Consider the following 57,671-nt stretch of genomic DNA (forward strand, 5'->3'; position numbering starts at 1 on the left):
GATGGCGAACCCGTGGCTGCACATCGGGGGCCCGTTCGACCCGCGATCGGTTTTCTAGGGCTTTGTTATAGATAAACGTCAGTGTTTGCTCATGGCTACCGCGTAACCGGGCCACCGGACCTTCTTCACTATGGGTATTAATTTGGTGAATGAGCACATCCACCACTTCTTCCAAGGCTCCAATGGCTTTGAGGTCGTGAATATAGGGACGGATGGCGATCGAAGCATCCGTAGCGCTGTAAAAGTCCTGTTGTTCGGTAATCATCTCCAACAGATCTGCTTTCAAGGCCAACCGCCAGCGATGGGTTTGCTCGGCAATGCGCTCATCCAACAATTTCTCTTCGTTTAAAATCATTTGGCGATCGATGGCCTGAGCCGCCAGCAACGGTGCGTTGGCCAGCCGTTGTCGCAAGTCTTCAGCTTTAGCTTCCAGCTTTTTGCGTGTCATACTGTCTACAAAGTCTTCAGAGGACAGTTGCGACAGCATTTCTTCAATTTGGGACAGCAGCGGTTCTAGGCGCTGTTTTATTTTGACGATTTCTTCTTGGATTTGCTCATCCCGTTGCTGCTGTAAGCGCTTTTCTTCCAATTCTATTTTTGCTAATGATAAGAGATCTTGAACTGAATTTTCTAACTCATCTAGTTCTGAGATATCCATAAACTTGCCTCAAGAAGGATTAAACCATAGCCATCAAGGTCATAGACCGAGTATTCGATTGAAAATACCGCCCTATGGCACCGCGATATGGCGAACATAGCTGTCATGTGAAAGATTAGTTAACGTTATAGTATTGCGAGTGTTGTTTGAGGATGAACCCGTCCAAGCAGGAACTCGAAGCATGAACACCATTCACCACTCACCCAATCGTCATTGACCTAATCTCTCTACCTCTCCATGCACTATCGAAGATTTGGACGTACCGAGCTAGCTATGCCAGTGTTTTCCTGTGGTGGTATGCGCTACCAATACAAATGGCAGGATGTACCAGAACGGGAAATCCCATCTGACAATCAAGCGAACCTGGAAGCGACGATCCGTCGATCGCTGGAATTAGGTATTTATCATATCGAAACCGCCAGGGGGTATGGCACCTCTGAGATACAGTTAGGCAAAATTTTGCCGCTGTTACCCAGAGAGAAACTTATTGTACAAACAAAAGTTGCTCCTGTTGCGAGTGCCAAAGAATTTCAGCACACCGTTGAACGCTCACTCATGAACCTCAGGCTAGACTACATTGATCTGTTGGGGCTGCACGGAATCAACACGCCTGAGCTACTCAACTATAGCACTCGTCCTGGTGGCTGTTTGGACGTAGCTCACAAACTCCAGTCTCAGGGAAAAATCCGGCACATTGGGTTTTCTACCCATGGAGCCACTGATCTAATTGTGCAAGCCATTGAGACAAATCAGTTTGATTACGTCAACCTGCACTGGTACTACATTTTTCAAGCAAACTGGGCAGCGATTGAAGCAGCCAGTCAGCGAGACATGGGAATTTTTATTATCAGCCCCTCGGACAAAGGTGGACGATTATACAATCCACCCCAGAAGCTAGTAGAATTATGCCAACCGCTGAGTCCAATGGTGTTCAACGATTTGTTTTGCCTCAGCCATCCATTGGGTCGTCAACCACTGGTGCACACGCTCAGTATTGGCGCTGCTCGCCCTCAGGATTTTGACGAGCACCTGAAAACTCTGCCTCTACTCGATCGTGCGGATGAGATATTGCCACCAATTTTGCAGCGTTTAGAGCAGGCAGCGATCGACTCGTTGGGTGAAGAGTGGGTGCGGACGTGGCATGTGGGGTTACCGCACTATAGTCAAACTCCGGGGAATGTGAACATTCCTGCAATCCTGTGGTTGCGCAATTTGGCCCTTGCCTATGACTTGGTGGATTATGCCAAGGGACGATACAATATGTTAACCAACGCTGGACACTGGTTTCCCGGCGCGAATGCTGCCAAGGTCGATCGCTTGGATTTGCGACAGTGCCTTGTCAATAGTCCTCATGCCAGCAAAATTCCAGCCCTTTTAAAAGATACACATCAGCGTTTAGCAGGAGACCCTGTGAAGCGACTATCGCAACAGTAGAACCGCAGCTTTAAACAGTAAACCAACTAGTTCTAAGCGTTTGATTTGGAGCACCACTAGAGATTGCATTCAAAAAGATCCGGGTTTTGAACCATTTGCTCTGTACTTGCCGGTAGATGGATGTGTGCCCTAAAGAAACTTAACAACGCTGAGGAAATACTCAAATGCTAGCGAACTCAGACGCAAATCAGAGTTTTCAATCGAGTCTTGCCTCCGCTGAATCAAAAGTGTTACCACCAGCAACTATTGCAACTGACACCCCAGGAAAGGCAGATCGGTTACTGAATCAGTCCCTATCGGGGCAGACGTTTGTTGTGCCGTCATCGCGCATGTTTGTTCATCCCACCCGCCTACTGTGCGCTTGGGAATCTCGTCCTATGCAGATTCATTTACCTGAAGATAAAAAACGGTCTTCTCCGATTGAAATGACCGTCCGCACTGGAGGACTGACTCAGGCCAGCAATCTACAACCTCGTCGGTATTATCGACACGCTCTGAAAGCTCTGTATCAGCAGCTAGCGTTGCCTGTGCGTTTGCCCCATTCCTATGTACTGGACAGCCGTTTTGATACCGATCAAAACATTGCTCATATTGTTGACAATATTCTGACTCGCTTCTTGCTGGCCAAGCGTATTGAACCAGCCTTGTCCAATCTCACCCTGATTTTGCGTCGCAATGCCAGCCCGATGATGAAACAGGTGTGTCAACTGCTCCACATTCCGTTTATCTGCACCGATCGCCGGGTCCAGGGCAACATCGTCACCGTTGAAGCAGAGAAGCGATCGGCAACTTGTCCAATTCTATTTGAACCGTATTATCGATCGCTGTTTGGATCGTTAGACTTTGCAGACTATCAAGCCGACACTCCCAAGCGTGTATTTATTGCCCGAAAGCATCGCCGCAAACTCACAAATGAAGCCGAGGTTGAGCACTGTTTACAAGCCTACGGGTTTATTAAGCTCTATTACGAAGATATTCCCATTCAGCAGCAGTGGTCGATCGCCAGAAATGCGGAAGTGGTGGTCGGTATGCATGGTGCAGCCTTGAGTAGCTTGGTGTTTAATGTTGATCAGGTGAAGCTACTCGAAATTTTTCATCCTGGCTATCTTGTTGATTTGTATCGCCATTCGATCGCTGCTGTGGGCGGCAAGTGGGCAGCGGTGATCGGGCAACTACACCCCGAGGTGATTCAAGCATTGGATTTTGAAGTCAAACCAAGACAATTTGCCCTTGCTGATACAACGATCGATCTGGGGTCGTTGCAGATGGGGTTGGATTATTTGGAAGTGGGGAAGAGGGAATAGGGAGTTGGGGGCGATTGGAAATGGTTGGGTATCTTTGTTCTCGGTAGCTATCTAGCAGCTATGCAGTTTTGCTAAAGAGTCCTGTTTGACGCAGCACATCTAAAAAAGCAAATACAGCCGGGGGATGGAGAACGTTTGCCATGATTGCGGCTCCAATCACTCGCTCTAGGGGAACAGGAAGCGATCGAACCTGTACGCTGGCGGGGATGGGTAAGGCGGCTAGTCGAGGCAAAATAGCAGCCCCTAGCCCTTGGGCAACCATGCTGACGATGGTAGAGTCTTCTTTGATTTCAAACGCCACCTTGAAGGCTTGTCCCCATTGAGACCAGTGATTGCGCACAACGGAAGTGCATTCGGCGTAGTTAAACAAAATAAATGAGTATTGTGACAGTTCTTCCCAGGTCAGGTGTTCTGGAACTTGTCCGAAGGAAGCAGGAATTAAGACCACAAACTCATCGCGAATAATTTCCCAGGTGTCAAATTCCTCCGACGATCGCGGCAAGGGAACCAACCCAATATCTACCTGCCCCTCGCGTAAGGCTTGTTCAACACTGGTAGGATCATCCTCTGTCAGGGTCACTTCAATTGCCGGAAACCGCTGACTGAATTGGGCAATTAGGGGGGGCAATACATGGGTAGCCGCGCTGCGAAACGAGGCAATGCGAACACGCCCGCCGTCTAGACCTTTGGCTAAATTGATTTCGTGTTCGATTGTGTCGCAAACTTGCAAAATTTGTCGAGCATGATGCAACACCCGCTCACCCATTAAGGTAGGACGTGCTCCGAAACGCCCACGTGTTAACAACGAAATGCCTAACTCATCTTCCAGCGCTGCGATCGCCCGACTAACTGCTGCCTGTGAGGTATTGAGCTTTAAAGCCGCTGTGGAGAAACTTTGACATTCCACCACGGTCAGTAGAATTTGCAAGTGAGACGTATTCATTGCTGCCATCTATTCGGAATGCGAATCGATGTGAATCGGGATTGGTTTTGATTGGTGAAGCAGGCTTAAGTTAACTTAATTGGACAACCGTAACGGTGTTGTAACAATTCCAACACATCTGCTTGCTGCTTAAAACAAATCCTGGTGCCATGTTTGAACTCATTCCCTATTCCAAGTTTCGCGATACGCCAAGTGTTCGTTTCTTTGATATCACAATTTCCCAATCGAACGCTCGTGATTTGGTCTTCCACGATGGGCCGGCCGTCAGCCCCCACAATAGCCCGGACGGATATTGGCAATTTTATTTACATCCTCATCAAGAAGATAATCTCTTGGCATTAACCGGGGGACGAACTTTTTACTTAGTGAACTTTGCTTGGAGGCAAGCCTTTCATATTGTGCGCTTAGAGGCAAACGGTGCTATTCTTCGCATTCCGCCCGGTACGTTTCATCGATCGGTATCTGACCCAGAAGGCTCATTGGTGCTAAATCAAGCTGTTCGCACCGCCCAAGCCACCATAGAAAGAGAATTCCGCGTTTATAACAGTGCCAACATCCCGCGATTACTTCAGGTAACGTCTAAGTCAGCCGTTCCACCGGTGTTGCATGGGCTTAATCGATCGCAACAATATGCCGCTTAGTCGTTGACAATTCAAACTTTATTGGGGTGGGTAATAGCCCACCTTATTTTTTTTGGGGTCAATTTTTTAACCAGGTTTTTTCAACCGATTTTCTTCAATCAACCAAACGGTGAGTAGAGTTGTCTCTACAAAAGCTTGGGTTTTCTGCACTATCGCTTCATTAAGGGGAATGTCATGATGAATGTGTTCCTGGAGGGTAGTTGAATGAAACGGTTCCTAGCTCAGCCACTTTACAATTTTTTTCGCAAGCTGATTCGTAATCCTAAATATCGTTGGTTGGTTTTAGCAGGTGGCTTGTTCTACTTGCTCAGCCCCTTAGATATTTCGCCAGATGTCCTTCCTGTTGTGGGTTGGCTGGATGATGGCATGATTGCCACACTATTGATTACCGAGGTGTCACAGATGATCATCGATCGTCGTAATGCTCAGCGAAACAAGCAGGCAACGACTGAAAGTGATCCATCGAATGACTTACTGAATGCCAACCAAACGATCGATGTAAAAGCGACGGTTTAGTGTTTGATTCAGCAGATCTGAGCATTCAGATTTGAGTGAGCATTAACCTTTTGAATACTTGTTGGGGTGATGTATGTCTAATTCTATGAAAGATCGGATTTCTACCGATCTACAGAAAGCAAAGTCTGAAGGTACGCTTCGGGCCGAGCGAATTCGAGATATTGTCAAGGCAGCCGTGTCACAAACAATGTCTGAACTTAAGGAAGGATCTGTAGAAATTCGATCGGTTGTGCAAGACGCCATTGCGGCCGTCGTTGACTTTGCTGGAGATAAGGGCAAAGAAAGCCAAGAGGAAATTTCTGCCTCGGTGGAGGGGGTCATTGAAGGAATCAGTGAGTCTCGCCGCGAGGAAATTGCCAAAACTCAAGCAAAGATTGATGAACTGCAAGCTCAAATGGCTGAGCAAGAACAGCAACTTGATTCTGAAATTGATGGTGCGATTGTTCAAGTAGAAACCAGCGAGAAAACCACATCTGATATTAAAGCACTGATTGAAGCTGCGGTAAAAGCTGTTCGTGAACGGGAAGAATTTGCTGGTTTGCGTGAACAATATGCCAAGTTGCGTACCAAGCTAGAGGTGGTTGAAGCGAATCTGAAAGTTCGCTACGGCGATCGCTATGATGAAGTCAAACAACATTTAGATAATGCCAAGACTTGGTACGATAATGCGAAGGTCAAGGCTGAAACGAAAGGCGTTGATCCAGTCCAAGAAAAACAACTGGAGTTTGAAACTAAACTCGGCGAAGCTGGAGCTTCTTTGGCGCGGAAAGAAGAACAGGTGAAGCAACGCTTGAGGGAGCTTTGGAAGACGGTGACGAAGATGTAGTTGGGGAATCGGGAGTCGGAAATCGGTAACAGTATTAAGCTGGTTGTCAGTTAGTAGTGAGCCGTTCTAGTTCCTAACTCTAAATACTCACTTGTGAAATACTCAATCTTGATGCAGGGGTTCATAGGATTGGAATTCCTGCATCTTTTGCTTTCTAGTCTGTAATTGCTGCTACTCTTCGTGTGTGTTTGAGCCTTCTTCAAGATTGACTTGTTCTAAATCTTCGGTCTTGCCCAACTCCAGCAAGAATTGCAGCGCTTTGGCAATAAAACTGGCGCACACATAGGGCGAAGTTTCATAGAACGATCGCCACGCCACGCCTTTTTGCTGGTTGTAGGATAGCTCGTGCTCAGGATGCCGATCGAGCCAGGCTAAACGCACCGCATGACCAATTAACACATCCAGCACGATGTAATCTTCAATCAGTAAATCAGGGTTTTGTTCGGTCAAGGCGGCTAGTTCCATTAGCGCTTCAATATTGACCTGGCGATATTCTGGGGCTTGAATTTTGTTAAGGAGATGTTCCACCCGCAGGGCAAAGTTTTTTTCGCCCGGGGTCATTTCTGCCAAAATTAAGTCACTGTCGAGACGATTGCGGCGATCGAGCTTGTCGCCAATCACCAATCCTTTGCAGTGCTGCATCACTTGCCACACCTTGGGATAGAACCCTTTGGGAACACGGTTGAGTGCGCCTTCCCGCTGGCGATGCTGCCACCAATCAGTGGTAATTTCAGTCTGGGCTTCGGCGTCTTTGGCTTCGGGAGAGACGACCCATTGAATGGGCTGCTGTTGCCGCACATGCAACGATTCCTGCTGAAATAGGGTTTTGTCGAGGGTTGTGTAGCCCATCAACACCTGGGTCAATTGCGTTTTTACCTCAAACGGACTTAGTTGCATCAGGTGCTCATAGGCTTCATCGCGAGTAATGTGTAGTTCTTGGGCTAGTTTACTGGTCAGTAGCACAATTAAATAGCCCACGCGCAGGGTCAACAATCCGTCAAACAACTGCGGCTCGGTTTTAATTAATACGCTCAAGTACACCAAGATTTCCTGGGTCAGGGGACGTTCACGAATGTCGTTGCCGCAAAATTCTTGGATTTTTGCCAGGATATCATCGGTGGGCATAGGACGATCGATCAGCGAGGCTTCACTATAGGCTTTGCCCACGGCAATTTGCTTACCGCGAATTAGGATCGTAGTCACTGCTTCAGCCAAGGCAATATCAAACTTGCCGAGTAGCCCCGCCGCCCGACGAATCACTGACCACAAATGCAATTCTCCAGCACGGGTGTAAACCTCGTCCAGCAAATTGGCGATCGTCACAGGTGTATCGGTGTTGCCCAATTCTGTGTCGAAGCTTAAGCCAACCAGTTGAGTCAGCTTTTCCAACACGTCAATTTGCTCATAGAGATTATGCGACTGCCGCAAGTTCTCTAACAAGCGAGCAATGTTGGTTTCATATTCCAGCAAAAACTCTTGCGTTGTGCTAAGCGGTAAGCTGGCGTCTTGATCAGAAGTGAGATACTGCGGAGCGGGCGTGCTGTTCTGAATGGTTGAGGGGGAAAAGCAAAAATCATGAACAAAATCGATGCGCTCTATGCCCGCCGTCAGCATCAGTTGGTTCAGCGGCCCCAGCTTAATTGTGACGCCATTGCAGCTACCGTCTCGCAGTTCTTTCAACAATCCCAACAGCGGCGATCGTTCAATCCCATCCTCTCCCCCGGCAAACATGGCATGGGTCAGCAACAGTGTCATCGTGGGGCGACCCAGTTGATACCAGTGGCGCTGCATGTACACCAGTTCACCTTTGATTTGCGAGACTAAAAAGTGATAGTCCAGGGTGATATAAAACTGCTGCTGATCCAAAAACGCTGGCAAAAACACAATCGTTTCACCGCGAATCCGAAAAATGCGTGAGGTAGTCAGCGATCGAAGGCGACGGATGGGGCGACCCGTTAATCCCAATTTGTCGTTGCGCCCAATTTGGTAATAGATGGCTGAGAGTTTTTCGGGTTGGCGTACCTGAATCGGTGCAACTTGGTTCAACGTTTGGGTTTCAATGCCGTGGGTGGCCAGTTCCGCTTGCAGGTCTTCATCTTCGGCTAGCAGCGCAATTTGTACCGGGCGGTGGCGGGTGTGGGTGCGCAAACGCCGACCCAATGGATCAATATCGCCAGGAGTAATGAAGTTATCTCGCAGCAGTTGCCCCAGATAATACAAACTCTGGGCCCACACCAGGGGAATGTTGGCATTTGGGAAGCGTTCCTGACTTTGAGGATTAGCGCGTTCGGCTTCGATCGCCTCAGCCGGAACATAGTAGAGTTCTGGCAACAGCTTGTGCCCGTTTGCCTCCACAAACAGTGGTTGCAGGCGTCGATAATACTCATCGGCTTGAGTCCGATCGCCGCGAAATAGCGCATCTAGCATGAGATAGGTGAAAAACAGGGGCCACTCACACTCAATATGTTCAAACTGCTTTAGTTCCCAAGGTTCATAGTGCAGACGCTTAGCGTCTTCCAGCACGGTTTGATGCCCATCCCGCAAAAACCGCTTGCAGCCATACCTGCCCTGAAGCTTGCTAACGATCGTGTGGCGGGTACGCTCCTCTAAGGCTGCATCTTCGACCGCAAAGGCTGGAAAGCCAATGACGCTGAGAACCGCCGCATCGGCTTCTTTAGAACTGGATTCACGAGGCAATAGAGACTGAAGTGTGGTGCGGGTGCGGGCAATTTCATCGGGCAGTACATGAATCACCGAGGTTTGGCTACCGCGTACTCCAAATAGATCGAGTCCGTTGATTGCTTCTAGGGCTGCTTTGGCCATGCCCACTGAACTGGCGTTGAGTTCTGGGTTGCCGTGATTGATTTTGTTACCGCGTTCCCAGATGCCATAGTCCGGGGTGCGATACGCGCGGCCAATGTAGTAAACCAGGTTTTGGACAAAATTCACTTCGTCGATCGTAAAGATAATTTGCAGCCCAGAAGCCGTCATCTGTGCCAGCATCAGCAAATATAGCGACGTCGCATCTAGCTGAAGATGTCCCCACTGATCATCTTCCACAACAGTGTCGCCTGTACCTGTGTCGTACTTGGCGTGCAGCGCATCCAGCGGGTCTTGCGTCACCTTAAACATTTCCACCTTGGCAGCCTGTCGCATCATGGCAAACAGCAAGCCGCGCATTAGTTTAACGACACTGTGTTCTAGTTCGTAGGTGCGCCCTTGATCGATATCCAATTTTCGATACGCAAGTGCCAGCCCCCACACTGCCAAAATGCTATACACATTGTCCCGCACCCAGGCATCTGTGTAATTTCCATGCTCATTAATGGCAGTACTGGCTGGCAGCAACCCGGTGATGGGATTCTGCCGCGACAAGATCACCGCCTGAATTTCTTGATAGTAGGCATCTAGAGTTGTAGAATCAGCAGGCTGGGTAGATGGACCGCAATCGAACGTGTGAGGAGCAGTGGCAACCATACGAAGTATCACGTCAATCAAGGGAAATGGTTCAAGTCAGCACAATTACACTGGTAATCTTGTTTACCAGCAATCGCTGTGATCAGAGGAACTTGCCGCGCAGGTATAGAGAATTCAAACGGAAGCTACCTGGAATCTAAAGATTCAATAATGATTTTGCTATTCTCTAATTAAAAGGTTTTAGCCTGAAAAGCTTTAAAAATTCTTCTTAAAGTAACTTGTTTAACAAGGTTTAACGGATCTATAGCGCTAGATCCGTCGCGTCTGATACCAATCCTCACCCCCTCCGGCTAGATAGGAAAGTGCCTAGCCTCTCAGTACTCTCAGTATTGAGTAAAACTAGCTTGCAACCAACACTTGGAGATTGAGCAAAGCCAATCTCAGGAGATAGATGCTACAGCCACTAAACACATCTGGTGCTTCAGCTTTGCCTCACCTTGCCGACGGACGGGTTAAATACGCAACTTTTTCAGACGTGCCCAACCAGACGTAGCACAAGCACTAAGGTGTTGTCACGAGGCTTGCCTAGCAGCTTTAATACGCTACTTGCTTGAGTTCCTGGAGAACCTTGTTTTCAAAAGGAATTCATCAAGGTTCCTGAGGTAGATCAGTACAATGCAATAGTCCATCGCTGTCAGCTTTATTTGATGTGTTGCATTATGAAGGGCATCCCGCCCTTTGGTACTTATGCCTACATTTTCTAGGCATGATTACTCATCACCCAATCGCCATGCAGTTGTTGCATGTAGTCATCGCCACAATCGGAACCTATATTTTTGTGCAGTTTTCTCCTTTTACTCGTCTACAAAAACTGTTATTTACCTTCAGTTATTATCCTTTATTTGAATATAGTTTAATTAGTCACAGCTACAATCTGGGTCTCTTAATTCTGTTCTTATTTTGTAAATGTTTTGTTATCGAACTAAAGGATATATCTTAACTAGCAGTTCTACTGGCTTTTTTAGCCAATACTAGCACTTATGGATTAATGTTTGCCATTTGCCTAGCTGTGGCTCTGGGTCTAGAAATAGTTTCTCTTAAGCCATCCAATCCACTGCCTTCTGAGTCTGCTCGATCGACTACTTCTTCATATTCTGTTTTTAAGACGAACTTAATCATTAGTACTTTGATTGTGACAGTTGGAGCAACTATTGCAGTGTTACAAATACTGCCACCCTTCGAGCATTTCACCTCGTATTATCAAAGTCGAACCTCTCCGGAAGAGTCTTCAGCAATTTCTATCATTGCTGAAGAAAATGACACCCATTTCAGCTTGGCTTGATTGAGCAATTTATTATCCAGAAAGCCAAGAACTGGAATACTATGTTCATTTAGGGCATCATCGTCCCTTGCCGCCTACTGAGCGCATGGCGGCGATCGATCGGGTTGCTGATGCAAGCCAGAGCAAAATCCTACTAATTTTGACAAATGATTTGACCCCTCAATTTCAAGATCAGCGACGTACGTTTCTATCGCGCTTTGATGGGAGTCGGGTTGCTAGTGAAACCTACTCTGTTTACGTCATTCACGATAATGGTGAAGTAGGAAGGGAGCGCAACAAGCTGTCCTTGGGGAAATGAATCATAACTCTCTATGGTGGTGCGTACAGCCAACGTAGCTTAGATGTTCATGACTGTAGCTATTCTACAACCATAAATATTTTCCTATGGCATCCCCTTTACCAATCTACACCGGAAGAGTGATCTTAACGATGTAGACCCAGTTACAACTTCACTCCCTAGATTGATTCAGTTAGTGGTTGCTCCAGAGTACAACTGAAGATGCACAAGCAAGTGCTAGGTGAGAATCTTCAACTTTGGTTCGATCGTTGATTCGATCGTTCGGTTGTTGCCTCATCTGTCTTTCAACTCAAATAATTCGTGTGTGTACGGTGCTTGGCAAGAGGTAAAAGTCGATGTAGGATCGGCGTTGCGCAAATTGCACAATGATTTTGACATTGCTTGATCTCAGTTCGAGCCGTCAAATCTATAGGAGTTTTACATCTTGTTTGTGTCGAATTAAGCTGAATCAAATAATTTCAAGATTGGAGGAATTTCATGATGAACTTTACTCGTTGTCATACCCTTATTTTGCGTTCTATTCGTTTTGCTGTAATTGCGTTTACCTGTACTCTACTGTTTGTTTCCAACGCTTTGCCGGCGTCTGCTAATACGGCTCCTCGCACTAGAGCATCTGAAGGCTCTGTGCAACTTGACACAATTCAAGAGAAGTCCGAGGCCGTTACCAAAGCGCCACCATTATCTCGCAAAGAAACTCAGCGTGAAGCAAATAAGGGGCTGAATGAAGTTCAGGGCGATGCCAATATCAACGATATGTACCGTCCTGAAAACTCGAATGCGACCTCTATTATTGATCAAGTGGAAGAAGCATTGGAAAATGTAACGGGTCGCGAATAGTATTGATTTAACCTGATGCTTGAGCAATTTAACCGAGCTAGATTCGCTCAACTATACTCAGTAGATGAAGCTTGATGTATTACTCTTGTATTTGAGTTGAATGTGGATAGGTTTTGTAGGCATGGCGCGGTCGTCATGTCTTTTTTATTACTTTTTATTACATGGTTTGATAAACTGCCAACAGGATAGTTAGGTTGTGATGCCATATTTTGTGATGCCATATTTATTGGGATGGTTGAGCATTGTTTGCAGCGGCAATATCACCCATCGCTGGTGAGACATGATCGATCGTCAATTCTCGATAGCCTGTATTGCTATCGTACTCTCGCTGAAACGAGAAATGAGGCAGAATCCCAATCACAATCTCTGCTGTCGTGTAAATTAAACACCCTTCTAAAACATGACCACCAATTGTGCGACCGTTGCTGTCGGCGATCGCTATATGATAATGCGAACCTGTTTGAGACATTAGCCCGGTTAGCGACACGATTTCAAATTTTTCTTGATATATCGTTGATTGAGGTTGACCTGCCAACCGCAGCGTTGCCTGCGTTAAACTGCCGACACAGGTGAACACACAAGCGGCCGTAATGCTTCGGTCTTGCACAAAACGATCGAGTTCCTGTTTTAAATCTTGTTGTGGTTTCAGTCGCAGTGCAGTGGTTTCCATGATGCTGCTCCAGTTCATTTCACAACCTTATCATGCCTCGCTATGTTGCCAATTACACAGCCAATTACACACTATCTAAAGACAGGAGCAGGGCGGCTATTTGGAAAAAAGTTGGGATCAAAACCGAACCGCCTTCGATCGTGAAGTTATCTATTCTAATAACTAGAGAAGTTTGGTGCTGTACAATATTTCAACAACCAAACTAATCGCATCATAATCAACGTTAGGAGGTGACAATTTATGTCATTAGTTCGTTGGGAACCATTGCGAGAGATTAACGCGCTACAACGGCAAATGAATCGCTTGTTCGATGATGTCATGTCTCCATTGAGTCGCTACGAAGATGGCAACTTCACCTTTTTCCCACCTGTAGAGTTGAATGAAACAGCGGATGCCGTTCATCTAAAACTAGAGACTCCTGGAATGGAACCCAAAGATTTAGATGTGCAAGTAACGGCTGAAGCAGTCTCGATTAGCGGTGAACGTAAAACGGAAACAAAAACAGAAGAAAACGGAGTAACTCGTAGCGAATTCCGCTATGGTAAGTTCCAGCGCATGATTCCATTGCCTGCCCGCATCGACAACCAATCCGTACAAGCAGAATACAAAGATGGAATTTTGCGGCTGACGTTACCTAAAGTGGAAGAAGAGAAAAATAAAGTTGTGAAGGTAAACCTTGGCTAAGCTAGGTGAATTAGAGCCTTCGTTGAAACCATCAACTGAGATCCGATCGAGGTAATGGGTAATGGGTAGGGGCTACATTGTCCACGCGATTACCCATTACCTCTTTCTGTATGACCGTATGAATCGCTATTGAGCAAATCTAACTCATAAATTAAATAGTCTTCTTTACTGAAGAGTAGCAGCACCAAATGTAGCATTAAATCGGCGACACCAAATGACAGCCGATCGATAGTCATCTGGGTTGAGGTCACTAGGTACTGCATACTCTTGTGCTCCACTTGTCGATCGCAACGGTTCGAGCACCACGTAATCCCCTTCACTTAAAGGATAAGCGGGCGGATTGGTGGAACCCAGCACATTGTCTGATTGATGCAGGGCAACGACTAAATCGGGGCCATTGTCAGTTTGAAATGACTGATCAAATACCAAAACAACAGTTCCATCTCGACGAACTAGCTGTGCTGTTCCAGCGGTGGGATGTTCTCCCGATTCAAAACTTCCAGATTTGACAATCTCTGCATTGGCAATGTTGTTAGGGGAGGCAGCCTCAGTAGATACTGCTTCCGGTGACTCGACCACAGGATCTGGGGATTGGGCAATCGGAGCGCTGGACTGGGTGGATGAGACTGAATTTCCACATCCGGCAAGAATTACAGAAGCACAACCAATCATCAACCAGTGTTGAATATTCATCCATCTCCTCCTAAAGCATGGTCTTTAACGATGTTTTGGATAGACTTTAGAGATCTACACTTCGATTTTCAGTGGTTTCCGATCGCTAGAAATGATTTTTTTCTGAGAATTCCAGCAGGAAATGCTGAACTGTTGGTCAGTGACCTAATTTAGGCTAGTTTGGGTAGAAAATTGCCTCACTTCCCCCTAATAATCCGTCTAGGCGTCAAAAAATTCCCGCTAGGGGTCAAAATTCTCTTTTCGTCAACCAAACTTTACGCTAAGCTACCCGATGCGATCGATCGGGTAGGTTGATGCAAATTCCTCTGAAGCACTATGGTGCACTGTTAACCGATTACCTCAAACCTCAGCAACAACAAGCAATTTGGCTAGCACTGACTCTGTTAAGCAGCATTGGCTTACAAGTGCTGAATCCTCAGTTGTTGGGCTACTTCATCGATACAGCGGTTAACGGTGGCTCTACACAAACCCTATGGATCGTGGCGTCCGGATTTATCGGCATTGCTATCCTAACCCAAGTCCTGGCTGTATCAGCGACCTACTTTGGAGAAACGATCGCGTGGGCGGCTACTAATGCCCTCCGAGTCGATTTGGCAGAGCATTGCTTGCGGCTCGATCTGTCGTTTCACAAATCTCGTACCCCTGGAGAATTGCTGGAACGAGTGGATGGCGATGTAACGCTCCTGTCTCGTTTTTTTTCCCAGATGGTGATTCATGTTCTAGGCAACGGCATTTTGTTAGCGGGAATTTTGCTGGTATTGTTTGTTGAGAATGCCATAGCTGGACTCAGCTTAACTGCCTTTTCGTTGGTGGCTATGACATTACTGTTGGGGATGCGATCGTTTGCCGTTGCGCCGTGGACTCACTATCGCCAAAAAAGTGCCGAGTTTTTTGGGTTTGTGGGCGAACAGTTGTCCGGACGCGAGGACATCTGTGCTAATGGTGCAGTGGGCTATGTCATGCGGCGCTTTCACGAACTTTTGCAGCATTGGCTCCCTCTCTATCAACGAGCACGGTTTGCTAGCACGGTGCTGTGGACTACGTCGGTAGGGCTATTCACGATTGGCAATGCGGTTGCGTTGGCCGTAGCTGCCTATTTGTGGAATCAACAGGCAATTACGATCGGCACAGCATATTTGATTTTTCACTATACGAATTTGTTGGCTCAACCGATTGAACGAATTCGGGAAGAACTAGAGGAATTTCAGCAAGTAGAAGCCAGCATCTATCGCATTCAAGAACTGCGATCGGTGCAACCAACCCTCAAAGCCAATGGCGATCAACCGTTGCCCACAGGAGCGTTATCGATCACGTTTGAGCAGGTGTGTTTCACCTATGAGCCATCCCATCAGCAAGCTGTACAACTTGACACGAACTGGACGCTACATAACATTTCCTTTCATCTGCCAGCCGGCCAAGTGCTAGGGCTATTGGGACGAACGGGCAGCGGCAAAACGACGATCGGGCGATTGTTATTGCGGCTCTATGACTATCAGTCCGGAGCGATTGGGTTAGGCGACGTACCCATTCAGGCAACACCACTGAGCCAATTGCGGCAACGGGTCGGCCTAGTCACACAGGATGTGCAGCTATTTAACACCAGCATTCGCCATAATTTAACGTTTTTCAATCCCACCATTAGCGATGACCAGATCCTACAAGTCTTGCAACAACTAGAACTGATGGAATGGCTGCGATCGTTGCCCCAGGGACTAGACACGCAGCTTGGTTCAGACAGCAGTGGACTCTCAGCCGGACAAGCGCAATTGTTGGCCTTTGCGCGGATTTTTCTCAAGAATCCAGGGCTGGTTATTTTGGATGAAGCCTCCTCGCGGCTCGATCCGCTGACCGAACGCTTGATTGAACAAGCAATCGATCGCTTATTGACTGGACGAACAGGTATCATCATTGCCCATCGCCTAGCCACTGTACAGCGCGCAGATCAACTTTTGATTCTAGATCAGGGGAAAATCATCGAGTACGGCGATCGCCGCACGTTGGCAGATAATCCGGATTCGCACTTTGCCCAGCTATTGCAACAGGGAACCGCTGACTGGTTAGCCTAAAGAAGGCGTGGCTGCATTCCCGTCGGAGTTGCCCGCATCCCCACTCCTTCTCCCCAAGGGAAAAGAACTGACACTATAGGCTACATCCGCTCTAAAACCGGAATACCTAACAGTGACAACCCCAGCTTAATGGTACGAGCCGTAAGATCGGCCAAAATCAAGCGAGAGGTGCGCTGTGGTTCTTCGGCTGGCAAAATAGGACAGCGATCGTAAAACCGATTGAACTTTTGGCTCAGTTCAAATAAATATTCGCACAAACGGTTGGGAAACAAATCTGCCTCCACGGCTGCCAACACTTGATCCAATTGCAGCAGGTGCTTAGCCAGAACCAACTCTTCCTCTTCCTGTAGAACGATCGCCGCATCATTTCCTAGCTGCTCAAACTCAATGCCACCTTTACGACTAATTCCTTGCACCCGCACATAGGCGTAGAGCATGTATGGAGCCGTATTCCCTTGCAACGCCAGCATTCTATCGAGATTAAAAATGTAATTGCTGGTAAGGCTTTGGCTGAGGTCGGCATATTTAATGGCGCTGATGCCCACGACTTGGGACACATGTTCAATAAATTCTGGCGATTCTTGCCTCCCTTCTTGCTGCAAGCGCGTTTCTAGATCCGTCCGGGCCCGATTGATCGCCTCGGTTAACAAATCCACCATACGCGGTGCATCGCCCGATCGACTTTTCAGTTTCTTACCGTCTTCACCCAAAATCAACCCCAGCGGCAGGTGCACAAAGGTGCGATCGTCCGTGATCCATCCAGCTTTTTTGCCCACCTGAAAAATTTGAATAAAATGATTGGTTTGCTCGACCCCCACCGGATAAATCACCCGCTGGGCATCATCGACCTGAACGCGATAGCGAATCGCCGCCAGATCGGTTGTGGCATAGTTGTAGCCGCCTCCAGACTTTTGCACAATTAAGGGAAGAGGGTTCCCCTCCTTATTCGTAAACCCATCTAGGAAAACGCACTTTGCGCCCGCATCCTCAACCAACAGTCCTAGCTGCTCTAACTCTTCCAAAACGTTCGGCAAAAACGGATTGTAGAAGGACTCTCCCCGCTCTTGAATTTGGTCAGACAACCCCATCAGGTCAAAAATTTTGCGGTTGGTGCGGTTGGAAAGATCGCACACAATCTTCCAAGCTTGCAGAGTTTCTTCATCCCCTGCTTGCAGCTTCACCACCGCCTGTCGCGCCGCCTCTTGAAAAGTTTCGTCTTGGTCAAATCGCTTTTTGGCTGCCCGATAAAATGTGGCCAGATCCCCCAAATCCAACCCTTCTGTAGACTGCAACGCTTCAGGATACGCTTCCTGTAAATAGGCAATCAACATGCCGAACGGTGTACCCCAATCGCCAATGTGGCTGAGCCGCAGCACTTCATGGCCCATAAACTCTAAAATTCGGGCAATGCAATCGCCAATTACCGACGGGCGCAAGTGCCCCACGTGCATTTCTTTGGCAATGTTGGGGCTGGGATAATCGACAATGACACGCTGAGGCTGGGAGACTGGCTCGACCCCCAAGCGTGGATCAGACTGAATGGCTTTCAGTTGAGTTTCCAGGTAGCTGGTCTGTAACCGGAGGTTGATGAAGCCTGGTCCAGCGATCGACGGTGGTTCACATATGTCTGACAAATCCAGATTTTGAACAATTAGTTCTGCGATCGTTCGGGGTGGCTTGCTCAACTTTTTTGTCAGCGACATGGCTACATTGGACTGAAAATCCCCAAATTTGGGATTACTGGCAGCCACCAAAATCGGATCGGTATCAGACCATGTTTCCCCGAATGCAGCAACAAAGGCTTGCGCAAAGCGTTGTTTTAGTTGGGCGATCGTTTCATTCATAGGTTCACTGTCTGCAAACGGGATGCGTCAGCTTCATTAAATCATTTCTAGGATACCGAACGAGAGCCAGGAGGCAATCGGAACCGAGGAGGGGTATCGGCATCTGGACAAGCAGGGAAAGCATGAGGCAAGGTTGAAGGCGTTTTGTTTGTGAAAGGCGTCAGTGAACAGGAGCACACGGGAATTCTAACGGAAAGGTAGAACTGATGGATTAAATAAAGAAATAGAGATATAGTCGATACGTTGTGCAAGTACAAAACTACTAAAAACTACTAAGATGACTAGCTTCACCCGTCGTCTATCTATTCCCGAGCTAAGCGAACGGGTCTTGCAAATGGCCAAAACAGGAGTTTACCGCGAGTCTGTTTTTGAAGCATTGCAGCCGTTAGCCACAAAGCAGCAGATTCGTAAAGCGATCGCCCATGCCAAGCGCTTTGGATTACATTCAGTTGCCAGCCTTCGCGACGCCGAACTGGGCACCTACTATCAGCTAGATGAAACCAAGTATCAAGCTTGGAAGCACAAATTGCATGCTCCTGACTATTTTGGTGAAGATGCCGACTTGATGCAGCAAGTTACCCAAGCTACACAATCCGTGCAACGACTGCTAAGGGCTGCAAAAGTACTAGCAGGCATTTTGGGGCTGTTGGGTGCAATTGGCGCAGTGACGGGACACGGACAACTTAGCCTGGCTTTGTTCAGTAGCGCGATCAGCGTGATGGGGGTATGGGGATTGCAACGCTGGATAGCACGATCGATTCCGTCTTCTCGAACAGATGCGTGAATTAGTTGTCGTGCTTTACGAGAATTACGAGAATTATCAGCTTACTTTTAACTTTTTACTTATCAACTGATTGAGCCGAACGGCATAGTGTAATAAATAATGGCTAAAAAACGAATCGGTAGTTCGAGCAATTTTTCGGGTCCGTGCGGAATGTCACCGCGAAAGGTGAGGGAATCTCCCGATTCCAGCAAATAGGTGTGTTGCCCATGGCGATATTCAATCGTTCCTTCCAGCATGTAAATAAACTCAGTACCAGGATGCTCGAAGGTGGGAAAGACTTCCGAGGCATCGTCCATCGTAATTAAGAAAGGTTCAAATAGTTTGGTGGGCCCTTGATCATAGGCCAATAGATGATAAGTGTGTCCGCGTTTTGTGCCGCGCCGCACCACTTCCATCCCTTGCCCCTGCTTGATGTGTTGCGCGCCGCCGGCTGGCATGTTGTAGTTACGAAACAAAGTAGACAAGGATACGCCAAGGGCATTGGCCAGTTTTGCCAGCGTTTCCAAGCTAGTAGCTGTTTGAGCATTCTCAATCTTGGATAACATGCCGCGAGAAATGCCGATTTGCTCTGCAACCTCAGCAATGGTGAGTCCATGTTTTAACCGTAGTTCGCGAATGGTGTTGCCAAGGTAGCGTTCCAGGGAGTGCTGTGTGTTGGCGCAATCGGTCATGTTGGCGGCGGCGTCGGTCATCGGGCTACCTCACAAGTGGGTGTGGTCCTGTTGCGTATCATAACAAGAAATTTTGTTGACACTGAGGAAACTTTCGTGCATGATATTCACCAATGTTTCCTGATAGGAATCTTTTGGGCGTGCAGAAGTCGCACGGCGGGCGGTAAAGGAGCTTATGCCATTACGTTTATTAAGGTTTGGTTTGTCAAAATCCTATCCGGAACCCCGGATGTTTACGCAGCCCGATCGCCTCAAATCTAGCTATGACGCGGTCATTATTGGCGGCGGTGGCCATGGATTGGCGGCGGCTTATTACCTATCTCGCGATTACGGTATGACCAATCTTGCTGTCCTAGAACGTAGCTATTTGGGCAGTGGCAATACAGGGCGCAACACCACAATTATTCGATCGAACTATCTCACTCCCGAAGGCGTGAAATTTTATGATGAATCGGTGCGGCTGTGGCAAGACTTGTCGCAGGATTTTGACTTGAATTTGTTCTACTCTAACCGTGGCCATTTCACCTTGGCCCATACAGATGCAGCCGTGCGAATGATGCGCTGGCGAGCCGAAGTCAACAAGCATTTTGGCATTGATAGTGAATTGGTGTCACCGACTGAGGTCAAAAAAGCCTGTCCCCCACTAGACATTACCTGTGGCGGTCGTCATCCTGTGTTAGGAGCACTCTATCATGCGCCGGGCAGTATTGCTCGTCATGATGCTGTGGCTTGGGGCTACGGTCGCGGAGCCAATCAGCGAGGGGTTGAGATTCATCAGCAAACTGAGGTGCTGGGCATCACGATCAAGTCCGATCGCATCACGGGGGTAGAAACGTCGCGAGGAACAATTTCTACGTCGCGGGTGCTGTGTGCCGTTGCCGGATTTACACCGCGTTTATTGCAAATGGTAGGGCTACGCTCGCCGCTTTCCATCCACCCGTTGCAGGCGATGGTGAGTGAACCCATGAAACCGTGGCTCGATCCGATTATTGTTTCTGGCAGTTTGCATGTGTATGTCAGCCAGACGGCTCGGGGGGAATTGGTCATGGGCGCATCGCTTGATCCTTATGAATTGCATTCCACGCGATCGACGCTGGAATTTGTTGAAGGATTAGCGGCCCACATGCTGGAATTATTTCCCTGTTTGTCACACGTTAAAGTAGTGCGACAATGGGCTGGTATGGCCGACATGACACCAGATTTTGCACCCATTATGGGCAAAACGCCGATCGCTGGGTTCTATTTAGATGCAGGCTGGGGAACTTGGGGATTCAAAGCCACACCTGTTTGTGGTAAAACCATGGCGTATACGATTGCGAATGATCGCAATCACGACTTAATTCAAAATTTTACGCTCGATCGATTTCGCCAGTATGAATTGATTGGGGAAAAGGGAGCTGCATCGGTAGGGCATTAAGGAGAAATAATGGCGAGGAATAGAGAATGAAGTTGATGACTTGTCCGGTAAATGGTATAAGACCGATCGCTGAATTTATCTGTGCTGGAGATGTTCGCCCTATGCCCAATCTCCAAAAATGTGATGATGTAACCTGGACAGATTATGTGTTTAATCGTAATAATTCTCCAGGAATTAAACAAGAATGGTGGTGTCATACCCCTAGCAATACTTGGTTTATTGCAGAACGAAATACGTTGACTGATGAGATTCTCCGCACCTATTTATACGGAGAGGATGCATGAATTACCGATTATCCCCTATACTTGGCGAATGGATCGATCGCACTCAGACAATTACGTTTACTTTTGAAGGAAGAACCTACAGCGGTTATCAAGGAGATACGATTACATCGGCTCTGTATGCTGCCGGACAACGGATCTTGGGACGCAGTTTTAAGTATCATCGTCCTCGTAGTGTGTTGAGTTTGGCCAATCACGATGTGAATGTGCTGATGCAAGACGGGCAACGGCTAAATATCCGGGCTGATGTCACTCCCCTTGAAGCAGGAATGAATTTGACAACGGTGAATACGTTTGGTGGGGTGATGGGCGATCGAGCTAGTGTCATTGATTTTTTTGCTGCGTTTCTACCAGTAGGTTTCTACTACAAAGCCTTTCACAACAAAAAGCTGTTTCCATTCTGGGAACGCCAAATTCGCCGCATGACGGGATTAGGACAAGTAGATGTCACGACTCCTCATCTACGGACTGCTAAACGCTATGATTTTTGTGATGTTTTAGTGATTGGTGCAGGCATTTCTGGGTTGTCGGCCGCCCTAGCTGCCGCAGAAGCTGGGGCTGAGGTGGTGATTGTGGATGAAAATGCTCGGGCCGGTGGTGCAGGCAGCTATCAAATCGGCGATCGGCCGGAAAGCAATCCAGCCAGTGTAACTTTGACCATGCATTTAGTTGCAGCAGTCACCTCGCATCCCAACATTCGCTTATACACCGAGACAATCGCGGCTGCCTATTACGCGGATCATTGGGTTCCCTTAGTCAGGCGAGAGTATTTGGTAAAAATGCGAGCTAAGGCAGTTATTGTTGCCAGTGGCGCTTACGAGCAACCCGCTGTATTTCGCAACAATGATTTACCAGGTGTGATGCTGTCCTCGGCGACGCAGCGCCTGATCTACCGATATGCGGTTAAACCGATGCATCGAGCGGTGGTGCTGACGGCCAATCAAGATGGTTATCGAGCCGCGTTAGATTTAGTATTCCAGGGCATTGAAGTCAAAGCCATTGTTGAGTTGCGCTCACAACCCAGCGCTACGGAAGCATTGATTCAGAAAATTCGCTCCTGCAACATTCCTATTCTGGTAGGGTATTGTATTTATGAAGCCCGATCGAATCCGGCGAACGATGGGGTCTCGGCTGCGGTTGTTTGCCCGCTTGACTGGAACGGCAATCCTCAACTAGCGGCTTGTCAATCAATCGCCTGTGATGGCATCCTCATGAGTGTTGGTTGGGCCCCGGCTGCTAATTTGCTGTATCAAGCAGGGGCTAGGATGAGCTTTGATACTGCATTACAGCAATTTGTCCCAACGACCTTACCCACGGGTGTGTTTGCCTGTGGTCGGGTCAATGGTGTTTTTGCAGTTGATCAGAAAAGGGTGGATGGACAACGGGCAGGAATTGCCGCTGTTCAATCATTTAACGATCGCTCGATTGTAAGAGCGACTACTGAATCATTATCTAGTGCAACTGAAGTAGATACATGGGACGAATTAATGGGGTCTCCCTCACATCCCTACCCCATCTTTGCTCATCCTCAATCTAAGAACTTTGTTGATTTTGACGAAGATTTACAATTAAAAGATTTCTTAAACGCATATCAAGAAGGGTTTGACAACATCGAATTACTCAAGCGCTATACGACTGTTGGAATGGGACCTAGTCAGGGAAAACATTCTAATATGAACGCTTTGAGAATTTTAGCTCGAATTACTGGTAAAACTCCTGATGAAGTGGGTACGACAACCGCGCGTCCATTTTTTCATCCTATACCAATGTCTCATCTTGCCGGACGCAGATTCATGCCAGAGCGAACTACACCGTTGCACGATCGTCATACTGCTCTGAATGCAAAATTTATGCCAGTAGGATTGTGGCAACGACCAGAGTATTACCAACAAGCTGATAAACATCAAGATGAGTGTGTGCGATCGGAGGTGCAGGCGGTACGAACCCGGGTAGGCTTAATAGATGTCGGTACGTTGGGTAAGTTGGAAATTTGGGGGACAGATGCAGCGGAATTTTTGGAAAGAGTCTACACAGGTCGGTTTCAGAACCAGAAGATTGGAATGACCCGTTATGCGGTGATGTTAGATGAAGCAGGAACCGTCATGGATGATGGAGTAGTGGCTCGTTTGGCAGCAGAGCAGTTTTACTTTACAACGACGACAGCAGGAGCAACTGTGATATACCGTGAACTGACGCGCCTGAACACGGTTTGGCAACTGGACTGTGGGTTAGTAAATCTGACAGGGGCCCGATCGGCTATTAACTTGGCTGGCCCTTATGCGCGGCAGGTGCTTGCTCAACTCACCGATCTCGATTTGTCCGTTGCTAATTTTCCCTATCTCGCGGTTCGGGAGGCAGAGGTAGCTGGAATTGCGGCAGTGCTTATGCGCGTTGGCTTTGTGGGTGAATGGGGCTACGAAATTCATGTGGCGGCGGAAGCGGTCCCAGCCCTGTGGGATGCATTGATGGCAGCAGGTGCAGACTACGGAATTCAACCGTTTGGTGTGGCAGCCCAACGGCTATTGCGATTAGAAAAGGGACATCTAATTATCGGACAAGATACCGATGGTTTAACTACTCCGATCGCCGCTAATTTGAACTGGGCGGTGAAACTCGATAAGCCATTTTTTGTGGGCCAGCGCAGTCTGCAAATCCTCCGACAAAAATCACCTAAGCAAGTACTAGTTGGGTTTGTACTAGAGGTGGATGATCACCCCACCCCCCCACAGGAGTGCCAGTTAATACTTGAGCAGGGTGAGATTGCTGGACGCATAACCAGTGTGGCATTTAGTCCTACATTACAGCGCTATATTGGGTTAGCATATATGCCACCAAATCTTGCAGAAGTGGGAACTCGGTTTGTCATTCGTTGTTCCGATCGGGCGACTATCGGTGCGATCGTCCATCCCATTCCCTTCTACGATCCTAACAATGCTCGCCAAAAGGAACCAATTGCTTCACAGCAGGAGGTAATGGCATGAAGAACAAACCCACGAGGACGCCTTTGCGACTGAGTCCAGTTCACTCAGAATTGCGATCGTTGTTGGGAACATGGCAGAACGTGAATGGAATGCCGACCCTGATGACGGTTGCGACGCCAATTGAGCATCAGTTGAAGACCTTGGCCTTAGCAGATGTTTCCTGCCTGATGCGCACTGGTGTGAAAGGAGCCGGGGCCGCTAAGTGGTTGCAAGAGCAGGGCATTGTTGACCTCCCCGTTCCTAATTCATGGCAACCCTTGGTCGATGGTGGGCTAATAGCACGACTGGGATTCACGGAATTTTTAATTGAAGATGGATGGCATAGCCAAACCGTATCTCGCCTCAATGAAAATCAATCCAGGGCAAAAGGCTCCTTGCCTGCGAAGGTTTACCCGATTCTGCGTCAAGATCTAGCCATCATTCTTTGGGGTAAACTTGTTCCTGATTTATTTCAACAAACTTGTAATGTGAATGTTCGCGCTCTTAATCTTGCCAATCGTCCTATTGTTGTGACATCCATGATTGGGGTAGCTGTGACAATTCTTGCCGATGAGCGGAATGGTTTACCGTTTTATCGTCTTTGGTATGATGGAACCTTCGGAATTTATGTCTGGAAAACATTGTTATCGATTGTCCAAGAATTGGGAGGTGATGTGATTGGGTTTGCTCAAATTGAACATCGTTAAGAACATAACTAGTATAGTTTGATAACGATATAGCAAATAATTACTGACAAAATCTCTAATATTTTATTACTCACATAGGAGATAATGATATGACCCCACTAGAGGCACGGCAATTTCTGGAAGACCATCACATTAAGTTTATCCTGGCACAGTTTGTAGATATACACGGAACGGCCAAAACTAAGGCAGTTCCCGCCTCTCACTATGAAGATATTCTCAGTCCGGGAGCAGGGTTTGCTGGATTTGCACTTTGGGGGTTCAACATGCTGCCCAATAGTCCTGATTTTATGGCAGTGGGCGATCCATCTACCTTGTCACTAGTGCCGTGGATGCCAGGATTTGCGAGGATGGTATGCATCGGGCATGTGCAGGGCAAGCCTTATCCCTATGATGCTCGTTATGTATTAATGCAGCAGATTGATCGCCTGCGGGAAAGGGGGTGGACGTTAAACACAGGAATTGAACCAGAATTTGCCCTGCTTTGTAAGGATGCGCAAGGACGGATTGCTCCAGCCGACGCCACTGACACGCTGGAGAAGCCCTGTTACGACTATAAAGGACTGTCGCGCAGTCGGCTCTTTATTGAAACCCTAGTGAACTGTTTGCAAATGGTTGGGTTCGATGTGTATCAGATTGACCACGAAGATGCGAATGGTCAGTTTGAAATTAACTACACCTACAGCGATTGTCTCACGTCGGCCGATCGCTACATTTTCTTTAAGATGGCTGCCTCGGAGATCGCTAAAGAACTAGGACTGATTGCCACCTTTATGCCCAAGCCCTTTGCCGATCGCACGGGTACAGGCATGCATTTGCATTTGTCGATTTGGGATGAAACACATAATCTGTTTGCAGATGATTCGGATCAACGCCAGTTAGGATTGTCTACCTTGGGTTATCATTTCCTGGGAGGGCTGCTGACTCACGCTCCGGCCTTAGCGGCTATTTGTGCACCCACTATCAATTCCTATAAGCGATTGGTTGTCGGTCGATCGCTCAGCGGCGCAACGTGGGCTCCAGCATATATTAGCTATGGTGACAACAATCGATCGAGCATGGTGCGTGCTCCTGGCGGTCGTTTGGAACTGCGGCTGGCGGATGGCTCCTGTAATCCCTATCTGGCGACAGCAGCGGTAATTGCAGCGGGATTGGATGGGATTGAAAAAGCACTTGATCCCGGTGAACCAAGCAACTTTAACCTGTATGATTTGTCTTCCACCGAGCTAGCCGAGAAAGGTATTCGGACTTTGCCTCAAAGTCTGAAAGACGCGATCGATGCGCTGGTTGCCGATGAAGTAATTCGGACGGCACTGGGACCATTAGCTGATGAATTTATCAAGCTAAAACAGATGGAATGGGTTGAATATATGCGCCACGTATCTGAATGGGAAGTGCAGCGCTATCTAGAGTTTTTCTAAGTCTAGCTATTTTCTAATCATTAATTTCTAAGTAGAACCATGTGTGGAATTGTTGGTCTCTTAATTAAGAACCCAACCCTGCGCGACTCTTTAGGCGAACTAATGGTTCCGATGCTGATAGGTATGAGCGAGCGCGGCCCAGATTCAGCAGGATTGGCAGTCTTTACTGACACCGTCAAAGAACCCTATCGAAAATATAGTTTGTATGCTGCTCAGGAATTTGACTGGCAAATTCTGGGTGATTATTTGCGATCGACTATTGCAAATCACTCGAAACTGATAGCGCATGGTAATCATGCTAGCTTAATCACAGATATTGACTCAAAACAACTCAAACAATGGATCACTGAACAGCATCCTAGTTTGCACCTTTTGGCGACTGGACGCACGATTGATTTATACAAAGATACAGGACATCCTGCTCGCATTGCCGATCGCTATCAATTTCACTTATTCAAAGGAACGCATGTCGTCGGGCACACACGCATGGCAACGGAATCGGCAGTGACACCTGCTCATGCTCATCCCTTTACTGCTGGCGAGGATTTCTGTTTGGTACACAATGGCTCTCTCTCTAATCCCTATGAAATTCGTCGCAAGCTAGAACCGCAAGGCATTCAATTTGAAACAGATAACGATACGGAAGCGGCTTGTCGGTTTTTAGAATGGCGAATGCGTGAAGGCGATGACTTGGAAAGCGCCATCGAAAAAGGCTTTCAGGAACTTGATGGATTTTACACGTTTCTGATGGGCACAGCCGACAAGTTGGCGTTGGTGCGCGATGCTTTTGCTTGTAAACCTGCGGTGGTGGCTGAAACCGATGATTATGTAGCGATTGCTTCAGAGTATCAATCGCTGGCACATTTGCCCGATATCGATCACGCTCACCTCTACGAACCCAATCCAGAGGAGATGTATGTATGGACGATCTAACGTTTGATCTGAACCAAACGCCCCTGCGCCAAGTGAACCAATTTCTGCATGACAATCTCCAACAGTACGCTGGCCAACCCGTACGCATATTTCACCCGAATGGAGCACACAATATCGCGGTAGGTGTGAATGCGCCGATCGAGATTGATATCTTCGGCCATACCGGCTATTACACAGCCGGAATGAATCAATTAGCGAATATTACCATTCATGGTAATGCAGGTCCCGGTGTCGCAGAAAACATGATGTCGGGACGAGTCCATGTCAAAGGGTTCGCATCGGTATCAGCCGGAGCATCCGCCCACGGTGGACTCTTGATTATTGATGGAGATGCTAGTTTACGCTGCGGTATTTCTTTGAAAGGAGCCGATATTGTGGTGGGTGGGAATGTTGGCAGCTTTTCGGCGTTTATGGCCCAAGCAGGCAGGATGGTTATCTGTGGAAATACAGGCGATGCACTAGGAGACTCATTATATGAAGCCGTGATTTATGTGCGCGGCACGATCAAATCGCTGGGGGCAGATGCACAAGTGGAACCCATGGCAGACCAGGATTACGAAGCGGTCAATGAATTATTGACAAAGGCAGATTTTACATTCGATCCCAACGAATTTCAACGCATTGCCTCTGCTAAACAGCTTTACCATTGGAACGCCGATGCGAATCAGGAGTATTAATCATGAGGAGCTTTAAGCAAAACACGAATTGGAGTAAGGGAGCAAGTTTGCACTCATCTACACTGTACTGTCTACCCCATCACCTATTACCCATCTATACCCACAGTTATGAATGACTCGTTACATCGTCTCTTCTTCCTGGAAGAATCCGCTGGATACAATCGCCACATTCTCAATTACATTCAAAATGCTGCTGCTCACGGACTCTACGAAATTCGTGGACTAGGGGCAAAACGCCGCTTACCTCACTTCGATGATTTAGTGTTTCTAGGAGCCTCGCTGTCCCGCTATCCACTGGAAGGCTATCGCGAGAAATGCGTCACCAAAACTACCTTGGGCACACGCTACGCCAGCAAACCGATTGAACTAGAAATGCCAATTACGATCGCAGGCATGAGTTTTGGTTCATTGTCAGCCAATGTTAAGGAAGCACTAGGACGGGCAGCAACTCAAGTAGGCACCTCTACGACAACAGGCGATGGCGGTATGACCCCGGAAGAACGGCGATCGTCCAAAACTTTAATTTACCAATGTTTGCCGTCACGCTATGGTTTTAATCCTGATGATGTGCGCCGGGCCGATGCTATTGAAATTGTGATTGGACAAGGGGCAAAACCAGGTGGGGGGGGCATGTTGTTGGGGCAAAAGGTTAATCCGCGCGTGGCAGCGATGCGCACCTTACCCGAAGGAGTAGATCAGCGATCGGCTTGTCGCCATCCTGATTGGACCGGTCCAGATGATTTGACCATTAAGATTCAAGAATTGCGCGAATTGACCGATTGGCAAAAACCCATTTACGTCAAAATTGGAGCCTCTCGTCCCTTTAACGATGTCAAACTCGCCGTTCATGCCGGAGCCGATGTGGTAGTGGTAGATGGGATGCAGGGCGGTACCGCTGCCACCCAGAGCGTGTTTATTGAACACGTGGGTATTCCTACCCTAGCTGCCGTCCGGCAGGCTGTAGATGCGCTAGAAGACATGAACATGAAAGGTAAAGTGCAACTAATTGTGTCGGGGGGCATTCGCACCGGGGCTGATGTGGCCAAAGCGCTGGCAATAGGCGCCGACGCCGTATCGATTGGGCAGGCAATCTTGATGTCCTTAGGTTGCAATAGCGATACCTATATTCAGAACGGAGCACATCATTCCGCCGTTGACGATTATCACGCCCTTGGTACAGCCCCTGGCTATTGTCATCATTGCCATACTGGAAAATGTCCGGTGGGAGTAACAACCCAAGATGAGCAGTTGGAAAAGCGTCTAGAACCTGATGTCGGCGCACGACGAGTTAAAAACTATCTGCAAACGCTCAACATGGAACTGACAACGATCGCCCGTGCGTGTGGTAAACAGAACGTGCATCACCTGGAACGCGAAGATTTAGTAGCTTTGACGATCGAGGCGGCAGCGATGGCGCGCGTACCTCTGGCGGGAACGAATTGGATTCCCGGTTACACAACAGCGATACACCTGTGATGAACGCATTACTTCTCAACCTTGCCTTGCCGATCGCCGAATGGGACTCGGCATTTTTTATTGTCAAATGACTACTGAAACGCGAAGGGTAATTGTCTGACAGAAATTGATGAATCCTGCATCAATGGATACTCATTATCGCGGCATCGCAATTGCCCATAGATAGTGAATATGGTTTGCATTTATCAACACATGCTTCTGTAACATTTTTTGAAGATCAAGCGAGTCTTCATCAGTCCTTCATCCTTTTTTCCTATTCTCTTCACCAAAGAGCCAAGTACAGCATTAGCTGGAAGGGCTACTCCAATGTTGTACCCGTATCTTTTTCTACTCCTAGCTTAATTAGTCGTTAAATAATCAGTTCACTCATTATGCTCGGACTTAAAACGTCTCTGTAATGAGCAACTCCAACCTGTTTAAAAAGGAGTTATTTTCATCATGACGATACAGTTTGGTAGAGCGATCGCTAACAATCGCCCTGACCAAATCGAAGCTGACCATAACGTAACCCATCGGAGGGTCAACCCGTGGGAACGATTTTGTCGCTGGGTGACTAGCACCGAAAACCGCATTTACATCGGCTGGTTTGGAGTGATTATGATTCCCACGCTGTCAACGGCTGCTATTGTTTTTATCATTGCCTTTCTAGCAGCCCCGCCTGTAGACATGAATGGCACAGGAGCCTTGGTTTCCGGGTCATTATGGGACGGTAACAACTTGATTACAGCGGCAGTTATTCCATCATCAGCTGCGATCGGTTTACACTTCTACCCTATTTGGGAGGCCGCATCTATTAAGGAATGGCTTTCTAATGGTGGGCCGTATCAACTAATTGTTCTACATTTCATCATTGGCATCATTTGCTATCAAGATCGAGAATGGGAACTCAGTTATCGTTTAGGAATGCGCCCTTGGATTTCACTGGCGTTTACAGCCCCAGTTGCGGCGGCAATCTCAGTCCTGTTGATTTATCCAATCGGGCAAGGAAGTTTTTCATCTGGTTTGCCGTTGGGAATTTCTGGAACATTCAATTTTATGTTGCGATTCCAGGCAGATCATAATATATTGATGAGTCCATTTCATCAACTTGGTGTTATCGGTGTATTTGGCGGAGCATTTCTCTGTGCAGTCCATGGCTCACTTGTTACTTCAACATTGATTCGTAAAACAAGTCCCAATGAGTCCATTAATGTGGGCTATGTGCTTGGGCAACGAGAACCAACCTACAGTTTTCGCCATGCCCAAACCTATCAGCAAACTTTATTCTGGAAGAGAATAAGTTTTCCAAATTCACGATCGCTCCACTTTTTTCTAGCTGCCCTACCAGTTGCAGGCATCTGGTCCGCCGCCTTAGGGGTAGATATTGCTGCCTTTAATTTCGATCGATTCAACTTCAGCCAACCTTCTGTGATGGATAGCCGAGGACAAATGATTCCCACGTGGTTTGACTTTATAACACAAGTCAATCACAGTATCGCGGTGCTTGATGAACCGAGCGATCGTTATTTTCCAGAATTGTTGATTGAAGAGGTTGAACCTGTGTTGTGAAGAGGGAACAGAGAATGGAATTTGGGAATGGGTAATAGGAAATAGGTAAGGGAATGAAATTTGAAATTGTTACCAATCACCAATTACCAATTATCAATCACTAACCCTCGCACATCATCGTTGTTGTTTCACGTCGTTGTTTCACAAAAAGGAGTGCTTCAATGACAACCAGTCCTCCGGAGCAGAGGCAACCTGTTCGGGTTGTTGTCGATCAAAATCCGGTTCCGGTTACATTTGAGCCGCTAACCAAACCAGGACATTTCGATCGCACGCTAGCCCGCGGTCCCAAAACCACAACTTGGATTTGGAATCTTCATGCCGATGCTCATGACTTTGACAGTCATACCAGTGATCTACAAGATATTTCACGCAAGATCTTTGCGGCCCATTTTGGGCATCTTGCCGTCATCTTCATCTGGCTTAGCGGCATGTATTTTCATGGCGCACGCTTCTCCAACTTTTCAGCTTGGATGACTGATCCGATTCACATTAAACCAAGTGCCCAGATTGTTTGGCCCATTTTTGGGCAAGACATTCTGAATGCGGATGTGGGTGGTGGATTCCATGGAATTCAAATCACCTCTGGGCTATTTCAACTGTGGCGAGCCGCCGGATTTACAACTGAATATCAGCTTTACTGCACCGCGATCGGTGGTTTGGTAATGGCGGCTTTGATGTTGTTTGCAGGTTGGTTCCACTACCATGTGCGAGCACCAAAGCTGGAATGGTTCCAGAACGTGCAATCAATGCTGAACCATCATTTAGCTGGATTATTAGGATTAGGCTGTTTGGGATGGGCAGGTCACCAAATTCACGTTGCTCTGCCTACCAATAAATTACTGGATGCTGGAGTCGCATTGCGGGACATTCCTCTGCCCCACGAGTTCATCCTCAACCCTAACTTGATGAAAGAACTATACCCCAGTGTGGATTGGGGCTTCCCCAGCGGCATCATTCCGTTCTTTAGCCTCAATTGGGGGGCCTATTCTGATTTCCTCACCTTCAAGGGTGGACTAAATCCAATAACGGGTGGTTTGTGGTTATCAGATACGGCACACCATCATTTAGCGCTAGCGGTGCTGTTCATTATTGCCGGACATATGTACCGCACTAATTGGGGCATTGGTCACAGTATTAAGGTGATGCTAGACGATGCGAGAACACCAAACATGCTGCCGTTCTTAAGCTTTATTGGCCCAGTCGGGCACAAAGGCTTATTTGAAGTTCTGACCACCTCTTGGCACGCGCAACTGGCAATCAACCTAGCCATGATGGGTTCTCTGAGTATCATCGTGGCACACCACATGTATGCGATGCCGCCCTATCCTTATCTCGCAACTGACTATGCCACAGTTACATCCTTATTCACTCATCATGTCTGGATTGGTGGCTTTTTAATTGTTGGGGCGGGTGCACATGCAGCAATCTTTATGGTGCGAGATTACGATCCAGCGATGAATGTAAATAATGTACTCGATCGAGTCATTCGTCATCGTGATGCAATCATCTCTCATTTAGTTTGGGTATGTCAGTTTTTGGGCTTCCACAGTTTTGCGATGTATTGTCACAACGATACGATGCGAGCGTTTGGGCGTCCTCAAGATATGTTTTCCGATACGGGTATTCAACTTCAGCCTGTGTTTGCTCAGTGGGTGCAACACATCCACACGGCAGCCGTAGGGGCTTTGCAAGCGGCTCAACCTCTAGGAGATACCTTTGGAGGATTGCGCAACATTGAAGTCTCTGGGCTGGGTGTGACGGCTCCTGGATTGAGTGAACCAGTCAGCTACGCCTTTGGTGGCGGTGTGGTGGCAGTGGGCAGCAAAATTGCTATGATGCCCATCAGTCTTGGTACAGCGGATTTTCTAATTCATCATATTCATGCGTTCACCATTCACGTGACGGTGCTGGTACTGCTGAAGGGTGTATTGTTTGCTCGCAGTTCTCGTCTGATTCCCGACAAAGCCAACTTAGGTTTCCGGTTCCCTTGTGATGGTCCGGGACGGGGCGGCACGTGTCAAGTTTCCGGTTGGGATCATGTCTTTTTAGGTCTGTTTTGGATGTATAACTCGTTGTCTATTGTCATCTTCCACTTCTTCTGGAAAATGCAGTCAGATGTGTGGGGAACCGTCAACCCGGACGGTACGATCACGCATCTCACAGGTGGTAATTTTGCAATGTCATCGATTACCAACAATGGGTGGCTACGAGACTTCCTTTGGGCGCAATCGACTCAAGCCATAACCTCCTATGGATCTGCCCTTTCAGCCTATGGATTGCTTTTCCTAGCAGGGCACTTTGTCTTCGGATTTAGCCTCATGTTCTTATTCAGTGGTCGCGGCTACTGGCAAGAGTTGATTGAGTCAATCGTCTGGGCCCACAATAAACTCAAAATTGCCCCGTCCATTCAACCTCGTGCCTTGAGTATTATTCATGGTCGTGCCGTTGGAGTTGCTCATTATCTGCTCGGTGGAATCGTCACAACCTGGGCGTTCTTCTTAGCGCGGATGGCGGCGATCGGGTGAATGGAACATGAGGATTGGTAATAGGGAGTTGGAAGTCGGGAATGAAGTAGATTTTTCTCTCTATTACCAATTACCAATTACCAGTTTCAAAACAATCAGTCACACTAGATTGAGACTACTATGGCAACAAAATTTCCCAAGTTTAGTCAGGACTTAGCTCAAGACCCGACAACGCGAAGGATATGGTATGCGATTGCTACAGCGCATGATTTTGAAAGTCATGATGGTATGACGGAGGAGAATCTTTATCAAAAGATTTTTGCTTCTCACTTTGGTCATGTGGCGATCATCCTCCTCTGGACATCGGGTTTACTGTTTCATGTGGCATGGCAAGGTAACTTTGAGCAGTGGGTTAAAGATCCGCTCAGTGTTCGGCCGATCGCTCATGCTATTTGGGACGCCCAGTTTGGGCCAGCAGCTATTGATGCGTTCACGCGGGCTGGGGCGGCAAATCCGGTTGATATCTGCTATTCAGGTGTCTATCACTGGTGGTATACGATCGGAATGCGCACCACAAACGATTTGTTTGCGGGTTCCATGTTTTTGCTGCTGTTGTCTGCGGTCTTTCTGTATGCTGGATGGCTGCACCTTCAGCCTCGTTACCGTCCCAGCCTATCCTGGTTCAAGAGCGCCGAAGCTCGCTTAAATCACCATTTAGCAGGGCTATTTGGCTTGAGTTCTTTAGCCTGGGCAGGACACCTAGTTCACGTTGCGATTCCTGAATCACGTGGGCAGCATGTGGGTTGGGACAATTTCCTGCGTATGCCGCCTCACCCACAAGGATTACAGCCTTTCTTTACCGGGCATTGGGCTGCCTATGCGCAGAACCCCGATACGGCACAGCATTTATTTGGCACATCCCAAGGAGCCGGAACCGCCATTCTCACCTTTTTGGGTGGTTTTCATCCCCAAACTGAATCGCTGTGGCTAACAGATATGGCGCATCATCACCTTGCGATCGCCATTCTCTTTATCATTGCGGGGCACATGTACCGCACCAACTTCGGTATTGGTCACAATATCAAGGAAATGCTGAATGCGAAGGAGTTCTTTGGCCAAAAAGTGGAAGGGCAATTCAATTTGCCACACCAAGGGTTATACGATGCCATGAATAACTCTTTGCACTTCCAGCTTGCCTTTGCATTAGCAGCATTGGGAGTAGCTAGCTCTCTCACAGCACAGCACATGTACTCAATGCCGCCCTATGCCTTCATCAACCGCGATTACACCACGATGTCTGCTCTGTATACGCATCATCAATACATCGCAGGATTCCTGATGGTGGGAGCCTTTGCGCATGGGGCTATCTTCATGGTGCGAGACTATGATCCGGTACAAAACAAGGGCAATGTGCTCGATCGAGCGTTGAACCACAAAGAAGCGATTATTTCTCACCTTAGTTGGGTGTCGCTATTCTTAGGTTTCCACACGTTGGGATTGTATGTTCACAATGATTGCGAGGTGGCATTAGGTGCAGCCGAGAAGCAAATTTTGATTGAACCTGTGTTTGCTCAATTCATTCAGGCGGCTCACGGTAAGCTGATCTACGGCTTCAATACCCTGTTGTCCAATCCAGACAGCGTTGCCTTTACCGCCTGGCCTAATCATGGCAATGTTTGGCTCCCGGGCTGGCTAGAGGCGATTAACAGCGGCAAAAACTCGTTGTTCTTAACAATCGGCCCCGGTGATTTCTACGTTCACCATGCGATCGCTCTTGGTCTTCATGTTACAACCCTAATTTTGGTGAAAGGAGCGCTGGATGCACGTGGTTCCAAGCTCATGCCCGACAAGAAAGACTTTGGCTATTCCTTTCCCTGTGACGGTCCGGGGCGTGGTGGTACCTGCGATATCTCGGCTTGGGATACGTTCTATCTCGCCATGTTCTGGATGCTGAATACATTGGGGTGGATTACATTCTACTGGCACTGGAAACACTTGTCGGTGTGGAGCGGTAACGTGGCCCAATTCAACGAAAGCTCTACTTATCTGATGGGTTGGTTCCGCGATTATCTCTGGCTCAATTCTGCTCAGTTAATCAATGGCTACAACCCATTGGGAACGAATAATCTAGCTGTTTGGGCGTGGATGTTCCTCTTTGGACATTTGGTTTGGGCAGTGAGCTTTATGTTCTTGATTACATGGCGCGGCTATTGGCAAGAGCTAATTGAAACGCTGATGTGGGCCCATGAAAATACACCGTTGTCCTTCGGTTATCCCAAAGATAAGCCAGTGGCACTGTCGATCGTTCAAGGGCGTTTAGTGGGTTTAACGCACTTCACCGTTGGCTACATTGCCACCTACGGGGCGTTTCTGATTGCCTCAACGGCCAGTCGATACGGATAATTTGCGAGGTTTGGGTAATTTATGGATTTTAGATGTCTTCTGTAGCGCAAGCTAGGTTGATGTAAGTTGCAGATAGGACAAAGCTCTGAAATCAAAAGAATTCACTGTATCCTATCCCAATCTTCCCTGCATCCGTCTAGGCAGAATGCGAAATCTAAAATCCGTAATCCAAACTGATAAAGCTTGAGACTCTCCTCGTCTCAAAGACAATCCTGGTCAAGGGGAAGTAGACCAGGATTTTCATACACCACATTGTTGGTTGAGATGAAGCTAATCAGAACAACAAGGTGAACAATGATGACTACAACAAATGGAGCTAGTTTGACCAGTGCCTATACAGATGAAGACATGGTTCAACCTTATAAAGGTGATCCGTGGCGTGGCAATTTGTCTACTCCCTTCAACAGTTCCAAGCTTGTCAAGGCATACATCAATAACTTGCCTGCTTACCGTCCGGGCTTAAGCCCCTTCATGCGAGGGTTAGAAATTGGTGCAGCACATGGCTATTTTTTGGTTGGGCCAGAAGTTGTTGTGGGGCCTTTACGCGAAGCCTCTCATGGAGCCAATCTCAGTGGCTTAATTACAGCAATTTATATCACTGTTTCTGCCTGTTTAGGCATCTCAATCTTTGCACTAGCCACTTTTCAAGGCAATCCCAGAGGTGCATATAGCCGATATTCTAGGGATGAACTGCGCCCTCTGCGCAACAAAGAAGATTGGTTTCAACTAAATGGTGGCATCTTTTTAGGTTCAATGGGCGGCGCCGTATTTGCCTACTTACTGCTGGAAAACTTCGATGAACTCAATGCCATGTTGCGAGGAGCAGTCAATGTCAGCCAATCGCTATTACCCTGGCTATTGAGCTAGTGAGGGAGAAAGGAAATTAGGAATGATGGATAAATGGATGAATAGATAGATGGGCAGATGAGTGAAATGGCGAGTGAAATTAGGAACCTCAATGACTTGCTTCTCATCTTATCTTTCCAATCTTGTCTTCCTCATCTTCCGATTCCCCACTCCCTATACCCTACTCCCTATTTTCCATTCCCCATTCCCTACTTCAAACAACAACTAACTTGGAGAACTGATCATGGCAGATTTGACACAACTAACCGGAGCATACTCAGCTTCCTGGCTACCTTGGATTATGATTCCCCTAATTTTCTACATTTTGCCATTTCCCATCTTCGCCCTGATTTTCCTTTGGATTGAGCGAGAAGCGGATTCAACAGATTCGATCGAATCTCGCGAATATAACCGAATTGAGGAGATAAATTGAGGAGAAATCCATGCGAAAAGTGCTAGCCTTGTGTTTCATCGTATTTATCTGGTTCAGCGTTGTTCCTGTGGCATCGGCTGTCAACGAAACCTTAGTGCCCTGCCAGAACTCGCCTGCATTTAGGGAGCGTATGAAGAATGCTCCAGATACCTATTATTTCGAGGGGCCATTTAAGACCTATGCATCGGAATTGCTGTGTGGAGACGATGGTTTACCGCATCTGCCGCTCGATCGCCCCAGTCGATTCATTGATGTTGTGATTCCCTTTGCCATCTTCTTCTACTTCGCTGGCTTTGTTGGTTGGTCGGGACGTGCTTACCTGCAAGCCACAAAGAAATTTCCCAATCCAGAACAACAAGAGATTTTTATTAACCTACCTTTAGCCATGCAATCCCTCCTGCAAGGATTGCTTTGGCCGCTACTTGCGATCAAAGAATTTCTCAGCGGAGAGTTGACAATCAAAGACGATAAACAGATTCCAGTTTCCCCTCGCTAGGTAACGAGATGGATCAACTGTAGGATGCATTCGTTTCAACAAACCGGACTAAGACATTAACCACTTGGTTCGAATCTAATCCCACCTACGGCCTACCTACTTGAAAGCAACGTTCACACATTAAAGGCTTTGGAGGATGAATGATGCAATATATACTCAAGTACCTAACCAGTGCACCTGTCATGGCAACGCTAGCTATTGTGGTTCTAGCCGTGATCTTTATTGAACTCAACTACTTTTTCCCAGGGTTACAGTATGGTACCTACTTCCATGCCATCCCCTAACTAAGCAGCATGTTCAAACAAAAAGAACACGCTCTAGTGAATCAAAGGAGCGTGTTCTTTCCTATAGGCCAGCCTTTTATAGAAAAGTATAGCTAGCGGTTTTAAACACCGTATTGATACAACATATTAGAAAGTATTAGAGCAGAAACTTGTGAAGAACTGAGGAAGACGAATGGGTTAAGCCCATAAATTTCTATTCTGTCCACGAAGATGAAACCATGACTCATTAATAGAGTTTTTTCAATTCTTAAGGATTATAACAACTTGGGCGGAATCAGTGGGGATTACCTGTGAGCAGTCGCTCAATCTATTTGAATTAATGTACAAATAAATTAATTTTTAATAATATTTTCAAATATATTATTGTTTTAATTAATAATACGTTTCAAATAACAACTTGATTCTTAATCTTTTCCTTTCTCAAACTGTTCTTCAAAAAAACTTGCGATTTACGTTTAGATAGGCACTTGCATATGAGGCTTCTACTCGTTGAGGATGATGACTCTATCGCTAAAGCACTTGAGAAAGTGTTAAACGATGAACACTATGTCGTTGATATTGCAAACGATGGACAGATGGGTTGGCAGCTTGTAGAAGCGTTTACCTATGATCTGATTGTGCTAGACGTTGTTCTGCCAAAACTAGACGGCATTCAATTTTGTCGTCAGTTACGATCGCATCATTATCAAACACCTGTGCTGTTGCTTACGGCCCAGCGTTCCAGCGCTCAACGGGTGATTGGACTGGATGCAGGAGCCGATGATTATGTAATTAAACCATTTGAAATGGAGGAGCTTCTGGCGCGAATTCGGGTGCTGTTGCGAAGAGGAGCTACACCCGTTCTAACCATTCTAGAGTGGGAAAATTTACGTCTCAATCCTAATACTCGCGAGGTGACTTATCAGGGACATCCCCTCTACTTAACGCCAAAAGAATACCGAATCTTGGAACTATTTCTCCGCAAACAACACTATGTCTTCAGCCGCAACGACATTTTGGAGAGCCTCTGGACAATTAATGAGACGCCAAGCGAAGATACGGTGACTGCTCACATTAAAGGCTTACGTCAAAAGTTAAGACAAGCAGGGGCCGCATCAGACTTGATTGAAACAGTGTACGGTGTTGGATATCGCTTAAAGCCCCTTGATGCAATCAAAGCCGAGGTGACACCACCATCAACCGCATCAACTGCCACATATTCATTAACCGTTAAAAAAACACCACATACAGAGGAAAAATCTTCAATTCAACAGCAAACCAAAGCAGCTTTGGCGGAAGTTTGGCAAAAGTCTAGAAAGCAAAATACCGATCGCCTCGCTGTTCTCAAACAAGCCTCTAGAGCTTTATTGGAGAACACATTAACGGATCGATTGCAACAGCAGGCCCAATTAGCCGCTCACAAACTGGCTGGAGCATTGGGGGTGTTTGGATTTATCGAAGGATCACGGCTAGCGGCTGACATTGAACAGCAATTTGCCAATGAGCAAGCGATCAATACCACTAATAAACAAAAAATAGTGAATTTGATTCATCAATTAGAGCAAGAACTACAAGATTCATCGCCCCATCCATGTCTGCCGATATCGTATCAAGCCCCAATCTTACTTCTAGTAGATCATGAGCCAGCACTCGCAGCCCAGGTAATTGAATTTGCTAAAACTCAGAACCTCACCATTCATTTGACTTCAACTATTGAAGAATTAAAAGTCGTACAAGTTACAGCACTGAAAAATTACAAGTTGCAGTATTTAGAGGACTCTCACATCAATCACTTCAACTCCACGCTTCAGTTACCGGATGTCATCCTGCTCAATCTGACATTTAAGGAAATGACCCCCAGTTGTCTAAAAGCTCTAACTGAAGTCATTCATCAACCTCCTCCGATGCCTGTTCTGGTTTGTACCGCAAATAACTGTTTGGCAAACCGAGTTAAAGCGGCTGAGTTGGGTGCTTATGCCTTCTTACATCAACCCACGGTGAAGCAAACCATCGAAATGATCAAATTGATACGATCGCGGCTTCGCAAGCTCTCTGGCAACATTTTGATCGTTGATGATGATCCGCAGGTTTTGAGTAGCTTACGCACGCTTCTAGAGCCTTGGGGATTGACATTGACCACGCTAGAGCAACCGCCACAGTTCTGGGATACGTTGGAGGCTTGTTCACCGGATTTGTTAGTTCTTGATGTTGAAATGCCTGAATTTAATGGAATTGACCTCTGCCGGGTTGTACGGCATACTCCTGCTTGGCAACGACTACCTATTCTGTTTCTCACGGTACACACCGATCCTCAAATAGAACATCAAGCTTTTACCGCGGGTGCGAATGATTTCATTAACAAATCTCTAGCTCAATCGGAACTTCTTACTCGCATTCTTGGACAATTAGAACGATCGTATTTACAACAAACTCTAATGACGATGGAAACTAATGAACTGAGACCTCAAGGGATAGAAAAAGCTAGCCCCTAAGCCCGTAGAATCAACAACCATGAACCGTTCTAGCAATCCCATCTGTCCATTGCCATGTCCCAACCTGATTTCATTTTAACTGAATCTATCAGTTCTCCTGAAATCCTGCTACACCGAATGACGAACCGGATTCGCCAATCGTTGGAGCTACCGGACATTTTAGCGTCTACGGTGACAGAGGTGCGAGCATTTTTGAAAACCGATCGAGTCAAAGTCTATCGATTTCATCCGGATGGTAGCGGTGAAGTAATTGCAGAAGCCATTCATGAAAAACGATTACCCTCTCTGATTGGACACCGATTTCCAGCAGGCGATATTCCACCGGAAGCACGGGAATTATTTTTGAAAGCCCGACAGCGAACGATTGTTAATGTGGCAGCTAGTCAGATTGGGACTAGCCCATTACGCTGTCCAAAAACAGGAACACTATCAGCAACTGACATTCAATTTCGTCCTGTTGATCCGTGCCATGCTGAATATCTCACGGCAATGGGTGTACAATCATCGCTCGTCGTGCCCATCCTTTCCGCTAATCAACTCTGGGGATTGTTAGTTTCTCACCATCATGCTCCTCGACGAGTCGCCAAACGAGAATTAAAAGTCGTCCAATCTGTAGCAGATCAGGTTTCTGTGGCGATCGCCCATTCAACGCTACTGAGTCAAACTCGGCTCCAAGCTCAGCAAGAAGCCACCATCAATTACGTTGTCTCATTGCTCCATTCCACAACTGAAATGCAGTTTCAAGCAGCATTAGAACAGACTGTAGCAGCGCTACAAGGAATAGGAGGCAGAATCTATATTACGCCGCAAAGCCCAAGCCAAACGCCCCAACTCTTCACCTACGGCACACAACCGAATCCTCCCTCCACCTCTCCACCCCCATCCAGTTTCATCGAACAGCATCCCGATTGGCAAGCTTGTTTAAATGGAGACCCTGTAAATTCTGTGGATGATATTTGGGCGATCTCCGATCTCTATGATCTCATTGTGTCTCCAGATATCACCCTAGCGTTATTATCGGCTCAAATTCGTGGATTATTGGTTGTACGATTGCAGTATCGGCAGCAGTTTTTGGGATATTTGAGCGTTTTTCGAGGTCAAATTGAAATTGAAACGATTTGGGCAGGACGGCTTGATAACGATGATCCGCGTCAATTACGCCCGCGTCAGTCATTTGAGACCTGGCGAGAGTTGAGGCAAGGGCAATCGCATGACTGGACATCTGCTGATGTTGAGCTAGCCCGAAACTTGGGCAATCATCTGGCAATGGCGATTCATCAATATGAGCTATATCGGCAAGTTCAGGCATTAAATACTGAGTTGGAACACCGAGTTTTAGAACGAACAACAGAATTACAACAAGCTAATGCTGAGTTGCGGCGAGAGATCGCTGAACGTGAACGTGCTTTACGAGAGCGACAACAGGCAAGGGATTCACTCAAGCGGCTCAGTCGCCAAAATGAGTTGATTTTGAATTCGGCGGGTGAAGGAATTTACGGGCTGAATCTTCAGGGTAAAACGACGTTTGTAAATCCGGCGGCTGCCAGAATCCTTGGATATGAAGTAGAAGAACTGTCAGGACAGTGCATGTATACGCTGCTCAATCACTCTAAACCAGATGGAACGCCGTATGATTGGGAAGAAAATCCCATTCATCAAACGTTAATAGAGGGAGCCGTGCAACACATCACAGAGGATTTATTCTATCGGCAAGATGGTTCTAGCTTTCCGGTAGAGTATGTTAGTACACCAATTCGTGAGCAGGGAAGAATCTTAGGGGCAGTTGTAATTTTCAAAGATATTACAGAACGACAAATTGTAGAACGAATGAAAGATGAGTTTGTTTCAGTTGTTAGTCATGAATTACGAACTCCATTGACTTCAATTCGAGCGGCATTGGGTTTGCTGGCTCGTGGCGACTTAACAATGCAACCCGACAAAAGCCAACGGATGCTCGATATTGCGTTTTCAAATACCAACCGTTTAGTTCGCCTGGTAAATGACATTCTAGACATTGAGCGGATTAAGTTCGGCAAAGTTACACTGAAAAAACACAGTTGTAATGCGGCTGATTTAATTACAGAAGCGATTGAAGTTATGCGAGCAATGGCTGAGCGATCCTCCATCAAGCTAGTGGCTAATCCGGTATCGGTTGAATTGTGGGCTGATCCCGATCGAATCATTCAAACACTGACTAATTTATTAAGTAATGCGATCAAATTTTCACCTCAAGGTTCTACTGTTTGGGTAGTCGCAGAACTAAAACAAAAAATCTTAAACCCCAAACAGCAAACAGCACCTACTATTCATTCTTCCCCTGATACGCTGCTGATTGCTGTCAAAGATCAAGGACTGGGTATTCCTGAAGATAAACTGGAAACCATTTTTGGGCAATTTCAACAACTGGATGCCTCTAATTCGGGGCATCAAGGCGGAACAGGTCTGGGGCTAGCCATTTGTCGTAGTATTGTGCAACAACATGGCGGGCAAATTTGGGCTGAAAGTAGATTAGGCAAAGGCAGCAACTTCTACTTCACCTTACCGTTACCCAAGGATAATTATCATGACCATCAAACGCATCTTGATCATTGATGATGACGCAGATATTCGAGAAGCGACCCAAATCTGTTTAGAAATCACAGGCGAATGGGACGTTCTAACAGCAAGTTCGGGTAGTGAAGGCCTAATCAAAGCGGCGGCAGAGAAGCCAGATGCTATCCTGTTAGACATTATGATGCCAGGGATGGATGGATTAACAACTTTTCAAAACTTACAGGATAATCCTGAAACTCAAAATATTCCAATTATTTTGCTGACTGCAAAGGCCCAATCAGCCGAACAGCGCCAGTTCACTCGATTAAAGGTGGCAGCAGTTATCACTAAACCCTATGATCCGTTCAGTTTATCCGATCAGGTTGCAGAAGCATTGGTTGAGAAGTTGTAGAAAATTAGTTTACTTTCTTCCCCAGTTTTTCAGGTTTTTCCCTTATTCTTTTACGTATCTTCTTAGTTCACTTCCATCTACTCTAAAGATGTTTGCAACACACAAATGAATGTGAGGAGCTTACCGTGTGTCTACCAAACGTCTTTGACATTCATTGATTGTAGCTGAATTTTAAGTATTACCATGACTACACTCATTCAACAACGCGGAGTCCGCGATCGGTGGAAGCAATTCTGTGATTGGGTCACTAGCACTGAAAATCGGTTATATATCGGTTGGTTTGGTGTTTTGATGATTCCCTTATTAGGAGTCTCCACCTGCGTGTTTGTAATTGCGTTTATTGCGGCTCCCCCCGTCGATATTGATGGAATTCGCGAACCAATCGCAGGCTCATTACTCTACGGCAATAATATCATCACGGCGGCTGTCGTCCCAACTTCCAATGCCATCGGCTTACATTTTTATCCAATTTGGGAAGCAGCAAGCATGGATGAATGGCTCTACAATGGCGGACCTTATCAGATGATTGGAGCCCACTATATTCCAGCCCTTTGTTGTTATATGGGGCGAGAATGGGAACTAAGTTATCGGTTAGGAATGCGCCCTTGGATTGCTGTCGCCTATAGTGCTCCATTAGCAGCAACGGCCTCTGTATTTTTGATTTATCCGATTGGTCAGGGCAGTTTCTCCGATGGACTACCAATGGGTATTAGCGGCACGTTCAATTTCATGTTTGTCTTCCAAGCCGAACACAATATCTTAATGCACCCGTTCCACATGTTAGGAGTTGCTGGAGTATTTGGAGGATCGCTATTCTGCGCGATGCATGGCAGTCTAGTTACGTCTAGCTTGGTACGAGAGACAACAGAGTCAGAATCGCAGAATTTAGGCTATAAATTTGGACAGGAGGAGGAAACCTATAATCTACTGGCTGCTCATGGCTATTTTGGCCGCTTAATTTTTCAGTATGCCAGCTTTAATAATTCACGATCGCTGCATTTCTTTTTGGCAGCGTTTCCAGTGATTTGTATTTGGTGCACAGCGTTGGGCATCAGTACGATGGCATTTAATTTAAATGGTTTCAACTTTAATCAATCTGTTTTGGATTCGCAAGGTCGAGTGATTAATACTTGGGCGGATGTCATTAATCGCGCAAATCTAGGCTTTGAGGTTCTGCATGAGCGCAATGCCCATAATTTCCCCTTAGATTTAGCTGGAGGAGAAGGCATTCCTGTAGCTATGCAAGCCCCCAGTATTTCTAGTTGAATTGGCGTTGTAAAAGCAGTGATCGGAGGAGAGCGATCGCAAATCATTTTGGTTTTAGCGCGTTGAAAGCTTGCAATAGTCAATCATTCTTGTTATCATCTCAACCTTCCTCCAATCAAAATAAACGGTATAGACTCGGGCATTTTCTATAGGAAAATGCCTTTTTCATCTTATTCAAATATTATTTTCAATTTGTTGTGAAGTTTTGTTAAATCACTTCTTTTCTTCATAGGTTTTTTATGTTTTTTCTCTATCTTTATAAACATCTTCAGTTTGATTTATTAATGATCTAAGCTGCCAAACAAACTGAATGCTTTGTCTAGAATGGATTCCATTTGATTTCTGGAATTTTCAATTTGGGAACGCTGAATTTCGTTTTTAGCTAGCTCAACACTGTGTTCGATATTGTTAGGCTAGTTATTGTCAAGATCAACAACAATTCAACATAAACTTGGTATTTCAATGCAGTGATTACTCACATTTTTCAAACGTAATCAAGCATGAAAACAACTATCTGAAGAATTAGTAAGGAGAGGATGAATGAGCATTGTTACGGAATTAATTTTAAATGCAGATAGTGAAGCGCGCTATCCAGCCCCTAAGGAGTTACGCATTTTTCAGGACTTTCTGAAATCAGGCGAACAGCGCATTCGCATTGCTTCAACCTTGGCACAGAATGAAGATCGGATTGTGCAAAATGCTAGCGCTCGGTTCTGGGAACGCTGTCCAGTGACGCCAAGCAATAGTGGCAATCCCCGCAAAACCGCGTCTTGTCAACGAGATCAAGGCTGGTATGTTCGCTTAGTGGCGTACTGTATTCTGGCGGGCAGTGAGCAACCCCTGGCAGAGATTGGCACGATCGGTATTAAAGAAATGTACAACTCGTTGGAAATTCCCCTGCGAAATCTAGTAGAGGCCATGCGCTGTGTTAAAGAGGAGTCAATTTCATTGCTCAGTGCAGAAGATGCGGTGGAAGTTGCACCGTATTTTGATTACATCATTCGGGCACTTTCATAAGGCACAAACAGATTGTGAAGTACAAACAGTTCACGTTGATCGATCGATTGTCCTATTGATTAGATTCCCTTGACTGTTGAAATTTTGATTCAAACGTTCAATTCAGGAGACTTAAGCCATGCAAGATGCAATCACAGCGCTAATCAATTCTTCTGACGTGCAAGGCAAGTATTTGGATGATTCGGGTTTGGAGCGCTTGAGAAACTATTTCCAAAGTGGTGAGTTGCGATCGCGAGCGGCTGTTGCCATTAGTGCGAATGCCAGTGCGCTTGTCACGCAAGCCGTGGCTAAATCTTTGATGTACACCGACATTACGGCTCCTGGTGGCAATATGTACACCTGCCGTCGCTATGCGGCTTGCATTCGCGATATGGATTATTTCCTGCGCTATGCCACCTATGCCATGCTAGCAGGAGATCCCTCGATTTTAGATGAGCGCATTCTCAACGGGTTACGGGAAACCTATAATTCCTTGGGAGTGCCAATCGGCGCCACCATTCGAGCTGTGCAAGCCTTGAAAGAAGTGACGACTGATTTGATTGGGGCAGAAGCTGGAAAAGAAATGGGTGCCTACTTTGATTACATTTGTGCAGGGTTAAGCTAAAACCATCCATTGTTGCAGTAATCGCTTGAAGCATTCGTGACAGCACGATGGAAACGGTAATTGGTAATTGGTAAGGAAACAACTTATGAACAAATGCTGTGTTGGTAGTGATATGCGATCGCAAATGATACGTTTCCCACACCAATTACCGATTACCCATTTTTTAACAAATTCACTCCTTAGATAACAGAACCATGAGTATCATTACCCGATCGATTGCCGCAGCCGATCGTGAAGCTCGTTATCTCAGCGCCGGAGAACTGGATGCCATTCGCGACTTTTTTGAGGAAGGTCCGCATCGCCTGCGTATTGCTGCGACGCTGACTGCTAATGAACACTACATTGTTGAACGAGGCAGCCAGCGGTTTTGGGAACGCTGCCCGGTTACCCCGAGTAACAGTGGCAATCCCACCTATCGAGCTTCCTGTATGCGGGATCAAAGCTGGTATATTCGCTTAATCACCTATGCGCTTGTGGTTGGCGATATTGATCCAATCGAAAAGACAGGTATCAAAGGGGCAAAAGAAATGTACATTTCTTTGGGAATTCCGCTGCGAAATATCGTGGAATGCATGCGTTGCCTCAAGGAAATTGCACTGGATTTATTAACTCCCGATGAGGCAATTGAGGTTGCACCTTATTTTGACTACTTGATTCAAGGATTAATGCCATAGTTCTAGATGACTAGGAATAAACCGAATAGAGATTTTAATGTTTACCTAGCACATTAATTCTTGAACAGAAAAGCTAGATTTTTTCAACTCATTTTACGAACAATTCCCTACTGATTTAGCGTTTAGGATTTAAAGCCAATGAGTGCTCATGCAAGCGGCGGCAGTCCGGTAATCTGTCCACAACTCTATCACACAACCCCAACTGCAATCCTTGCTCAGGCTGAACAACAGGATCGTTGGCTGAAGCAGAGCGAACTGAATGCCTTGTCAAGTTTTTTCCGCTCTGGAGCTAAACGGATTGAGATTGCCCTGACGTTGGCTCAACAAGCAAACGCGATCGTGTCAGCAGGAGCCGAGCGGATCTTCTTTGGTGGCTCTCCAATGGCATATTTAGAGGCACCACCAAACCGCGATCAGTTGCCGGGCTATACCCCGTTGCCCAAGAGAAGAGCACCTCTTCCAGCCAAGGAAAGGCTAAAGCCACAAATATCAAGACCAGGAAATCCGGTTGATTGGCTAACGGGATTTGCACGGGCACAATTTCTGGAAAATCGAGATCCACTGCCTAGCGGATTTCGCCCTATTAATGTAGCTCGATATGGCCCGATTCGTATGAAGCGTTCCATGCGAGATCTCAGTTGGTTTCTTCGCTATGTCACTTATGCGATTGTTTCCGACAATCCCAGTATTCTCTCTGTCAATGTACGTGGCTTACGTGGAGTCATTCCCGAAGATGTCACGGAAGCTACCGTTGTTGCTATTAAAGATATGCGGTGGAAAGCACTCAGTTATTTCAAACAAGATGCTGAAGCCAACGCGATTGTTCAAGAACATTTTGATGTGTTGGTGTCAGAATATCTGGTTGAAAAACCACCGATTCGACTGCGACAAGGCTTCTCCAATGATAAACAGGGATTGCAACTGCCAGAAAGCTACGCTTTAGCGGCTACATCGCGCCCCAAATTTGTTCTCAAACCCAGTTTGTCGGTAACAGAACAGCAGGAGGCGATTCAAGCAGCCTATCGGCAAGTGTTTGAGCGGGACATTACTCGGTCCTGTGGATTGCGTCTGAATGAGTTGGAATCCAAGGTCAAGAGTGGTGAACTCTCCACAAAAGAATTCATTCGTCAATTGGGAAAATCCCGGCTTTACCGCCGAGAATATTATGAACCATTTGTGATCAGTCGGGTAATTGAGCTAGCGGTGCGGCATTTTCTGGGGCGTGGATTAAGTTCGATCGAGGAGTTTCAGGAATATTTTGAAGTAATCTCTAAGGGGGGATTACCTGCGCTAGTGGATGCCCTCGTGGATTCTCAGGAATACAGCGACTATTTTGGCGAAGAAACCGTTCCCTATCTACGAGGACTGGGACAGGAGGCACAGGAATGCCGCAATTGGGGACCTCAATTGGAGTTGTTCAAGTTCAATGCGGCTGTTCGACGAGTACCGCAATTCATTACGTTGTTCGGCGATTATCAACATCCGCTTCCCAATCAGCATCCCTATGGTGCTACTAATGATCCATTAGAAATTCAGTTTGGCGCTATTTTTCCCCATCCCGATCAACGACATACCGATCGTCCAGCGACTGTTGGTAAAGATCATCAACGGATTCTGATTCGGGTTAACTCAGATAATGGGACAGGCAACGGTACAGAACTTGGAGCAGTTAGTCCGAGTCATCACCGGATTATCAAATTCGATCATTTAGTGTGGAGCAGTGGCACTAATGGAAATCGATCGCATCAAGGCATCAGTGTATCGTTGTCGAAGCACTCTCCCACAGCCGTAATCCAAGCGGCCTATCGGCAAGTCTTTGGACGCGAGGTGTTTGAGGGACAACGGTTGACTACAGCGGAAGTAAAGCTAAAGTCAGGGGAAATTACCATGCGGGAGTTTGTGCGCCAGCTTGCCAAATCCCGGTTATTTCGCCAGTTGTATTGGGATTCGCTGTATATCACCAAGGCAATTGAATACATTCATCGGCGCTTATTAGGGCGACCTACCCACGGGCGACAGGAAATGAGCCATTATTACGATCTCTGTGCTCGCCAAGGATTTCACGCCTTTGTGGATGCACTAATTGACAGTGATGAATATCTGGAAGTATTCGGAGAAGATACCGTTCCCTATGAACGCTTTGTGACTCCTAGAGGCTATGAATTGCGATCGAGAAATAGTTTGAATAACAAACAACTTTCTCAACAAGAAACCACGCCAATGAATCCTGAGGATCATCTGTTTGGCAATGGCAATGCTTGGGTTTCAATGATGAAAGTCGCTAGCAACGGTCGATTCAATCACCTGATGAACAAGCCAACTTTACAGGCAAGAGATTCCCAAAGTTTATTGGCAATGCAAAATCTAGCTGATTCTCAATTGATTGAATTGAAGGCAGAAATGCAATCGACAGTGGAAAATTCAGAGAATTCGGACGTTGAGTCTTCTGAAATGATCGAACAGGTTGTATCTGAATCATAATCAGAACCACAAGAGTGATTCGAACTTGTCAAAGGAAGTGACTGCTCGCTTTCGATATGAACAAAATTTGCAAATTTATCAAACAGATATTTTTCCAAAAACAGCGATTCTATATCGGTTGGTTTGGAGGCATTCAAATTATCTCAATGGAGGACAAATCATGAGCTTGGTCAAGCAAGTTCTTCTCAATGCCGATGAAGAACTGCGTTATCCAACACCCAGTGAGATTCGCATGATTCAAAATTTTTGCAAGTCGGGCGATCGACGGATTCGGATTGCGACAACGTTAGCAAAAAATGAAAAACTGTTGGTAGAACAGGGAAGTGTTCGATTCTGGAAACGTTGTCCAATTACACCCAGCAACAGTGGCAATATGCGTAAAACCGCATCTTGTCAACGCGATCAAGGTTGGTATATTCGCCTCATTGCTTACTGCGTGTTGGCTGGCAATGAACAACCTCTAGCAGAAATTGGCACGATTGGCATGAAGGAAATGTATACCTCTTTGGGAATTCCTCTAGCCAATTGGGTAGAAGCAGTGCGTTGTCTAAAAGAAGAGGCGATCGCATTACTAGGTGAAGATGATGCAGCCGAGGTAGTTCCTTATTTTGATCACATTATTCAATACCTGGCGTATCCTGGTGCACCCTACTTTATGAATGATGGTGTGTTGGAGTATTGATATTGTTTTTGAGGAGAAGATGCGATGACGATTGCATTAGAGCGTCCCCGATCGTGGGGTGATGTTTTTACGATATTTGATGATTGGTTAAAGCGCGATCGGTTTGTGTTTATTGGTTGGTCAGGACTGTTGCTTTTTCCCTGTGCATACTTATCAATTGGAGCGTGGTTTACGGGTACAACCTTTGTCACTTCCTGGTATACGCACGGGTTAGCAAGTTCCTATTTAGAAGGCTGTAATTTTTTGACAGCCGCCGTCTCAACTCCTGCGGATAGTTTAGGACACTCTCTGCTATTTCTGTGGGGGCCAGAAGCTCAATGGGATTTTACGCGCTGGTGCCAGTTAGGAGGTCTCTGGACGTTTACCGCATTTCATGGTGCTTTGGGATTGATTGGATTCTGTTTGCGACAAATTGAGATTGCGCGACTGGTTGGAGTTCGTCCCTATAATGCTCTCGCTTTTTCAGCCCCGATCGCGGTGTTCGTGGCTACATTTTTAGTGTATCCATTGGGACAATCCAGTTGGTTCTTTGCACCCAGTTTTGGAGTGGCGGCCATCTTCCGCTTTGTGTTGTTTGTGCAAGGCTTTCACAACTACACCCTCAATCCGTTTCACATGATGGGTGTTGCTGGAGTGTTGGGTGGTGCGCTGCTGTGTGCGATTCATGGCGCGACGGTAGAAAATACGTTATTTGAAGATACACGCACCTACAGCACTTTTTCAGGGTATAGCCCAACGCAGCAGGAAGAAACCTATTCATTTGTCACTGCCAACCGCTTCTGGTCGCAAATTTTTGGCATTGCGTTTTCCAACAAACGCTGGCTGCACTTTTTTATGCTGTTTGTGCCAGTTACAGGCTTATGGATGAGTGCGATCGGCATGGCAGGGCTAGCATTTAATCTGCGGGCCTACGATTTCATTAGCCAAGAGTTGCGAGCGGCAGCCGATCCTGAATACGAAACGTTCTATACCAAAAACATTTTATTAAACGAGGGGTTGCGCGTCTGGATGGCAGAAGCAGACCAACCCCATGAACACTTTGTATTCCCAGAGGAGGTACTCCCTCGTGGCAACGCTCTTTGATCGCTCTACAGCACGAGTTGTTCCAACTGCTAAAGGCAAAGCCATTGAAACCGCTAGCGAAGGCCGGGATATTGCGTCCACTGGCTATCCGTGGTGGGCTGGCAATGCTCGCTTCATTAACAAGTCGGGGCGTTTCTTGGGGGCCCATGTGGCCCATGCGGGACTGGTTGCTTTCTGGGCTGGAGCCATGCTGCTGTTTGAAGTGGCGCACTATGTTCCAGAAAAGCCAATGTATGAACAGGGACTAATCCTTATGCCCCATGTAGCAACATTAGGGTTTGGCGTTGGGCCCGGAGGGCAGGTCACTAGTATTTTTCCCTTCTTTGCGATCGCCGTGATGCACTTAATTGGTTCAGCAGTGTTGGGATTAGGTGGACTGTATCATGCTCTGCGTGGACCCGAACGGCTACCAGGATTCTTCGATTTTGACTGGGCCGATAAGGACAAAGTCACAACAATTTTAGGGTATCACCTGATCGCCTTGGGCGTTGCAGCATTGCTGTTTGTTTGCAAAGCCATGTTTTGGGGGGGGTTGTATGACACTTGGGCCCCCGGAGGCGGAGATGTACGCCTTGTGACACATCCCACTCTCAATCCTTTGAGAATCTTCGGGTATTTGTTCCGATCGCCCTACGGAGAAGCTGGCTGGATTGTTGGCGTTAACAATTTGGAAGACATTGTCGGCGGACACATTTGGGTGGGGGCGCTTCTAATTGCAGGAGGTATCTGGCATATTGTCACGCAGCCGTTTAAGTGGACACATGGCGCATTTACATGGTCGGGGGAAGCCTATCTTGCTCAAAGCTTGGGCAACATCTGTGGACAGGCTTTTATTGCCACCGCCTTCATCTGGTTTAATAACACGGCCTATCCCAGCGAATTTTACGGTCCTACCGTTGCAGAGTCGTCTCAGGCGCAAGCGCTTATCTTTTTGGTTCGTGATCAGAAGCTAGGAGCGAATGTTGGCTCGGCTCAAGGCCCCACCGGGTTAGGAAAATACTTGCAACGATCGCCCACCGGGGAAATCATTTTTGGGGGAGAAACCATGCGTTTTTGGGATTGTCGTGCCCCCTGGCTAGAACCCCTGCGTGGTCCCAATGGACTCGATCTCGATAAACTTCAGCATGATGTGCAGCCCTGGCAAATCCGTCGCGCGGCTGAATATATGACGCATCCGCCGATCGGTTCTCTCAATTCAGTGGGTGGGTTGGCCACAGAGATCAATTCTTTCAATTTTGTCGGAACCCGTACTTGGCTAGCCGCTGCCCACTTTGTCTTTGCCTTTCTCTTTCTAGTAGGCCATCTCTGGCACGCCGGCCGTGCCCGTGCTGCTGCTGCTGGCTTTGAACGAGGCATCGATCGAGCCAACGAACCTGTTTTGTCCATGCCAGATATTGATTAGTGTGATTGCCGATGAATGATGAATACGCTCCCTTGTTCATCATTCATCTTTTCCTCTATTCTCAATTTCGGGTAAGTATCATGCTCCTAAATGTTCCAATTGAAGCCACTTCACCTTTCTTAAAACCTATATGCTTTGCAGTTGCGTGGCTATTGATATTTCTTCTAGGTCGTAGTCTTTGGATGGTTCTACAAGAGGCTGTACATCACGCTGGCAAAATGCACAAGATTCCTTGCGCTAAGTGTCAGTTTTTTACTGGAAATTATCAACTAAAATGTACGGTTCATCCTTCTATTGCTCTATCGGAGGCGGCGATCGATTGTCCTGATTATCGGTCTGCATCGGAATTTTATCCCTCAACGCTGAATGATTCCGTGAACGAGAAAGAACCTGTTCATGCAAACACGCTTTAGAAACTGTAGCGATTCTAAACGAGAGTGAAAGTAAGCACTTCTTACTCCTCAACCCCCATTCCCTACTAGAAAAGGAGCTTACCTTATGGGACTTCCCTGGTATCGCGTCCATACGGTTGTTCTCAATGATCCAGGGCGCTTAATTGCTGTCCATCTCATGCACACAGCCCTAACAGCCGGATGGGCTGGGTCAATGGCGCTATATGAGTTGGCTGTGTTTGATCCAAGTCATGCTGCTCTTAATCCCATGTGGCGACAAGGCATGTTCGTCATGCCCTTTATGGCTCGCTTAGGAGTCACAAACTCCTGGGATGGCTGGAATATCAACGGTGAAGTGGTCAATCATCCTGGATTCTGGACATTTGAAACGGTTGCTATTCTGCATATTCTTCTGGCTGGGTTGCTGTTCCTGGCAGCCTGCTGGCATTGGGTTTACTGGGATTTAGATCTGTTCAAAGACGATCAATCAGGTGAACCGTTTCTTGATTTGCCGAAGATTTTTGGCATTCACTTACTGTTAGCTGGACTGCTCTGCTTTGGCTTTGGCGCATTTCATTTAACGGGCATTTGGGGGCCTGGTATGTGGGTGTCTGATGCCTATGGCTTAACTGGACACATCCAACCTGTTAAACCAGACTGGACAGCTAACGGATTTAATCCATTCAATCCAGGGGGGGTCGTTGCTCATCATATTGCGGCTGGTATTGTCGGCATCATCGGTGGGTTATTCCACATCAACACCCGCCCGTCGGAAAACCTATACCGAGCGTTGCGGATGGGCAATATTGAAACCGTGTTGGCAAGCGGGTTAGCGACGTTTTTCTTTGCGGCGTTTGTGGTAGCGGGAACAATGTGGTATGGTAGCGCCACCACGCCGATCGAATTGTTTGGACCGACACGCTATCAATGGGATAGTAGTTACTTCAAACATGAGATCGATCGTCGAGTCAAAGCCAGTTTAGCGGATGGCGCGAGTTTATCTGACGCATGGTCTGCAATTCCTGAGAAACTAGCCTTCTATGATTACGTCGGTAACAGTCCTGCCAAAGGCGGTTTGTTTCGAGTCGGCCCAATGTTGAAAGGTGATGGCATTGCCCTGGATTGGCTGGGTCATCCCGTATTCACAGACGGCGAAGGGCGCGAGCTAACAGTTCGACGTATGCCCAACTTTTTTGAAAATTTTCCAGTGGTACTCACCGATAGCAACGGGATCGTTCGCGCTGATATTCCCTTCCGTCGTGCAGATGCCCGATACAGCTTTGAGCAACAAGGAGTCCGTGTCAGTTTTTACGGTGGCAGTTTGGATGGACAAACCTTTACCGATCCACCTGTTGTTAAAAAATATGCGCGTCAAGCTCAACTAGGTGAACCCTTTGCTTTTGATACGGAAACGCTCAAGTCAGATGGTATCTTCCGAACCAGCACTCGCGGTTGGTTTGCCTTTGCCCACGTTTGTTGGGGATTGTTGTGGTTCTTCGGACATCTCTGGCACGGTTGCCGCACCCTTTTCCGGGATGTATTCTCAGGTATTGATCCGGAACTTGATATTGAACAAGTAGAATTTGGCGTTTTCCAAAAAGTAGGTGATCCAACTACTCGTAAACGAGTTGCGCTCTAGACCAGAGCCAATGCGTTATCTATTTGATGACCATAATCGTTAAGTAGTAAAGTACAAACTCTATCCAGGGAGAGAGAATGCTTCTCACCTTGGATAGTGCTTTTTTAAATACGATACTGAGTATCGTAAAAGCAATAATGCTTAACTGAACAAGCAAACTTCCACGAAAAGCAGAGGTAAACTGCAATGAATCTTTTAGCTTGGATTGTACTAGGTTTATTGGCAGGCGCGATCGCAAAAGCAATTTATCCTGGATATCAACCGGGTGGAATTCTAGCCACGTTGTTGCTGGGCATCGTTGGGGCATTTATCGGTGGAACGCTTTTTAATGTTTTGCAGACAGGCAGCTTAGCGATCGTTTCTACCAGTCTGAGTATTCCTGGTTTAATAATTGCTGTGATTGGTGCGCTGATTGCCATTTGGTTATGGGGCTTGATGAGCCGTCGCCGTCGCATCTACTAAGCGCACAGAATGAAAAGGACGTTTGTTAGTTTCGCTGTATTTGCAAGCTACTAGTGCAGCCGTTAACTAAATTGACATTGACAAGGTTGGGTAATCAAAATCGTGAGTAGATTGAGTAGGTGAAGCAAAAGCCTACTCTTTTTTTGGTAGTCTTCGGCAGCGCTGATTTAGACCAGTGCCAGAATCAACTGAAACCTATCATAATGGAACCAAGTTGAGACTGGAAACGACGCTATTACCATGCTGTCAATTCATCAATTAGATGCTTACCTAGAGCGAATTCAGTATCATGGTTCTTTAGGGCACTCTGAGGAAACCCTTTGTCAACTTCACCAAGCTCAAGCGCAACATATTCCCTTTGAAAATCTAGATATTTTCTTAGGACAAGACATTCATCTGGACCCCGATCGCCTCTTCAACAAACTCATCAATCGAAAACGCGGCGGTTATTGCTATGAGTTAAATGGGCTGTTTCTATTAGTTTTACAACATCTTGGCTTTCATATTATCCCTATGGCGGCCCGAGTGTTTATGCCCAATGGCTCCTTGCGGCAAAAATCACATCAGATGGCAATCGTAGAGCTTAGAGGTCAATCTTGGCTAGTAGATGTTGGATTTGGCGGCAACGGTTTGGTGCAACCCATTGTCACTGAAGTGAATCGAGAATGGGATCAAACCATTGATACATTTAGGCTGCAATCTGATGAAAATCTTGGCTTGATACTTCAGCACCAACTCAACGATGAATGGCGATCGCTGTATGCCTTTATTCCTGAAAAACAATACCCAGCCGATTACCGGATGATGAACTTTTTTGCTTCTCGATCGCCGGATTCTTTGTTTACACGAAAACGTCTTTGTATTATTCCTACATCAGAGTCTCGAATTATTCTCAATAACCATGTCTTAAAAATTCGCGGCGTTCGTCATTCGATTGTCACCCAGCTTACAACCGCTGATTCTTATGATCAAGCATTAAAACAATATTTCGGCATTGCTCTATCCCCGGAAGTATCTTGGCATCTCTACTCTCCAATCCCTACCCCCTTGTCTTCGGAGGCTTAGCGATGCCCCGACGGACGAGTGCTGCCTCTAGGTTTCTGATAAACTCAGCGTCGGCATCGGATAGGGTAGACGAAGTCAGGGAAACAGCCTTGGTATCCGTCTGCAAACATGCGAATGCCTGACGAAAGTGATTAGAATTAGCGGCAATAGGTGCATCAAAATGACAGGGAATGATCCGTTGAAATGACCAGTTGGCGATGGTCTCTACCCAATTCAACACTTGTTGAGGAGCTTGCGGAAAAATTAGGGTTTGTAGAATGGGAGCGACAAACAGTCGGCCATCTCGATGCAATGCCTTGAAAGAGTCCGGCCAGTTCTCTTTCCAGCGAAACGGGTATAACCCAAAGTACGCTTTTTGGGAGCGATCGGGAGCCTTCAAAGCGTCTCGAATGGCTTGTCCCAGCCCCACCGTCTCGACTACGCTTGGTCGAAAATAGATGGCAAATAGTGAAATTCGCTGCCAGCCCTTGCGTCGATTAGCGTCTGTGTCTGTCACTGCCTCACCTGCCCCATCGCGGGCATGGAATAGCAGTGGATACGGGTCTAACTGAACGATCGCTGGCGGATTGATGGGTACTGACAGCACAGCGTCGGTTACTAAAAGCGTTTGGGATGGTTTGTGCAACAAGGCTACTTCTACAAACGCTCCCCGCCCCAGATCAATGTCTAAAACAGCATAGTCAAATTCATCAGCAAAGGGAGTGTGACGGCAGCCAGTTGGTAACTCTTGCGTACGACGCTGCGGAAAGCCTAACCAACTGAGCGGTAAATTCAACGGAAAACTCCACTGATGCGGCGCAACAAACACCTGGGCTTGTGGAAAACAACGCGCAAACGGACCTACAAACACTTTATGTTCAAGTCCAGAACTAGTAGGAAGGAGAATGTATTTCACCTCTCCGTGTTGTGCCACCAATTGATTAATCAGACGAATACATTCGATCGTCGGTGCTACGGGAGCATAAACCAATAATCCACCTGTTTGTAGACGAACCACGGTCATACGGATGGGAACGATCGTATACAAAATGCCATGAAGCTGATCAAACGTCCAAATAGTATCCTTTACTACTTCGGTACGCAACGTGCGGCGACAACCATAGGGGTACAGCGGTAACGCCATCCAAAATTTCCAACGCCAATCCTGAGGTTGAGCAGATGCGATCGATGGTTCTGGTAAACGATCAAGTCGATGGGATGGCAGGCTCATAAAACAGGCTCAAATCAATCGGTCTATTTCGGTCTATTGATGTGTATTGGGTTGAACAATGCTCCTGATTGAACAACCCAAATTGGTTCTCTCCTATTCTCACCCTTCTGTTGCTCTCTTTTGAATCAATCTACAGAGATAGTCCTGGGTGTTTTAGCAAAAGTTTAGTGGTTGTGCATCAAATTGGTGTGGGATAACGCGAAGGGGTATAGATTTGGATTATCCGGTTCCGCGAAATCCTTCACCCTCGATAATCACAGCGATTGCTCTAGCCAGAGATTGCTCATTAGATGCAAATATTCTCAAT

General features: G+C 46.8%; 49 protein-coding genes (1 of these 49 only partly in view). 40 read left to right on the plus strand and 9 right to left on the minus strand.

The genetic code is table 11. The features are described from left to right. On the minus strand, nucleotides 1-658 hold the 5' portion of the coding sequence (locus OXH18_RS21595; RefSeq protein ID WP_268609533.1) for a DUF2325 domain-containing protein. 383 nt of this gene lie to the left of the window's left edge; 658 of the gene's 1,041 nt are visible here — the first part of the coding sequence; the start codon lies at nucleotides 656-658; the stop codon falls past the left edge of the window. A gap of 237 nt (nucleotides 659-895) precedes the next feature. Between OXH18_RS21595 and OXH18_RS21600 the strand changes: the two genes are divergently transcribed. Beyond that, a complete protein-coding gene (locus OXH18_RS21600) occupies nucleotides 896-2,092 on the plus strand; it encodes an aldo/keto reductase (RefSeq protein WP_268609534.1) in 1,197 nt (398 codons plus the stop codon). Nucleotides 2,093-2,256: 164 nt separating this feature from the next. Then, nucleotides 2,257-3,396: a glycosyltransferase family 61 protein gene (locus OXH18_RS21605; protein ID WP_268609535.1), complete on the plus strand. Its 1,140-nt coding sequence runs from the start codon at nucleotides 2,257-2,259 to the stop codon at nucleotides 3,394-3,396. Nucleotides 3,397-3,454: 58 nt separating this feature from the next. Here the strand turns inward: OXH18_RS21605 and OXH18_RS21610 are convergent, their stop codons facing one another. Beyond that, nucleotides 3,455-4,339, minus strand: a complete 885-nt coding sequence (locus tag OXH18_RS21610) for a LysR family transcriptional regulator (protein WP_268609536.1) — start codon at nucleotides 4,337-4,339, stop codon at nucleotides 3,455-3,457. A gap of 149 nt (nucleotides 4,340-4,488) precedes the next feature. On the opposite strand from OXH18_RS21610, the gene OXH18_RS21615 reads away from it, so the two are divergent. The 3 genes from OXH18_RS21615 to OXH18_RS21625 all read left to right on the plus strand — a co-directional run bounded on the left by OXH18_RS21615 (nucleotide 4,489) and on the right by OXH18_RS21625 (nucleotide 6,322). Then, on the plus strand, nucleotides 4,489-4,980 hold the full coding sequence (locus OXH18_RS21615) for a redox protein (protein WP_268609537.1): 492 nt from the start codon (nucleotides 4,489-4,491) through the stop codon (nucleotides 4,978-4,980). A gap of 204 nt (nucleotides 4,981-5,184) precedes the next feature. After that, nucleotides 5,185-5,496 carry a YkvA family protein gene (locus OXH18_RS21620; protein ID WP_268609538.1) on the plus strand — a complete coding sequence of 104 codons (312 nt, stop codon included), beginning with the start codon at nucleotides 5,185-5,187 and terminating at the stop codon, nucleotides 5,494-5,496. Between the two features lie 73 nt (nucleotides 5,497-5,569). Continuing rightward, a complete protein-coding gene (locus OXH18_RS21625; protein ID WP_268609539.1) occupies nucleotides 5,570-6,322 on the plus strand; it encodes a histidine kinase in 753 nt (250 codons plus the stop codon). A 171-nt stretch (nucleotides 6,323-6,493) separates the two neighbouring features. Here the strand turns inward: OXH18_RS21625 and OXH18_RS21630 are convergent, their stop codons facing one another. Continuing rightward, nucleotides 6,494-9,799: a glycoside hydrolase family 15 protein gene (locus OXH18_RS21630; protein WP_268609540.1), complete on the minus strand. Its 3,306-nt coding sequence runs from the start codon at nucleotides 9,797-9,799 to the stop codon at nucleotides 6,494-6,496. A 978-nt stretch (nucleotides 9,800-10,777) separates the two neighbouring features. Beyond that, the gene (locus OXH18_RS21635) at nucleotides 10,778-10,918 is read right to left on the minus strand and encodes a hypothetical protein (protein WP_268609541.1); all 141 of its coding nucleotides are present in this window, start codon (nucleotides 10,916-10,918) and stop codon (nucleotides 10,778-10,780) included. Nucleotides 10,919-11,148: 230 nt separating this feature from the next. Between OXH18_RS21635 and OXH18_RS21640 the strand changes: the two genes are divergently transcribed. Together OXH18_RS21640 and OXH18_RS21645 are read left to right on the plus strand one after the other, a co-directional pair. Further along, nucleotides 11,149-11,379, plus strand: coding sequence for a hypothetical protein (locus OXH18_RS21640; protein ID WP_268609542.1), 231 nt, complete (start codon nucleotides 11,149-11,151; stop codon nucleotides 11,377-11,379). Nucleotides 11,380-11,856: 477 nt separating this feature from the next. Then, nucleotides 11,857-12,216 carry a hypothetical protein gene (locus OXH18_RS21645; RefSeq protein WP_268609543.1) on the plus strand — a complete coding sequence of 120 codons (360 nt, stop codon included), beginning with the start codon at nucleotides 11,857-11,859 and terminating at the stop codon, nucleotides 12,214-12,216. A gap of 223 nt (nucleotides 12,217-12,439) precedes the next feature. On the opposite strand, the gene OXH18_RS21650 is transcribed toward OXH18_RS21645, so the two are convergent. Further along, a complete protein-coding gene (locus tag OXH18_RS21650; RefSeq protein WP_268609544.1) occupies nucleotides 12,440-12,886 on the minus strand; it encodes a PPC domain-containing DNA-binding protein in 447 nt (148 codons plus the stop codon). 240 nt (nucleotides 12,887-13,126) lie between these two features. Here OXH18_RS21650 and OXH18_RS21655 point away from each other — a divergent pair, with 240 nt between their 5' ends. Next, nucleotides 13,127-13,570, plus strand: coding sequence for an Hsp20/alpha crystallin family protein (locus OXH18_RS21655; RefSeq protein WP_268609545.1), 444 nt, complete (start codon nucleotides 13,127-13,129; stop codon nucleotides 13,568-13,570). 165 nt (nucleotides 13,571-13,735) lie between these two features. Here the strand turns inward: OXH18_RS21655 and OXH18_RS21660 are convergent, their stop codons facing one another. Beyond that, nucleotides 13,736-14,263 carry a DM13 domain-containing protein gene (locus OXH18_RS21660; protein ID WP_268609546.1) on the minus strand — a complete coding sequence of 176 codons (528 nt, stop codon included), beginning with the start codon at nucleotides 14,261-14,263 and terminating at the stop codon, nucleotides 13,736-13,738. Nucleotides 14,264-14,556: 293 nt separating this feature from the next. On the opposite strand from OXH18_RS21660, the gene OXH18_RS21665 reads away from it, so the two are divergent. Continuing rightward, a complete protein-coding gene (locus OXH18_RS21665) occupies nucleotides 14,557-16,329 on the plus strand; it encodes an ABC transporter ATP-binding protein (protein ID WP_268609547.1) in 1,773 nt (590 codons plus the stop codon). Between the two features lie 80 nt (nucleotides 16,330-16,409). On the opposite strand, the gene argS is transcribed toward OXH18_RS21665, so the two are convergent. Beyond that, nucleotides 16,410-18,173, minus strand: a complete 1,764-nt coding sequence (gene argS, locus OXH18_RS21670; protein WP_268609548.1) for an arginine--tRNA ligase — start codon at nucleotides 18,171-18,173, stop codon at nucleotides 16,410-16,412. A 277-nt stretch (nucleotides 18,174-18,450) separates the two neighbouring features. Between argS and OXH18_RS21675 the strand changes: the two genes are divergently transcribed. After that, the gene (locus tag OXH18_RS21675; protein ID WP_268609549.1) at nucleotides 18,451-18,957 is read left to right on the plus strand and encodes a hypothetical protein; all 507 of its coding nucleotides are present in this window, start codon (nucleotides 18,451-18,453) and stop codon (nucleotides 18,955-18,957) included. A gap of 62 nt (nucleotides 18,958-19,019) precedes the next feature. On the opposite strand, the gene OXH18_RS21680 is transcribed toward OXH18_RS21675, so the two are convergent. After that, nucleotides 19,020-19,649, minus strand: coding sequence for a helix-turn-helix domain-containing protein (locus tag OXH18_RS21680; protein WP_268609550.1), 630 nt, complete (start codon nucleotides 19,647-19,649; stop codon nucleotides 19,020-19,022). A 154-nt stretch (nucleotides 19,650-19,803) separates the two neighbouring features. On the opposite strand from OXH18_RS21680, the gene OXH18_RS21685 reads away from it, so the two are divergent. From OXH18_RS21685 to OXH18_RS21830, 30 genes are all read left to right on the plus strand, one after another. Further along, nucleotides 19,804-21,045, plus strand: coding sequence for an FAD-dependent oxidoreductase (locus tag OXH18_RS21685; RefSeq protein ID WP_315874616.1), 1,242 nt, complete (start codon nucleotides 19,804-19,806; stop codon nucleotides 21,043-21,045). Nucleotides 21,046-21,071: 26 nt separating this feature from the next. Further along, a complete protein-coding gene (locus tag OXH18_RS21690; RefSeq protein WP_268609552.1) occupies nucleotides 21,072-21,329 on the plus strand; it encodes a sarcosine oxidase subunit delta in 258 nt (85 codons plus the stop codon). Further along, on the plus strand, nucleotides 21,326-24,307 hold the full coding sequence (locus tag OXH18_RS21695) for an FAD-dependent oxidoreductase (RefSeq protein ID WP_268609553.1): 2,982 nt from the start codon (nucleotides 21,326-21,328) through the stop codon (nucleotides 24,305-24,307). Before OXH18_RS21690 ends, OXH18_RS21695 begins: the two co-directional genes overlap by 4 nt. Further along, nucleotides 24,304-24,993 (plus strand): hypothetical protein, encoded by a 690-nt coding sequence (locus tag OXH18_RS21700; RefSeq protein WP_268609554.1) that lies wholly within the window; start codon nucleotides 24,304-24,306, stop codon nucleotides 24,991-24,993. The genes OXH18_RS21695 and OXH18_RS21700 overlap by 4 nt, the downstream gene beginning before the upstream one ends. 89 nt (nucleotides 24,994-25,082) lie before the next feature. Next, nucleotides 25,083-26,411 carry a type III glutamate--ammonia ligase gene (glnT, locus tag OXH18_RS21705; protein ID WP_268609555.1) on the plus strand — a complete coding sequence of 443 codons (1,329 nt, stop codon included), beginning with the start codon at nucleotides 25,083-25,085 and terminating at the stop codon, nucleotides 26,409-26,411. A 39-nt stretch (nucleotides 26,412-26,450) separates the two neighbouring features. After that, a complete protein-coding gene (locus OXH18_RS21710; protein WP_268609556.1) occupies nucleotides 26,451-27,344 on the plus strand; it encodes a class II glutamine amidotransferase in 894 nt (297 codons plus the stop codon). Further along, complete coding sequence (locus OXH18_RS21715; RefSeq protein ID WP_268609557.1) at nucleotides 27,332-28,021, plus strand: GltB/FmdC/FwdC-like GXGXG domain-containing protein; 690 nt, start codon at nucleotides 27,332-27,334, stop codon at nucleotides 28,019-28,021. The genes OXH18_RS21710 and OXH18_RS21715 overlap by 13 nt, the downstream gene beginning before the upstream one ends. A gap of 108 nt (nucleotides 28,022-28,129) precedes the next feature. Next, complete coding sequence (locus OXH18_RS21720) at nucleotides 28,130-29,497, plus strand: FMN-binding glutamate synthase family protein (protein WP_268609559.1); 1,368 nt, start codon at nucleotides 28,130-28,132, stop codon at nucleotides 29,495-29,497. A 438-nt stretch (nucleotides 29,498-29,935) separates the two neighbouring features. Beyond that, nucleotides 29,936-31,045 (plus strand): photosynthetic reaction center family protein, encoded by a 1,110-nt coding sequence (locus OXH18_RS21725; RefSeq protein ID WP_268609560.1) that lies wholly within the window; start codon nucleotides 29,936-29,938, stop codon nucleotides 31,043-31,045. Nucleotides 31,046-31,206: 161 nt separating this feature from the next. Continuing rightward, nucleotides 31,207-33,570: a photosystem I core protein PsaA gene (psaA, locus tag OXH18_RS21730; protein WP_268609563.1), complete on the plus strand. Its 2,364-nt coding sequence runs from the start codon at nucleotides 31,207-31,209 to the stop codon at nucleotides 33,568-33,570. 120 nt (nucleotides 33,571-33,690) lie between these two features. After that, complete coding sequence (gene psaB, locus OXH18_RS21735; protein ID WP_268609565.1) at nucleotides 33,691-35,913, plus strand: photosystem I core protein PsaB; 2,223 nt, start codon at nucleotides 33,691-33,693, stop codon at nucleotides 35,911-35,913. Between the two features lie 297 nt (nucleotides 35,914-36,210). Continuing rightward, entirely contained in the window at nucleotides 36,211-36,780 is a 570-nt protein-coding gene (locus OXH18_RS21740; RefSeq protein ID WP_315874776.1) for a photosystem I reaction center subunit XI, read from the plus strand. A 223-nt stretch (nucleotides 36,781-37,003) separates the two neighbouring features. Next, nucleotides 37,004-37,192: a photosystem I reaction center subunit VIII gene (psaI, locus tag OXH18_RS21745; protein WP_268609567.1), complete on the plus strand. Its 189-nt coding sequence runs from the start codon at nucleotides 37,004-37,006 to the stop codon at nucleotides 37,190-37,192. 10 nt (nucleotides 37,193-37,202) lie between these two features. Continuing rightward, a complete protein-coding gene (locus tag OXH18_RS21750; RefSeq protein ID WP_268609568.1) occupies nucleotides 37,203-37,688 on the plus strand; it encodes a Photosystem I reaction center subunit III in 486 nt (161 codons plus the stop codon). Between the two features lie 143 nt (nucleotides 37,689-37,831). Further along, on the plus strand, nucleotides 37,832-37,972 hold the full coding sequence (locus tag OXH18_RS21755; protein ID WP_268613230.1) for a photosystem I reaction center subunit IX: 141 nt from the start codon (nucleotides 37,832-37,834) through the stop codon (nucleotides 37,970-37,972). Between the two features lie 473 nt (nucleotides 37,973-38,445). Continuing rightward, a complete protein-coding gene (locus OXH18_RS21760) occupies nucleotides 38,446-40,443 on the plus strand; it encodes a response regulator (protein WP_268609569.1) in 1,998 nt (665 codons plus the stop codon). 54 nt (nucleotides 40,444-40,497) lie between these two features. Next, nucleotides 40,498-43,035, plus strand: a complete 2,538-nt coding sequence (locus tag OXH18_RS21765) for an ATP-binding protein (protein WP_268609570.1) — start codon at nucleotides 40,498-40,500, stop codon at nucleotides 43,033-43,035. Next, nucleotides 43,007-43,387, plus strand: coding sequence for a response regulator (locus OXH18_RS21770; RefSeq protein WP_268609571.1), 381 nt, complete (start codon nucleotides 43,007-43,009; stop codon nucleotides 43,385-43,387). Before OXH18_RS21765 ends, OXH18_RS21770 begins: the two co-directional genes overlap by 29 nt. Nucleotides 43,388-43,570: 183 nt before the next feature. Next, the gene (psbA, locus tag OXH18_RS21775) at nucleotides 43,571-44,653 is read left to right on the plus strand and encodes a photosystem II q(b) protein (protein ID WP_268609572.1); all 1,083 of its coding nucleotides are present in this window, start codon (nucleotides 43,571-43,573) and stop codon (nucleotides 44,651-44,653) included. 540 nt (nucleotides 44,654-45,193) lie between these two features. Then, nucleotides 45,194-45,670: an allophycocyanin subunit alpha-B gene (gene apcD / locus OXH18_RS21780; RefSeq protein WP_268609573.1), complete on the plus strand. Its 477-nt coding sequence runs from the start codon at nucleotides 45,194-45,196 to the stop codon at nucleotides 45,668-45,670. A 118-nt stretch (nucleotides 45,671-45,788) separates the two neighbouring features. Further along, complete coding sequence (locus tag OXH18_RS21785) at nucleotides 45,789-46,274, plus strand: globin family protein (RefSeq protein ID WP_268609574.1); 486 nt, start codon at nucleotides 45,789-45,791, stop codon at nucleotides 46,272-46,274. A gap of 194 nt (nucleotides 46,275-46,468) precedes the next feature. Then, complete coding sequence (apcD, locus tag OXH18_RS21790; RefSeq protein WP_268609575.1) at nucleotides 46,469-46,948, plus strand: allophycocyanin subunit alpha-B; 480 nt, start codon at nucleotides 46,469-46,471, stop codon at nucleotides 46,946-46,948. Between the two features lie 138 nt (nucleotides 46,949-47,086). Then, nucleotides 47,087-49,429 (plus strand): phycobilisome rod-core linker polypeptide, encoded by a 2,343-nt coding sequence (locus OXH18_RS21795; protein WP_268609576.1) that lies wholly within the window; start codon nucleotides 47,087-47,089, stop codon nucleotides 49,427-49,429. A gap of 160 nt (nucleotides 49,430-49,589) precedes the next feature. Then, nucleotides 49,590-50,111: an allophycocyanin subunit alpha-B gene (gene apcD / locus OXH18_RS21800; protein WP_268609577.1), complete on the plus strand. Its 522-nt coding sequence runs from the start codon at nucleotides 49,590-49,592 to the stop codon at nucleotides 50,109-50,111. A gap of 24 nt (nucleotides 50,112-50,135) precedes the next feature. Beyond that, nucleotides 50,136-51,194 (plus strand): photosystem II D2 protein (photosystem q(a) protein), encoded by a 1,059-nt coding sequence (gene psbD, locus OXH18_RS21805; RefSeq protein ID WP_268609578.1) that lies wholly within the window; start codon nucleotides 50,136-50,138, stop codon nucleotides 51,192-51,194. Next, on the plus strand, nucleotides 51,178-52,596 hold the full coding sequence (psbC, locus tag OXH18_RS21810) for a photosystem II reaction center protein CP43 (protein ID WP_390904341.1): 1,419 nt from the start codon (nucleotides 51,178-51,180) through the stop codon (nucleotides 52,594-52,596). The genes psbD and psbC overlap by 17 nt, the downstream gene beginning before the upstream one ends. A gap of 182 nt (nucleotides 52,597-52,778) precedes the next feature. Beyond that, nucleotides 52,779-53,009, plus strand: coding sequence for a hypothetical protein (locus OXH18_RS21815; RefSeq protein ID WP_268609580.1), 231 nt, complete (start codon nucleotides 52,779-52,781; stop codon nucleotides 53,007-53,009). A gap of 85 nt (nucleotides 53,010-53,094) precedes the next feature. Then, the gene (psbB, locus tag OXH18_RS21820) at nucleotides 53,095-54,627 is read left to right on the plus strand and encodes a photosystem II chlorophyll-binding protein CP47 (RefSeq protein ID WP_268609581.1); all 1,533 of its coding nucleotides are present in this window, start codon (nucleotides 53,095-53,097) and stop codon (nucleotides 54,625-54,627) included. A gap of 186 nt (nucleotides 54,628-54,813) precedes the next feature. Beyond that, nucleotides 54,814-55,089 (plus strand): GlsB/YeaQ/YmgE family stress response membrane protein, encoded by a 276-nt coding sequence (locus OXH18_RS21825; protein ID WP_268609583.1) that lies wholly within the window; start codon nucleotides 54,814-54,816, stop codon nucleotides 55,087-55,089. Between the two features lie 240 nt (nucleotides 55,090-55,329). Further along, nucleotides 55,330-56,154, plus strand: coding sequence for an arylamine N-acetyltransferase family protein (locus OXH18_RS21830; protein ID WP_268609585.1), 825 nt, complete (start codon nucleotides 55,330-55,332; stop codon nucleotides 56,152-56,154). Here the strand turns inward: OXH18_RS21830 and OXH18_RS21835 are convergent. Next, nucleotides 56,129-57,364 carry a DUF4336 domain-containing protein gene (locus OXH18_RS21835; protein ID WP_268609586.1) on the minus strand — a complete coding sequence of 412 codons (1,236 nt, stop codon included), beginning with the start codon at nucleotides 57,362-57,364 and terminating at the stop codon, nucleotides 56,129-56,131. The genes OXH18_RS21830 and OXH18_RS21835 overlap by 26 nt on opposite strands. Nucleotides 57,365-57,671: the final 307 nt, after the last annotated feature.

The sequence above is a fragment of the Thermocoleostomius sinensis A174 genome (assembly GCF_026802175.1).
GTDB classification, from domain to species: domain Bacteria; phylum Cyanobacteriota; class Cyanobacteriia; order Elainellales; family Elainellaceae; genus Thermocoleostomius; species Thermocoleostomius sinensis.

Coding starts and splice junctions, on each gene's coding strand:
- OXH18_RS21665 (WP_268609547.1), top strand. CDS start 14,557: ATGCAAATTCCTCTGAAGCACTATGGTGCACTGTTAACCGATTACCTC.
- OXH18_RS21610 (WP_268609536.1), bottom strand. CDS start 4,339: ATGAATACGTCTCACTTGCAAATTCTACTGACCGTGGTGGAATGTCAA.
- OXH18_RS21685 (WP_315874616.1), top strand. CDS start 19,804: ATGCCATTACGTTTATTAAGGTTTGGTTTGTCAAAATCCTATCCGGAA.
- psbA (WP_268609572.1), top strand. CDS start 43,571: ATGACTACACTCATTCAACAACGCGGAGTCCGCGATCGGTGGAAGCAA.
- OXH18_RS21815 (WP_268609580.1), top strand. CDS start 52,779: ATGGTTCTACAAGAGGCTGTACATCACGCTGGCAAAATGCACAAGATT.
- OXH18_RS21655 (WP_268609545.1), top strand. CDS start 13,127: ATGTCATTAGTTCGTTGGGAACCATTGCGAGAGATTAACGCGCTACAA.
- psaB (WP_268609565.1), top strand. CDS start 33,691: ATGGCAACAAAATTTCCCAAGTTTAGTCAGGACTTAGCTCAAGACCCG.
- OXH18_RS21710 (WP_268609556.1), top strand. CDS start 26,451: ATGTGTGGAATTGTTGGTCTCTTAATTAAGAACCCAACCCTGCGCGAC.
- glnT (WP_268609555.1), top strand. CDS start 25,083: ATGACCCCACTAGAGGCACGGCAATTTCTGGAAGACCATCACATTAAG.
- argS (WP_268609548.1), bottom strand. CDS start 18,173: ATGAATGAAACGATCGCCCAACTAAAACAACGCTTTGCGCAAGCCTTT.
- psbB (WP_268609581.1), top strand. CDS start 53,095: ATGGGACTTCCCTGGTATCGCGTCCATACGGTTGTTCTCAATGATCCA.
- OXH18_RS21630 (WP_268609540.1), bottom strand. CDS start 9,799: ATGGTTGCCACTGCTCCTCACACGTTCGATTGCGGTCCATCTACCCAG.
- OXH18_RS21680 (WP_268609550.1), bottom strand. CDS start 19,649: ATGACCGACGCCGCCGCCAACATGACCGATTGCGCCAACACACAGCAC.
- OXH18_RS21625 (WP_268609539.1), top strand. CDS start 5,570: ATGTCTAATTCTATGAAAGATCGGATTTCTACCGATCTACAGAAAGCA.
- OXH18_RS21600 (WP_268609534.1), top strand. CDS start 896: ATGCACTATCGAAGATTTGGACGTACCGAGCTAGCTATGCCAGTGTTT.
- OXH18_RS21825 (WP_268609583.1), top strand. CDS start 54,814: ATGAATCTTTTAGCTTGGATTGTACTAGGTTTATTGGCAGGCGCGATC.
- OXH18_RS21760 (WP_268609569.1), top strand. CDS start 38,446: ATGAGGCTTCTACTCGTTGAGGATGATGACTCTATCGCTAAAGCACTT.
- OXH18_RS21695 (WP_268609553.1), top strand. CDS start 21,326: ATGAATTACCGATTATCCCCTATACTTGGCGAATGGATCGATCGCACT.
- apcD (WP_268609573.1), top strand. CDS start 45,194: ATGAGCATTGTTACGGAATTAATTTTAAATGCAGATAGTGAAGCGCGC.
- OXH18_RS21645 (WP_268609543.1), top strand. CDS start 11,857: ATGATGAACTTTACTCGTTGTCATACCCTTATTTTGCGTTCTATTCGT.
- OXH18_RS21750 (WP_268609568.1), top strand. CDS start 37,203: ATGCGAAAAGTGCTAGCCTTGTGTTTCATCGTATTTATCTGGTTCAGC.
- OXH18_RS21700 (WP_268609554.1), top strand. CDS start 24,304: ATGAAGAACAAACCCACGAGGACGCCTTTGCGACTGAGTCCAGTTCAC.
- OXH18_RS21785 (WP_268609574.1), top strand. CDS start 45,789: ATGCAAGATGCAATCACAGCGCTAATCAATTCTTCTGACGTGCAAGGC.
- OXH18_RS21835 (WP_268609586.1), bottom strand. CDS start 57,364: ATGAGCCTGCCATCCCATCGACTTGATCGTTTACCAGAACCATCGATC.
- OXH18_RS21650 (WP_268609544.1), bottom strand. CDS start 12,886: ATGGAAACCACTGCACTGCGACTGAAACCACAACAAGATTTAAAACAG.
- OXH18_RS21830 (WP_268609585.1), top strand. CDS start 55,330: ATGCTGTCAATTCATCAATTAGATGCTTACCTAGAGCGAATTCAGTAT.
- OXH18_RS21675 (WP_268609549.1), top strand. CDS start 18,451: ATGACTAGCTTCACCCGTCGTCTATCTATTCCCGAGCTAAGCGAACGG.
- OXH18_RS21725 (WP_268609560.1), top strand. CDS start 29,936: ATGACGATACAGTTTGGTAGAGCGATCGCTAACAATCGCCCTGACCAA.
- OXH18_RS21615 (WP_268609537.1), top strand. CDS start 4,489: ATGTTTGAACTCATTCCCTATTCCAAGTTTCGCGATACGCCAAGTGTT.
- psaI (WP_268609567.1), top strand. CDS start 37,004: ATGGCAGATTTGACACAACTAACCGGAGCATACTCAGCTTCCTGGCTA.
- OXH18_RS21605 (WP_268609535.1), top strand. CDS start 2,257: ATGCTAGCGAACTCAGACGCAAATCAGAGTTTTCAATCGAGTCTTGCC.
- OXH18_RS21720 (WP_268609559.1), top strand. CDS start 28,130: ATGAATGACTCGTTACATCGTCTCTTCTTCCTGGAAGAATCCGCTGGA.
- OXH18_RS21660 (WP_268609546.1), bottom strand. CDS start 14,263: ATGAATATTCAACACTGGTTGATGATTGGTTGTGCTTCTGTAATTCTT.
- OXH18_RS21795 (WP_268609576.1), top strand. CDS start 47,087: ATGAGTGCTCATGCAAGCGGCGGCAGTCCGGTAATCTGTCCACAACTC.
- OXH18_RS21635 (WP_268609541.1), bottom strand. CDS start 10,918: ATGATTAAGTTCGTCTTAAAAACAGAATATGAAGAAGTAGTCGATCGA.
- OXH18_RS21690 (WP_268609552.1), top strand. CDS start 21,072: ATGAAGTTGATGACTTGTCCGGTAAATGGTATAAGACCGATCGCTGAA.
- OXH18_RS21770 (WP_268609571.1), top strand. CDS start 43,007: ATGACCATCAAACGCATCTTGATCATTGATGATGACGCAGATATTCGA.
- OXH18_RS21740 (WP_315874776.1), top strand. CDS start 36,211: ATGACTACAACAAATGGAGCTAGTTTGACCAGTGCCTATACAGATGAA.
- apcD (WP_268609577.1), top strand. CDS start 49,590: ATGAGCTTGGTCAAGCAAGTTCTTCTCAATGCCGATGAAGAACTGCGT.
- apcD (WP_268609575.1), top strand. CDS start 46,469: ATGAGTATCATTACCCGATCGATTGCCGCAGCCGATCGTGAAGCTCGT.
- OXH18_RS21715 (WP_268609557.1), top strand. CDS start 27,332: ATGGACGATCTAACGTTTGATCTGAACCAAACGCCCCTGCGCCAAGTG.
- OXH18_RS21620 (WP_268609538.1), top strand. CDS start 5,185: ATGAAACGGTTCCTAGCTCAGCCACTTTACAATTTTTTTCGCAAGCTG.
- OXH18_RS21765 (WP_268609570.1), top strand. CDS start 40,498: ATGTCCCAACCTGATTTCATTTTAACTGAATCTATCAGTTCTCCTGAA.
- OXH18_RS21755 (WP_268613230.1), top strand. CDS start 37,832: ATGCAATATATACTCAAGTACCTAACCAGTGCACCTGTCATGGCAACG.
- psbD (WP_268609578.1), top strand. CDS start 50,136: ATGACGATTGCATTAGAGCGTCCCCGATCGTGGGGTGATGTTTTTACG.
- psaA (WP_268609563.1), top strand. CDS start 31,207: ATGACAACCAGTCCTCCGGAGCAGAGGCAACCTGTTCGGGTTGTTGTC.